The 56872-nt window shown below is 69.8% G+C and carries 54 protein-coding genes and 2 rRNA genes (2 of these 56 only partly in view); 27 read left to right on the top strand and 29 right to left on the bottom strand.

The annotated features are described in order from the left end of the window. Together AMYBE_RS0101770 and rrf are read left to right on the top strand one after the other, a co-directional pair. Positions 1-1523 (top strand): 23S ribosomal RNA (locus AMYBE_RS0101770) (it extends 1602 nt beyond the left edge of the window). An 88-nt stretch (positions 1524-1611) separates the two neighbouring features. Next, positions 1612-1728 (top strand): 5S ribosomal RNA (gene rrf / locus AMYBE_RS0101775). Positions 1729-2702: 974 nt separating this feature from the next. Here rrf and AMYBE_RS0101780 read toward each other — a convergent pair. From AMYBE_RS0101780 to AMYBE_RS0101805, 6 genes are all read right to left on the bottom strand, one after another. Further along, positions 2703-3902 carry a L,D-transpeptidase family protein gene (locus AMYBE_RS0101780; RefSeq protein ID WP_027927283.1) on the bottom strand — a complete coding sequence of 400 codons (1200 nt, stop codon included), beginning with the start codon at positions 3900-3902 and terminating at the stop codon, positions 2703-2705. A 524-nt stretch (positions 3903-4426) separates the two neighbouring features. Next, positions 4427-5305 carry a patatin-like phospholipase family protein gene (locus AMYBE_RS0101785; protein WP_020657611.1) on the bottom strand — a complete coding sequence of 293 codons (879 nt, stop codon included), beginning with the start codon at positions 5303-5305 and terminating at the stop codon, positions 4427-4429. Positions 5306-5347: 42 nt separating this feature from the next. Then, a complete protein-coding gene (locus AMYBE_RS0101790) occupies positions 5348-5974 on the bottom strand; it encodes a DedA family protein (protein WP_020657612.1) in 627 nt (208 codons plus the stop codon). Between the two features lie 88 nt (positions 5975-6062). Next, a complete protein-coding gene (gene lipA / locus AMYBE_RS0101795; RefSeq protein ID WP_027927284.1) occupies positions 6063-7064 on the bottom strand; it encodes a lipoyl synthase in 1002 nt (333 codons plus the stop codon). 127 nt (positions 7065-7191) lie between these two features. Continuing rightward, entirely contained in the window at positions 7192-8142 is a 951-nt protein-coding gene (locus tag AMYBE_RS0101800) for an oxidoreductase (RefSeq protein ID WP_020657614.1), read from the bottom strand. Positions 8143-8154: 12 nt separating this feature from the next. Beyond that, positions 8155-8676 (bottom strand): hypothetical protein, encoded by a 522-nt coding sequence (locus AMYBE_RS0101805; protein WP_020657615.1) that lies wholly within the window; start codon positions 8674-8676, stop codon positions 8155-8157. A gap of 133 nt (positions 8677-8809) precedes the next feature. Here AMYBE_RS0101805 and AMYBE_RS0101810 point away from each other — a divergent pair, with 133 nt between their 5' ends. Further along, positions 8810-9427: a TetR/AcrR family transcriptional regulator gene (locus tag AMYBE_RS0101810; protein WP_027927285.1), complete on the top strand. Its 618-nt coding sequence runs from the start codon at positions 8810-8812 to the stop codon at positions 9425-9427. 25 nt (positions 9428-9452) lie between these two features. Further along, positions 9453-10388, top strand: a complete 936-nt coding sequence (locus AMYBE_RS0101815; protein ID WP_020657617.1) for an LLM class F420-dependent oxidoreductase — start codon at positions 9453-9455, stop codon at positions 10386-10388. Between the two features lie 77 nt (positions 10389-10465). On the opposite strand, the gene lipB is transcribed toward AMYBE_RS0101815, so the two are convergent. From lipB to lpdA, 7 genes are all read right to left on the bottom strand, one after another. After that, positions 10466-11209, bottom strand: a complete 744-nt coding sequence (gene lipB / locus AMYBE_RS0101820; protein WP_027927286.1) for a lipoyl(octanoyl) transferase LipB — start codon at positions 11207-11209, stop codon at positions 10466-10468. Next, positions 11206-11829, bottom strand: a complete 624-nt coding sequence (locus AMYBE_RS0101825) for a phosphatase PAP2 family protein (RefSeq protein ID WP_154676443.1) — start codon at positions 11827-11829, stop codon at positions 11206-11208. Before AMYBE_RS0101825 ends, lipB begins: the two co-directional genes overlap by 4 nt. A gap of 2 nt (positions 11830-11831) precedes the next feature. Next, positions 11832-12710, bottom strand: coding sequence for a TIGR01777 family oxidoreductase (locus AMYBE_RS0101830; RefSeq protein WP_020657620.1), 879 nt, complete (start codon positions 12708-12710; stop codon positions 11832-11834). Between the two features lie 15 nt (positions 12711-12725). Next, a complete protein-coding gene (locus AMYBE_RS0101835) occupies positions 12726-13211 on the bottom strand; it encodes an ArsR/SmtB family transcription factor (RefSeq protein ID WP_020657621.1) in 486 nt (161 codons plus the stop codon). A 5-nt stretch (positions 13212-13216) separates the two neighbouring features. After that, positions 13217-14323: a serine hydrolase gene (locus AMYBE_RS0101840; protein ID WP_020657622.1), complete on the bottom strand. Its 1107-nt coding sequence runs from the start codon at positions 14321-14323 to the stop codon at positions 13217-13219. A gap of 101 nt (positions 14324-14424) precedes the next feature. Next, positions 14425-16221, bottom strand: a complete 1797-nt coding sequence (gene sucB, locus AMYBE_RS0101845; protein WP_020657623.1) for a 2-oxoglutarate dehydrogenase, E2 component, dihydrolipoamide succinyltransferase — start codon at positions 16219-16221, stop codon at positions 14425-14427. 55 nt (positions 16222-16276) lie between these two features. Beyond that, positions 16277-17650, bottom strand: a complete 1374-nt coding sequence (lpdA, locus tag AMYBE_RS0101850; RefSeq protein WP_020657624.1) for a dihydrolipoyl dehydrogenase — start codon at positions 17648-17650, stop codon at positions 16277-16279. A gap of 191 nt (positions 17651-17841) precedes the next feature. Between lpdA and AMYBE_RS0101855 the strand changes: the two genes are divergently transcribed. Next, a complete protein-coding gene (locus AMYBE_RS0101855) occupies positions 17842-18189 on the top strand; it encodes a hypothetical protein (protein WP_020657625.1) in 348 nt (115 codons plus the stop codon). A gap of 66 nt (positions 18190-18255) precedes the next feature. Here the strand turns inward: AMYBE_RS0101855 and AMYBE_RS0101860 are convergent, their stop codons facing one another. Both AMYBE_RS0101860 and AMYBE_RS0101865 read right to left on the bottom strand, forming a co-directional pair. Next, complete coding sequence (locus tag AMYBE_RS0101860; RefSeq protein WP_027927287.1) at positions 18256-19239, bottom strand: SMI1/KNR4 family protein; 984 nt, start codon at positions 19237-19239, stop codon at positions 18256-18258. A 676-nt stretch (positions 19240-19915) separates the two neighbouring features. After that, positions 19916-21418 carry a leucyl aminopeptidase gene (locus AMYBE_RS0101865; protein WP_020657628.1) on the bottom strand — a complete coding sequence of 501 codons (1503 nt, stop codon included), beginning with the start codon at positions 21416-21418 and terminating at the stop codon, positions 19916-19918. Between the two features lie 104 nt (positions 21419-21522). On the opposite strand from AMYBE_RS0101865, the gene AMYBE_RS0101870 reads away from it, so the two are divergent. After that, positions 21523-22383, top strand: coding sequence for a hypothetical protein (locus AMYBE_RS0101870; RefSeq protein ID WP_027927288.1), 861 nt, complete (start codon positions 21523-21525; stop codon positions 22381-22383). Then, positions 22376-23002 carry a ribonuclease FAU-1 family protein gene (locus AMYBE_RS0101875; protein WP_027927289.1) on the top strand — a complete coding sequence of 209 codons (627 nt, stop codon included), beginning with the start codon at positions 22376-22378 and terminating at the stop codon, positions 23000-23002. The genes AMYBE_RS0101870 and AMYBE_RS0101875 overlap by 8 nt, the downstream gene beginning before the upstream one ends. A 73-nt stretch (positions 23003-23075) precedes the next feature. On the opposite strand, the gene AMYBE_RS0101880 is transcribed toward AMYBE_RS0101875, so the two are convergent. Further along, positions 23076-23378, bottom strand: a complete 303-nt coding sequence (locus AMYBE_RS0101880; RefSeq protein ID WP_027927290.1) for a hypothetical protein — start codon at positions 23376-23378, stop codon at positions 23076-23078. A 97-nt stretch (positions 23379-23475) separates the two neighbouring features. Here AMYBE_RS0101880 and AMYBE_RS0101885 point away from each other — a divergent pair, with 97 nt between their 5' ends. Next, on the top strand, positions 23476-24579 hold the full coding sequence (locus AMYBE_RS0101885) for a branched-chain amino acid aminotransferase (RefSeq protein ID WP_020657632.1): 1104 nt from the start codon (positions 23476-23478) through the stop codon (positions 24577-24579). Between the two features lie 63 nt (positions 24580-24642). Here AMYBE_RS0101885 and cobT read toward each other — a convergent pair whose 3' ends face one another. After that, positions 24643-25710, bottom strand: a complete 1068-nt coding sequence (cobT, locus tag AMYBE_RS0101890; protein ID WP_020657633.1) for a nicotinate-nucleotide--dimethylbenzimidazole phosphoribosyltransferase — start codon at positions 25708-25710, stop codon at positions 24643-24645. A 78-nt stretch (positions 25711-25788) separates the two neighbouring features. On the opposite strand from cobT, the gene AMYBE_RS0101895 reads away from it, so the two are divergent. Further along, a complete protein-coding gene (locus AMYBE_RS0101895) occupies positions 25789-26481 on the top strand; it encodes an IspD/TarI family cytidylyltransferase (protein ID WP_027927292.1) in 693 nt (230 codons plus the stop codon). Here AMYBE_RS0101895 and AMYBE_RS0101900 read toward each other — a convergent pair whose 3' ends face one another. Together AMYBE_RS0101900 and AMYBE_RS0101905 are read right to left on the bottom strand one after the other, a co-directional pair. After that, positions 26482-27471 (bottom strand): aldo/keto reductase family protein, encoded by a 990-nt coding sequence (locus AMYBE_RS0101900; RefSeq protein ID WP_020657635.1) that lies wholly within the window; start codon positions 27469-27471, stop codon positions 26482-26484. A 127-nt stretch (positions 27472-27598) separates the two neighbouring features. Then, positions 27599-28258, bottom strand: a complete 660-nt coding sequence (locus tag AMYBE_RS0101905; protein WP_020657636.1) for a DUF3043 domain-containing protein — start codon at positions 28256-28258, stop codon at positions 27599-27601. 144 nt (positions 28259-28402) lie between these two features. On the opposite strand from AMYBE_RS0101905, the gene AMYBE_RS0101910 reads away from it, so the two are divergent. Next, positions 28403-28777 (top strand): HesB/IscA family protein, encoded by a 375-nt coding sequence (locus tag AMYBE_RS0101910; protein ID WP_020657637.1) that lies wholly within the window; start codon positions 28403-28405, stop codon positions 28775-28777. A gap of 264 nt (positions 28778-29041) precedes the next feature. Here AMYBE_RS0101910 and AMYBE_RS0101915 read toward each other — a convergent pair whose 3' ends face one another. Beyond that, positions 29042-29227, bottom strand: a complete 186-nt coding sequence (locus tag AMYBE_RS0101915; RefSeq protein ID WP_020657638.1) for a hypothetical protein — start codon at positions 29225-29227, stop codon at positions 29042-29044. Between the two features lie 145 nt (positions 29228-29372). Here AMYBE_RS0101915 and AMYBE_RS0101920 point away from each other — a divergent pair, with 145 nt between their 5' ends. Next, the gene (locus tag AMYBE_RS0101920) at positions 29373-30362 is read left to right on the top strand and encodes a carbohydrate kinase family protein (RefSeq protein WP_027927293.1); all 990 of its coding nucleotides are present in this window, start codon (positions 29373-29375) and stop codon (positions 30360-30362) included. A 64-nt stretch (positions 30363-30426) separates the two neighbouring features. Here the strand turns inward: AMYBE_RS0101920 and asnB are convergent, their stop codons facing one another. After that, complete coding sequence (gene asnB / locus AMYBE_RS0101925) at positions 30427-32361, bottom strand: asparagine synthase (glutamine-hydrolyzing) (RefSeq protein ID WP_020657640.1); 1935 nt, start codon at positions 32359-32361, stop codon at positions 30427-30429. 211 nt (positions 32362-32572) lie between these two features. Between asnB and ctaC the strand changes: the two genes are divergently transcribed. Together ctaC and AMYBE_RS0101935 are read left to right on the top strand one after the other, a co-directional pair. After that, positions 32573-33520, top strand: a complete 948-nt coding sequence (ctaC, locus tag AMYBE_RS0101930) for an aa3-type cytochrome oxidase subunit II (RefSeq protein WP_034286699.1) — start codon at positions 32573-32575, stop codon at positions 33518-33520. A 38-nt stretch (positions 33521-33558) separates the two neighbouring features. Next, the gene (locus tag AMYBE_RS0101935; protein ID WP_020657642.1) at positions 33559-33981 is read left to right on the top strand and encodes a cytochrome c oxidase subunit 4; all 423 of its coding nucleotides are present in this window, start codon (positions 33559-33561) and stop codon (positions 33979-33981) included. Between the two features lie 61 nt (positions 33982-34042). Here AMYBE_RS0101935 and AMYBE_RS0101940 read toward each other — a convergent pair whose 3' ends face one another. Beyond that, entirely contained in the window at positions 34043-34942 is a 900-nt protein-coding gene (locus AMYBE_RS0101940) for a DMT family transporter (protein ID WP_020657643.1), read from the bottom strand. 83 nt (positions 34943-35025) lie between these two features. On the opposite strand from AMYBE_RS0101940, the gene AMYBE_RS0101945 reads away from it, so the two are divergent. Then, positions 35026-35991 (top strand): GlxA family transcriptional regulator, encoded by a 966-nt coding sequence (locus AMYBE_RS0101945; RefSeq protein ID WP_020657644.1) that lies wholly within the window; start codon positions 35026-35028, stop codon positions 35989-35991. Between the two features lie 112 nt (positions 35992-36103). Here AMYBE_RS0101945 and trpD read toward each other — a convergent pair whose 3' ends face one another. The 3 genes from trpD to AMYBE_RS0101960 form a co-directional block, all read right to left on the bottom strand. Then, positions 36104-37147, bottom strand: a complete 1044-nt coding sequence (gene trpD, locus AMYBE_RS0101950) for an anthranilate phosphoribosyltransferase (RefSeq protein WP_020657645.1) — start codon at positions 37145-37147, stop codon at positions 36104-36106. 5 nt (positions 37148-37152) lie between these two features. Continuing rightward, positions 37153-37566, bottom strand: a complete 414-nt coding sequence (locus tag AMYBE_RS0101955) for a hypothetical protein (RefSeq protein WP_020657646.1) — start codon at positions 37564-37566, stop codon at positions 37153-37155. A 61-nt stretch (positions 37567-37627) separates the two neighbouring features. Then, positions 37628-38053, bottom strand: a complete 426-nt coding sequence (locus AMYBE_RS0101960; RefSeq protein WP_020657647.1) for a ribonuclease E inhibitor RraB — start codon at positions 38051-38053, stop codon at positions 37628-37630. 107 nt (positions 38054-38160) lie between these two features. On the opposite strand from AMYBE_RS0101960, the gene ctaE reads away from it, so the two are divergent. Genes ctaE through qcrB form a run of 4 tightly spaced genes read left to right on the top strand, consistent with a single transcriptional unit; the run spans position 38161 to position 42451 of the window. Next, a complete protein-coding gene (gene ctaE, locus AMYBE_RS0101965; protein ID WP_020657648.1) occupies positions 38161-38787 on the top strand; it encodes an aa3-type cytochrome oxidase subunit III in 627 nt (208 codons plus the stop codon). A 54-nt stretch (positions 38788-38841) separates the two neighbouring features. Continuing rightward, positions 38842-39660, top strand: coding sequence for a cytochrome bc1 complex diheme cytochrome c subunit (qcrC, locus tag AMYBE_RS0101970; protein ID WP_020657649.1), 819 nt, complete (start codon positions 38842-38844; stop codon positions 39658-39660). Continuing rightward, positions 39657-40808: a cytochrome bc1 complex Rieske iron-sulfur subunit gene (qcrA, locus tag AMYBE_RS0101975; protein ID WP_027927294.1), complete on the top strand. Its 1152-nt coding sequence runs from the start codon at positions 39657-39659 to the stop codon at positions 40806-40808. Before qcrC ends, qcrA begins: the two co-directional genes overlap by 4 nt. After that, complete coding sequence (gene qcrB, locus AMYBE_RS0101980; protein WP_020657651.1) at positions 40805-42451, top strand: cytochrome bc1 complex cytochrome b subunit; 1647 nt, start codon at positions 40805-40807, stop codon at positions 42449-42451. The genes qcrA and qcrB overlap by 4 nt, the downstream gene beginning before the upstream one ends. 553 nt (positions 42452-43004) lie before the next feature. Here the strand turns inward: qcrB and AMYBE_RS0101990 are convergent. The 3 genes from AMYBE_RS0101990 to AMYBE_RS0102000 all read right to left on the bottom strand — a co-directional run bounded on the left by AMYBE_RS0101990 (position 43005) and on the right by AMYBE_RS0102000 (position 45584). Next, positions 43005-43457, bottom strand: a complete 453-nt coding sequence (locus AMYBE_RS0101990; RefSeq protein WP_020657653.1) for a GNAT family N-acetyltransferase — start codon at positions 43455-43457, stop codon at positions 43005-43007. Positions 43458-43498: 41 nt separating this feature from the next. After that, positions 43499-43783 (bottom strand): Lrp/AsnC family transcriptional regulator, encoded by a 285-nt coding sequence (locus AMYBE_RS0101995; RefSeq protein ID WP_020657654.1) that lies wholly within the window; start codon positions 43781-43783, stop codon positions 43499-43501. An 82-nt stretch (positions 43784-43865) separates the two neighbouring features. Then, positions 43866-45584 carry a DEDD exonuclease domain-containing protein gene (locus AMYBE_RS0102000; RefSeq protein ID WP_020657655.1) on the bottom strand — a complete coding sequence of 573 codons (1719 nt, stop codon included), beginning with the start codon at positions 45582-45584 and terminating at the stop codon, positions 43866-43868. 122 nt (positions 45585-45706) lie between these two features. On the opposite strand from AMYBE_RS0102000, the gene AMYBE_RS0102005 reads away from it, so the two are divergent. The 4 genes from AMYBE_RS0102005 (at position 45707) to AMYBE_RS0102020 (ending at position 50480) form a co-directional block, all read left to right on the top strand. Beyond that, a complete protein-coding gene (locus AMYBE_RS0102005) occupies positions 45707-47086 on the top strand; it encodes an NYN domain-containing protein (RefSeq protein ID WP_020657656.1) in 1380 nt (459 codons plus the stop codon). Positions 47087-47523: 437 nt separating this feature from the next. After that, positions 47524-47745: a hypothetical protein gene (locus AMYBE_RS0102010; RefSeq protein WP_027927295.1), complete on the top strand. Its 222-nt coding sequence runs from the start codon at positions 47524-47526 to the stop codon at positions 47743-47745. Positions 47746-48170: 425 nt separating this feature from the next. Beyond that, positions 48171-49232: a C40 family peptidase gene (locus tag AMYBE_RS0102015; protein ID WP_020657658.1), complete on the top strand. Its 1062-nt coding sequence runs from the start codon at positions 48171-48173 to the stop codon at positions 49230-49232. 90 nt (positions 49233-49322) lie between these two features. Continuing rightward, positions 49323-50480: a glycosyltransferase family 4 protein gene (locus tag AMYBE_RS0102020; protein ID WP_020657659.1), complete on the top strand. Its 1158-nt coding sequence runs from the start codon at positions 49323-49325 to the stop codon at positions 50478-50480. A gap of 154 nt (positions 50481-50634) precedes the next feature. On the opposite strand, the gene AMYBE_RS0102025 is transcribed toward AMYBE_RS0102020, so the two are convergent. Beyond that, positions 50635-51249, bottom strand: a complete 615-nt coding sequence (locus AMYBE_RS0102025; RefSeq protein ID WP_027927296.1) for a nucleoside/nucleotide kinase family protein — start codon at positions 51247-51249, stop codon at positions 50635-50637. 53 nt (positions 51250-51302) lie between these two features. On the opposite strand from AMYBE_RS0102025, the gene AMYBE_RS0102030 reads away from it, so the two are divergent. The 5 genes from AMYBE_RS0102030 to bioD all read left to right on the top strand — a co-directional run. After that, complete coding sequence (locus AMYBE_RS0102030; RefSeq protein ID WP_020657661.1) at positions 51303-51710, top strand: SRPBCC domain-containing protein; 408 nt, start codon at positions 51303-51305, stop codon at positions 51708-51710. Between the two features lie 22 nt (positions 51711-51732). Then, complete coding sequence (locus tag AMYBE_RS0102035) at positions 51733-52959, top strand: cytochrome P450 family protein (RefSeq protein ID WP_020657662.1); 1227 nt, start codon at positions 51733-51735, stop codon at positions 52957-52959. A 45-nt stretch (positions 52960-53004) separates the two neighbouring features. Continuing rightward, entirely contained in the window at positions 53005-54291 is a 1287-nt protein-coding gene (locus tag AMYBE_RS0102040; RefSeq protein ID WP_020657663.1) for an adenosylmethionine--8-amino-7-oxononanoate transaminase, read from the top strand. A gap of 226 nt (positions 54292-54517) precedes the next feature. Further along, positions 54518-56686, top strand: a complete 2169-nt coding sequence (locus tag AMYBE_RS0102045; protein WP_034287752.1) for a SulP family inorganic anion transporter — start codon at positions 54518-54520, stop codon at positions 56684-56686. Positions 56687-56736: 50 nt separating this feature from the next. Continuing rightward, positions 56737-56872, top strand: partial view of a dethiobiotin synthase gene (gene bioD / locus AMYBE_RS0102050; protein WP_020657665.1) — the start only. It continues 590 nt past the right edge of the window; only the first 136 of its 726 coding nucleotides appear in the window; it begins with the start codon at positions 56737-56739; its stop codon lies beyond the right edge, outside the window.

Here is a 56872-nt window from a genome sequence, read left to right on the forward strand (position 1 = left end):
GTGTGGAGCGTGGGACCTGATTCCGTAGTAGTCAAGCGATGGGGTGACGCAGGAAGGCAGCTCCGCCAGTGAGTGGTAGTACTGGTGTAAGCGTGTAGGCCGNCAGGTAGGCAAATCCGCCTGGCACTAGGCTGAGACGTGATGCGTAGCCGTTTGAGGTGAAGCGAGTGATCCTATGCTGTCGAGAAAAGCCTCTAGTGAGTGCATGCACGGCCCGTACCCCAAACCAACACAGGTGGTCAGGTAGAGAATACCAAGGCGATCGGGTGAACTGTGGTTAAGGAACTCGGCAAAATGCCCCCGTAACTTCGGGAGAAGGGGGGCCAAGCGCGGTGATACCCCTTTGCGGGTGGAGCTGTGGTTGGCCGCAGAGACCAGCGGAAAGCGACTGTTTACTAAAAACACAGGTCCATGCGAAGTCGCAAGACGATGTATATGGACTGACGCCTGCCCGGTGCTGGAACGTTAAGAGGACCGGTTAACTCCTTCGGGGGTGAAGCTGAGAATTTAAGCGCCAGTAAACGGCGGTGGTAACTATAACCATCCTAAGGTAGCGAAATTCCTTGTCGGGTAAGTTCCGACCTGCACGAATGGCGTAACGACTTTCCGGCTGTCTCGACCACAGGCCCGGCGAAATTGCATTACGAGTAAAGATGCTCGTTACGCGCGGCAGGACGGAAAGACCCCGGGACCTTTACTATAGTTTGGTATTGGTTTTCGGTTCGGCTTGTGTAGGATAGGTGGGAGACTGTGAAGCTCGGACGCTAGTTCGGGTGGAGTCGTTGTTGAAATACCACTCTGGTCGGATTGGGAATCTGAACCTCGGACCGTGATCCGGTTCAGGGACAGTGCCTGATGGGTAGTTTAACTGGGGCGGTTGCCTCCTAAAGAGTAACGGAGGCGCCCAAAGGTTCCCTCAGCCTGGTTGGCAATCAGGTGTCGAGTGCAAGTGCACAAGGGAGCTTGACTGTGAGACAGACATGTCGAGCAGGGACGAAAGTCGGGACTAGTGATCCGGCACCTCCTGGTGGAAGGGGTGTCGCTCAACGGATAAAAGGTACCCCGGGGATAACAGGCTGATCTTGCCCAAGAGTCCATATCGACGGCATGGTTTGGCACCTCGATGTCGGCTCGTCGCATCCTGGGGCCGGAGTAGGTCCCAAGGGTTGGGCTGTTCGCCCATTAAAGCGGCACGCGAGCTGGGTTTAGAACGTCGTGAGACAGTTCGGTCCCTATCCGCCGCGCGCGCAGGATACTTGAGGAAGGCTGTCCCTAGTACGAGAGGACCGGGACGGACGGACCTCTGGTGTGCCAGTTGTCACGCCAGTGGCATGGCTGGTTGGCTATGTTCGGAAGGGATAACCGCTGAAGGCATCTAAGCGGGAAGCCTGTTCCAAGATGAGGTATCCCACCCCTTTGTGGGTTAAGGCCCCCAAGAGACGATTGGGTTGATAGGCCAGAGATGGAAGCACAGTAATGTGTTGTCGAGTCGACTGGTACTAATAGGCCGAGGACTTGCCTACGAAGATGTTGCGCATCCACTCTACGGTTCTGAAACACCACACCGGCTGCCGCCCTGAGGGGTGGCGGGTGTGTGTTGTTTCGGAGTGTTTCGGTGGTTTTAGCGTCAGGGAAACGCCCGGTCCCATTCCGAACCCGGAAGCTAAGCCTGATTGCGCCGATGGTACTGCAACCGAAGGGTTGTGGGAGAGTAGGACACCGCCGAACTCAACCAGAGACTGGGCCCCGGTCGAGAACCCCACAGGTTCTCCCGGGGCCCAGCCCTTTTTCATGTCCGGACACGGCCGGTCCCGCGGAACCGGCCGTGTTCGGGACCGCAGCCGCGGCCTCGCATCCACGCGACAGCCGTCGCGACCGTCAGCGCTCGTCGCCGGCGGGGGAGCGGAACCCCGGCGGTGCAAGCCCGGCGACGCGGGCGGCACCAGCCACCCCGCGCCGCCGCCCGGCCGCACGAACCCGACCGGCACCGCCGCCCGACAGCACGAACCCGGACGGGCACCGCTGCCCGACACCGCGAACCCGACCGGCACCGCTGCCCGACAGCGCGAACCCGGACGGGCACCGCGGCCGGACAGCGCGAACCCAGACGGGCACCGCTGCCGGACAGCGCGAACCCGGCAGGCCGCCGCCGCCCGACAGCACGGACCCGACCTGCAACGACCGGGATCATCCAGCCGGCACCACTCCCGCACCCCGAAGAAAAACCAGGCCCGGCCCCACAGGGGACCGGGCCTTCGTCATATGGCCGGGCGCGGCTCGTGACCGGGGACCTAGCCGGAGACAACCGGAGACAACGGGGACCTGCTCGGAGACCCAGACCGAGACCGAGACCGAGAGCGGCCGAATACTCCTCCGCTACGCCGCTCTCCGGAACGGCCCGGGGATCCGCATCGCCCTGAGATTGACTAGTCACCTGCGGGCCGTGCGGCCTGCGCGTTGTAACAAGACCCGGCGTCGGTCGTGCTTGTCCGCCCCCGCAGCCGCACTTGCTTCCGAACGAACCACCGCTGCCCGTCTCGCTCGCGGCTCACTCCCGGTTGAGGCTGGCTGCGTGCCCACTCACCACGGGAGAACCCCGTTCGCGAAGCGACAGCGACAAAAAAGGTGCCGGAGCACGAAGCTCCGGCACCCTTTCCGATCCGAACCCGGTCCGCATCCCGGCGCTGGGCCGGGCGGGAGACTTACTGGGCCGAGCCCTTCTGCCAGTCGGCCCACGACTTGGACCAGTCGCCGTAAAGGTCCCAGACCGGGAGCTGCGGGCCGCCCGAGTTGGTCACCTCCACGACGTCTCCGAGTCCGAAGTTCTGGAAGAACCACTGGGCGTTGTCGGCGTTCAGGTTGATGCAGCCGTGCGAGACGTTCGAGTTGCCCTGCTGTCCGACGCTGTTCGGGTTCTCGTGGACGAACTCACCGTCGTTCGAGATGCGCTCGGACCACTTCTCGTTCGAGCGGTACGCCTTCGGGTCCGGCGGGCAGACGCCGTACGTGCAGGAGTCCATCGTGTAGTTCGCCTGCTTGTCGGAGATGACGTGCGGGCCGAGGTGCGTCGGGGTGGAGTCCTTGCCCATCGAGATCGGCATGGACTTCACCATCGAGCCGTTGTGGAAGATCTGCATCTGTTCGCTGTTGCCGTCGGCCTTCGCGATCCACGAATCGTGCACCTTGTACGTTTCGGTGCGATCGTCCGATCCGTAGACGCCGTTGCCGAAGTCGACGCCGTAGATCTTCGCGGTCACGGTGAGCGTGGTGCCCGGCTTCCAGTATTCCTTCGGCCGGTAGTGGACGTTCTTGTCGTCCATCCAGTACCAGCTGCCTTCCTGCTTCGGCGAGGACTCGACGGTGAGCGCCTTCTCCACCGCCGCCTTGTTCTTCACCGGGACGCCGAAGCTGAACACGATCGGCTGGCCCACGCCGACGCCGGTGGCCTTGACCGCGCCCGGAGCCGGGATCAGGTTCGCGTTCGCCTGCTTCGTCGGCGTCAGCGTGGTGACCTGGCTGGTCTTCTCGACCGGCTTGCCGTCCGCGCCCTGGGCGTCGGCCTTCACCTGATACGTGCCGCCGTAGCCGAGCACCTCGGTGGAGGTCCAGCTGAGCTTGTCCGAGGAGAACTCGCCGGCGACCGTCTTGCCCTTGGCGCTCGTGACGGTGACCGCGGTGAGCTTCCCGTTCGCCGCCTTCACGACGATCGGCGTGCTCGGGCTGATCCCGGACGCGTTGGCCGGCTCGATCGACACCGATGCGGGCGTCGCGGCCTGGCTCGACCCGTCCGCCGCGCCCGGCGCGGCGGGGCTGCCGCCGCCGTCCCCGGAGGAACAGGCCGAAAGCAGCAGGGTCGCCGCGAGAATTCCGGCGACCGGAAAGAAAGTCTTCTTCGGGAACATTATGTCTCTTTTGTGAGTATTGCGGACCGGCAGGGTTCAACTGCAAAACTACGCGATAGGGAAGACGCTCCGACTGGCGGATGGGTGCATTGGGGTGACGTGGATCACCATTCTCGATTTCGGCGACCGGCGGATGAACGCGCATCGTGCCGAAGTGCGGTAATGCCGAGTGCGGATGAGCGAAGCGGAGTTTGGCGAGGTGAATCGGGGCGAATGGCGGGGGCTCCGGTTGCGGTGGGGGCGGCTGAGTGGTCGGGGCGCGGATGGAGTTCGACGAGGTTGGCCGGTGCGGTGTGCGGGCGGGCGAGTCCAACCGGACGAGACGGCGCGGACTTGACGGGTGAACCAGCCGGGCGCGGCAGCGGACGGTAGTCGGTGCACCTCGGCCAGGTCGGGGAAGCACAGGCCGGAAGCGGTCGCGGACGAGTGCGCCGGTCGGGCAGAAGCGAGGCAAAGCGGCGCAGGTCAGCGGAAAGCCAGGGCGCCACCGCATTCAGTCCACTGACCCGAACCCGAGCGGAGGCTCAATTGTCGACAGGCCGCAACAATCCGGGCGCACCGTACAAGCCCGGACCGTCCACGGAGAGCTCCTTCAAATGCCCCCTGGCCGACTCGTACGCCTGCGCGGCCAATTCGTCGGTGCGGGTGAAGTCCAATGGGCTCACCTGCACTGGAGCCGGTCCGGGCAGGTAGACCACCGGGACCCTCTTCGCGGCCGCCGGCGCTTCCAGCACCGCCTGATTCCGCATGCTGATCATCGCGGTGAACATCATCACCTCGGCGAACGTCCGGGGCGCGCCGGGCATTTTGCCGGGGAACGCGCAGTCCAGGACCACCAGTGAGCGCGCGCCCATCTGCAGCGCCTGTCGCATCGGCACGTTCGCGACCAGGCCGCCGTCGTAAAGCAGCTTGTCCTCGTGCGGGACTGGCGGGTAAATGCCGGGGATCGCGCAGCTCGCGAGCAGCGGGGCTTGCAGCGGGCCGGATCGCAGCAAAACCGGTTCGGCGGTGTCCACGTCGGTGGTGACCACGCCCAGCGGCAGCGCCAGGTCCTCGAATCGGCAGCCGAGACCCAGGTGGTCGTCGATGATTTTCGCCAGGCCGGTGTTCGGGAAGAGGTGGGTTTTGCTGTGCCGCAGCGTCCGGACCTGGCTGAAGACTCCGCCTGGGAACGCTTCGGCCTTGGTCATGTGTGCCCAGATGCGGCGGAGCCGAGTCAGCCGGTCGTCGCCGGGCAAGGCCAGCACCGCTGCGTTCAGCGAGCCGACGGACGTGCCGACCACCAGGTCCGGGGTCAGACCCGCCTCGTCCAGCGCTTGCAGCATGCCGACTTGCAGCGCTCCGAGACTGCCGCCGCCGCCCAGGACGAAAGCGGTCGGCTTCGGGAGATCTAGTGCCTGCATAGCTCGAATCTAGTGAGCGGATCCGTTCCCAGGAGGGTGAGATCAGTCCCGGACGCCGAGGGTCTTCCGTTTCTTCAGCCGCAGCAAGAAGAACACCAGCACGCCGACGATCACCGCCGCGACCACCAGGAATCCGGTGTTCATCGCGCTTTCCACCTTCTTGGCCGCTTCCCCGAGCGCCGCGCCGAGGCTGAGGTGCACCAGCGACCAGCAAAGCGCCCCGGCTGTGGTCGCGGGCAGGAACTTCCGGAACGGCAGGTTCGACGCTCCGGCGGCGGCCGGCGTCAGCGTGCGCAGCACCGGCAGGAATCGGGCGAAGAAGACCGCCCACGCGCCTCGCCGTTCCAGTACGCCGGTGGCGCGGTCCCAGGCCTCCAGGCCGTACTTGCGGACCAGCTTCGTCTCCCGCAATCTCGGCCCGAACTTGCGGCCGAGCGCGTACCCGACCGAATCGCCCAGTGCGGCGCACGCCGTCACGACGACCCAGAGGGTCAGGAAGCGGGGCATGGACGTCGCCGTTGTCGCCGCGATCAGCAATCCCGACTCGCCAGGAGCGACGAAGCCCAGCCCGATCGTGCATTCGGCGAAGACGAGTCCGCCGGCCGCCGCTACCAGTCCCGGCTGAGGGAGTGCCTGCAGCCAGTCGAGAAGATCCGTTACCAAAGCCACAACTGCACTTTACTGACTCTTTGGAATCGGCTGCCACCTCCGGAAACGACGAAGGGCCCCCGATGGGGGCCCTTCGGTACGGGTGGGTTCAGCGAGACAGCAGGCTGCTGGCTTCTTGTGCCGCTGGTCCTTCGGCGGTCAGGTGGGCCAGGTTCTCCGGCAGTTCCTCGCCCCGGTGCGCCTTCGTCTGCGCGTACAACCGGCCCGCCCGATACGACGACCGCACCAACGGACCCGCCATCACCCCCGGGAACCCGATCGCCTCCGCGGTCTTCGCATGCTCCACGAACTCCTCCGGCTTCACCCAGCGGTCCACCGGATGATGCCGCGGCGAGGGCCGCAAATACTGCGTGATCGTGACGATCTCGCACCCCGCGTCGAACAACTCCCGCAACGCGACACCGACCTCGTCCGGAGTCTCCCCCATCCCCAGAATCAGGTTCGACTTCGTCACCAGCCCCGCCGCCCGCGCCCGCGTGATCACCTCCAGCGACCGCGCATACCGGAACCCCGGACGGATCCGCTTGAAAACCCGCGGCACCGTCTCCACGTTGTGCGCCAACACCTCCGGACCCGACCCGAACACCTCAGCCAGCCGACCCTGCTCCGCATTGAAATCCGGGATCAGCAGCTCCACACCCGTGCCCGGGTTCAACTCGTGGATCCGGCGCACCGTCTCCGCATACAGCCACGCACCACCGTCGGCCAGATCGTCCCGAGCCACCCCCGTGACCGTCGAGTACCGCAACCCCATCGCCCGCACCGACTCCGCGACCTTCCGCGGCTCCGCGCGGTCCAACGCCGCCGGCTTGCCCGTGTCGATCTGACAGAAATCACACCGCCGCGTGCACTGATCCCCACCGATCAAAAACGTCGCTTCCCGATCCTCCCAACACTCGTAAATGTTGGGACACCCCGCTTCCTCGCAAACCGTGTGCAGACCCTCCCGCTTCACCAAACCCTTCAGCTCAGTGAACTCCGGCCCCATCCGCACCCGCGTCTTGATCCACGACGGCTTCTTCTCAATCGGCGTCTCACTGTTGCGAACCTCAAGCCGCAACAGTTTGCGCCCTTCCGGCGAAGCACTCACGGGCTCCACCCTACGCCGGGGGTTTCCGGCGAGCTGATCGTCGGCGCCGCCGTGCCGGGAGGTCCTGGATCCGCGGCACCGGACCGCACGGATCGGTCGCGGGCGGGTTGACGATCGGCGCGGGTCGTCAGCTCGGGTCGGGCGTGACCTTGGTCAGTTCCGCGGTCAGGTCCCACAGCCCGGCTCCGGCGTGCGGGTCCCGGGCCGCGGCGAGCGTCCGCACCTTGGTCGGCTGGCCGCGCATTCCGAAGAACCGGTCCGGTCCGATGTAGTCGCCGCCCTCGACGTCCGGTGCGGTCGCCGCGTACAGCTGCGGCAGCGCGCCGAACTCGACGCGCTGGGCGAACAACATCCCGCCCAGCTTGCCGGTTTCCCGAATCACTCCGCGGACGAGCGCGTTCTGGTACGAGCTGGCCATGTTGGCCGTCAACCCAGTCGAGCTGTACCCGGGATGCGCGAGCACGCTCAGCACGGTCGAGCCCTCCGCGCGCAGGCGGCGGTCCAGTTCGATGCCGAAGATCTGGTTGGCCAGCTTCGCCTGGCCGTATGCGGCGCTCGGGTGGTATCGGCGGTGTTCGGCGTTCGGGTCGGCCAAGTGCAGCCGCGCGCCGGTCGCGGCGAGGCTCGACAGCGTCACCACGCGAGCCGCCGGCGCGCCGCGCAGGGCGGGCATCAGCAACCAGGTGAGTGCCGCGTGGCCGAGGTGGTTGGTGCCGAACTGCAGTTCGAAGCCGTCGGCGGTGCGGCCGTGCGCGGTCGCCATCACGCCGGCGTTGTTCATGAGCACGTCCAGCGCGTCGCCAGTCAGCTCACGCACCTTCGCGGCCGCGGAGCGGACCGACGCCAGATCGGCGAGGTCCAGCTGGACGAGCACTGGCTCGGGGCCCGACGCGGACTCGCGGACGGAGTCGAGGGCGGCCGCTCCGCGTTCCGGCGAGCGGCAGCCGAGCAGGACCCGGCAGCCGCGGGCGGCGAGAACGCCTGCCGAACGCAGGCCGAGGCCGGAATTCGCGCCAGTGATCAAGACGGTGCGGCCGCTTTGGACGGCGATCCGGTCCTCGGTCCAGCGTTCGCTCATCGGGTCAGCTAATCACGCGCTGGGCGCGAGCAGGCGCAAGAGATGCCCGACGGGGCCGCGTCGGCGTGCCGGAGCGGCGTCGCCGGCCCGCAGCAGGGCCTCCAGTGCCCGGCCGACCTTGACGATCTCGTCGGCCGGTTCGTGCGGCTCGGCGAGGCCGGCGGTCAGCGCCAGCGTGTGCAATTCGATACGGTGCAACGGTTCCAGGGCCGGGCAGCGCGTCAGCGCGCCGTCCAGGACTGCCCGGAGGTCTTCGTGGTCGTGCTGCGCTTGCCGCCATGCCCGGGTGACGGCGTCGACCTGGTCGCCCGCGTCGTCGGCTTCGTCGGGATCGGCGAACTCGGCGCGCAGGTAGCCGCTAAGCAGCTGTGACCACTTGTACTGCAACGCCAGCAGCAGGTTCTCTTCGGTGCCGAACTCGTCGGCGGCACCCGGGATTTCGTCCAGTTCCAACGGCGCATCGGGAGCGCGGCGGGCCTGGCGGACAGTGGCCTCGAGGATCTCTCGGCGCCGGTAGAAGTCGGTCCAGCTCATGATGTGGCTCCCCTTCCGTGATCCGGGCCATACTGCCGGTCTGCGGCATACTCCCGGTACGGACCTGACGGGGTCCAACATACCACGGGTACGGTCCGGCGGGGCCCGGCGTAAGGTTGTGAGCGTGCCGACAATGAGGTCCCGACGACTCGACTACTCCGAGTCGACCCGATCCGCCCTGGTGGACAGCGCGGTCGAACTGTTCACCAAACGCGGATACGCGGGCACGTCGCTCGACGAGGTCGCCAAGCGTGCCCGGGTCACGAAAGGCGCGCTGTACCACCATTTCAGTGGCAAACAGGCGTTGTTCGAAGCCGCGTTCGAGCAAGTGGAAAGCCTGGTCTACGACCGGTTGCACACCATCATGACCGGACAGGGCGCGCCGTGGGAGCGGGCGATGAGCGGGCTGCAGGCGTTCATCCGCAGCTGCCTCGACCCGTCGTACCAGCGGATCGCCATCCACGAAGGCCCGGTGGTGATGGGCTGGGAACGCTGGCGCGAGGCCGAGGAGCGCTCCAGCTTCGGGCTCGTCCGGTCCGGCCTGCAACTGCTCGTGGACGCGGGCGAGGTGGAGCCGGTGCCGGTCGACCTGACCGCCCGGCTGCTGTTCGGCGCCCTGTCGAGCGCGGCCACCGAAATCGCCGGCGCGCCCGACCCGAAGAAGGTCGGGGCCGAGATCGAGGACGTCATCACGCGGATGCTGACGCGGCTGCGCCGGCCGGGCCAGCAGGAGCAGCCCGCCGCGGGGTGATCGCGACGCGGTTAGGCTGGCGGCCATGGACTTGAGGATCTTCACCGAGCCCCAGCAGGGCGCGAGCTACGACGACCTGCTGCGAGTCGCGCGGGCCACCGAAGCCGCCGGATATGACGCGTTCTTCCGCAGCGACCACTACCTCAAGATGGGCGACGCGGACGGCCTGCCCGGCCCCACCGACGCCTGGATCACCCTGGCCGGCCTGGCCCGCGAAACCGAGCGGATCCGGTTGGGCACTTTGGTCACCGCGGCCACGTTCCGCCACCCCGGCCCGCTCGCGATCTCAGTCGCGCAGGTGGACCAGATGTCCGGTGGCCGCGTGGAATTCGGTCTGGGCTCCGGCTGGTACGACGACGAGCACGCGGCGTACGGCCTCACCCTGCCGCCGCTGAAGGAACGCTTCGACCGCTACGCCGAACAGCTCGCGGTGATCACCGGCCTGTGGCGCGCGCCGGCCGGCGAAACATTCTCTTACGCCGGCGAGTACTACACCCTGACCGATTCGCCCGCCCTGCCGAAGCCCGCCCAGTCGCCGGCCCCGCCGGTCATCATCGGCGGCGGCGGCAAGAAGCGCACCCCCGCGCTGGCCGCCGAGTACGCGGACGAGTTCAATCTCCCGTTCGTGGACGCCCAGTTCGCCCGCGAACAGTTCGAACGCGTCGATGCCGCCGCCGAGGCCATCGGCCGCGACCCGAAGGAGATCCTCCGCTCGGTCGCCCTCGTGGTCGCGGCCGGACGGGACGACGCCGAAGTGTCGCGCCGTGCCGCGAAGATCGGCCGGGAACCGGCGGAACTGCGTGCGAACGGCCTGGCCGGCACCGCCGCGGAGGTCGTCGACCGGATCGGGCAGTGGCGGGAGAAGACCGGGATCACCCGGCTGTACCTGCAGTTGCTGGATCTTTCCGACCTGGACCAGATCGAGTTCGTCGCGGCCGAGGTCGCGCCGCAGCTGGACTGACCCCCCGGCCAAGTGCTGTGAAGGGAACATTGAGGGACTCTGAGTCCCTCAATGTTCCCTTCACGGACAGCAGGTGGTCAGTTCTGCAGGGCGAACGTCACGCCGGGGGCCTGGGGCGCCTCCGGGCGCGGCAGCCAGCGGTCGTCGCTCACCGGCAGTTCGCCTTCCAGCGCCGCCAGCACCAGTTCCCGCGTCAGCGGCAGCACTTCCGCCACCGGGACATCCCGCTGCAGCTCGTACGACAGCGACGTGACCCCGGCGTCCCGGATCCCGCACGGCACGATGTTGTCGAACGCCGACAGGTCCGCGTTGCAGTTCAGCTCGAACCCGTGCATGGTGACCCCGCGCTGCACCCGGATCCCGATAGCGGCGATCTTCCGCTCGATCCCGCGTTCGTCCGCCGGGATCCACACCCCGCTGCGCCCCTCGACGCGACCGGTCCGCACGCCGAACCGGTCGCACACCGCGATCAGCGCCTCTTCCAGCCGGCGCACGTAATGCATCACGTCGATCGGGTCGTCCAGCTTCAGGATCGGGTACCCGACGAGCTGGCCCGGCCCGTGCCAGGTGATCTTCCCGCCGCGGTCGACGTCGATCACCGGCGTCCCGTCGGCGGGCCGGTCCTCCGGCTCGGTGCGCTTGCCCGCGGTGTAGACCGACGGGTGCTCCAGCAGCAGCATGGTGTCCGGTCCGGCGTCGTCCGCCCGAGCGGTGAGGATCTCCCGCTGAAGCTCCCACGCCTCGGAATAGGCGATGGTGCCGAGCTCGCGCACGGCGACGGGTTCAGCGGTGGCACGGCAGCTAGCGTTAGCAGAACTCACCCGTCGAGGCTACGCCTTTCCCCCGCGGGGAAGGGCAGCAACCGCAGTGCCGTCGCCGACACCAGGCCCACGCCCACCACCGCGAGCACCGCACCGACCGTGTCGGTCACCCAGTGCACGCCGAGCACCACCCGGAACACCGCGGACAGCACCGTCGCCAGTGCCGAACCCCAGGCTGCCCACCGGGTCAGCCGCGGCCGTAGCCAAGCACAGAGCAGCACCAGCACCAGGCCGGTGGCGGCCACGGAAACCACGTGCCCGCTCGGATAACTCAGGTCCGGGTACGCCCGGGGCCGCTGCCGTTCGAACACCGGCTTGAACACCACACTCGTCAACCGGCACAGCACCAGCACGGCAGCCAGCCGCGCGCACAGCGATAGCCGCGACCGGTCGCGCAGCACGAGCACCAGCAGCACCACGGCCAGCACATACGGCAGCACCGGCCCGAAGGCGTTCGTCAGGATTCCCGCGACCCGTCCGGCCGGCTGTGTGTCCTGGCCGCGCAATGCCGTGGCGACTTCGAGGTCGAGCTGCAGCGGCTGCCGGTCCACCAGCAGACCGAGCCAGACGAACGCGCCGAACAGCACCACCCCGGTGACCGCCCACCGGACACGCGGCATCGTCACGTCGCCGCGGCCAGCGCGCTGTCGACCGTACGGTGGCGGAACTCGTAGCCGCTGCGCTCCAACGCTCGCGGCACCGCCCGCTGCCCGAACAACGCCATCTCCTCGGCGGCTTGACCGAGCGCGATCTTCATCGCGATCTCCGGCACCCACCACGGCGCGGGCCGGTGCACGGCACGGGCGAGCGCGCGGGTGAACTCCGCGTTCGTGACCGGGATCGGGCCGGTGAGATTGACCGGGCCGGAGAGGGTGTCATGCTCCAGAATGTGCTGCAGCGCGCCGATTTCGTCCTCCAGCGCGATCCACGGCATGAACTGGCTGCCGTTGCCGAGCCGGCCGCCGAGCGCGAACCGGAACAGCGGGCGCAGCACATCCAGCAGCCCGCCTTTCTGAGCCAGGACCAGGCCGGTGCGCGCGCAAACCACTCGCGCGCCGGACGCGGCGGCCGTCGCGCCTTCCCACGCGACGCACATCTCGGCAAGGAAACCCTTGCCCGCGCTGGCGTTCTCGTCCACCACCGCGGACCCGGTGTTGCCGTAGTAGCCGACCGCGGACGCGTTCACCAGCACGCTGACGCCGTGCTCGGCCACCGCCTCGGCGAGCACCTCGGTCGGCTCGATCCGGCTGTCCAGCAGCTGCTGCTTGCGCATCCCGCTCCATCGGCCGGGCAGAAGCGGCGCACCGCACAGGTTCACCACCGCGTCGACCCCGTCGAACGCGCCGTCGTCGATGCGCCCGGACGGCGGATCCCAGCCCCGCTCGTCCTCGGTCCGTGCCGTCCGCCGCACCAGACGGCGTACGTCGTGGCCGGATTCGCGCAGCCGTTCGGTCAGCGCGCCGCCGATGAGCCCGCCCGAGCCCGCGATGAGTACCCGCATGCCTCTGATCGTGTCCTATCGCCCCGGCTCGTGCACAGCCGGGCGGAGCTGACCGGCGATGTCGGCCGCGGCGGTCAGGAGCACCAGCGCGGGAATCGCGGCGGTCGGCTTCAGCCGGTAGCTGCCGCGGCGGTCCTGCTCGACCAGACCGGCCGCGGCGAGCGTCTTCAAGTGGTGGTAGAGCCGGCCGGGCGAGCTGAGCTCGGCGGCTTCCTGCAAGGCGGCCCCAGTCTGCGCGCCGTCGCGGGCGAGCAGCCGGACCAGCGCGATCCGGTCGGGGTTCGCCAGCGCGGCCAGCACCTCGGCGCGCGGGCCGTCCGGCAGCCCGAGCACGGCAGGCACGGCCAGCCGGATCTGCCAGCTCAGCTCGGGATCAGCCAGCTCGCCCTGATATCCGACGATCCCGCTCGGACCGCCCGGGGCCGGATCGGCGGGGCGCCCCTCCAACGCCGCCATTCGGCTTTCCAGCGCCGCGACGCGCTCGGCGAGGTCTTCGGTCATGCCGCTCAGTGTCCCAGCGCGTACTCCAGCGTGGCGAAGGCGGCTGGTCGGGCCAGCGCGTCGATGCACAGCTGCATCAACACTGGCGCGTGCTGCAGGTCCGCACCGGTGGCGTTCCAGAGCAAGATCGTGCCGCTGCCGGGACGACGGTCCGGCCACTCCACGTCGAATGCGAGCGTCAGCACGCCAGGCAGGCTGCCGCCCTTGTACAGCAAGGCATTCGAACCCGGCGGCTTGCGTGCTGCCAACGGTGCGCCGAGGATCCGCTGCGCGTGGACCGCGGCCCGGTCGCGGCGAGCGGCGACCGCGCGGTGCAGTCCGAACAGTTGCTCTGCGCTGCCTCGGCCCGTCTCCCGCGTCCAGGCGTTCTGCTGCGCTGGGGTCGGGGGATGCGCGGTAAACCGGGGAATGACCTCGGCGCGGAACGACGGGTCGTACGCGAACCGGTTGGACAGCGCATCTCCTGCGGCGCGGCGGATCGAGACGGGGCTGCCCGGAGGCGGGCAGTATTCGGGGAACCCGAGCAGAAGCACTTCTCCGCTGAACATCCGGACGTCAGGCATCGGCCAGCCGCCGCGGGCCGCGGCTCGGCACAGTGCGGCGTCGCCGAGGCGGGCACGCAGGTAGTCGGCGGCGGAGTTGTCGCTGACGAAAATCATCACCTCGGCGATCTTCTCCAGCGGCACCCGCTGGTCCGGGTCCTTCGCGACGGCGTACTCGTCGCACGGAATCCCGAGCAGCTTCAACGCTTGGTAGTGCGCGCCGCCGTCGCCGAGATAGGGGTGGCGGGCGCCCCAATCGCCGACCCGCACCGGTTCGGCGGGGTCGAGCCAGCCTTCGGCTACCGCCGTGGTGTAGGCGAGCAGATGCACCACCTTGATCGCGGACGCGAGCGGCTGCGGTTGGTCTTGCCGGTGGCGCAAGTGGTTGCCGGTGCCGTCGGCGAACATCGCCGCCGCGTCGCCGGGCCGGGCGGCGAGGCGGGCGAGCCAGCCTTCCGGAGTGGATTGGTCCGGTGGGTCGGCCAGTGCAACCGAGGGCAGGACGAGACTGGCGACCCCCGCGGCTGCGACCGACGCGAACAAGCTTCGTCTGGTGAGCACGGGAACCATCGTACTTCGATAATCCGGAATTACGGAATAGTGAAGGCGGACAACGACGACGGCCCCCGCACCGGGTGGGTGCGGGGGCCGTCGGCCGGGGACTACCGGGGTCAGAGACCCAGTTCGTCCTCGAAGTTGCCCTCTTCCAGCCGCTGCTTCACGGTGGTCAGGAAGCGGCCGGCGTCCGCGCCGTCGACCAGGCGGTGGTCGTAGGTCAGCGGCAGGTACGCCATCGACCGGACCGCGATGGTGTCGTTGCCGTCGGCGTCGCTCACCACGACCGGGCGCTTCACGACCGCGCCGGTGCCGAGCATGCCGGACTGCGGCTGCACGATGATCGGCGTGTCGAACAGGGCCCCGTTCGAGCCGATGTTCGTGACCGTGAAGGTGCCGCCGATCAGCTCGTCCGGCTTGATCTTGTTCGCACGAGCCCGCGCCGCCAGGTCGGCGATGCGGTGCGCGAGACCGGCCAGGCTCAGCTCGCCCGCGTCGTGGATCACGACCGACAGCAGACCGCGGTCGGTGTCCACCGCGATGCCCAAGTGCACGGCGCCGTGGTAGGTGATCTCCTTCGTGTCCTCGTTGTAGGACGCGTTGACGTTCGGGTGCTGCTTGAGCGCCTCGACGGTCGCCTTGGCGAAGAACGGCAGGAACGTGAGGTTGACGCCCTCGCGCTCCTTGAACGCCGCCTTCGCGCGCTGGCGCAGCTTGGCGATCTTGGTGACGTCCACCTCGTGCACCTGCGTGAGCTGCGCGGAAACCTGCAGCGACTCGCGGGTCTTGGTGGCGGTGATCTGCCGGATCCGGCTCGCCTTCTGGACGGTGCCGCGCAGTGCGGCCACCTCCGGCGAGACGGCGGCTGCGCTCGGGGCGGCCGGGGCCGCGGCGGCGGCAGGAGCGGCCGGGGCCGCGGCAGCCGGGGCCGGAGCCGCCTTCTGCTTCGCCTCGGCAGCCGCGAGCACGTCCTGCTTGCGGATGCGACCGCCGACGCCGCTGCCGGTCAGCGACGCGAGGTCGATGCCGTGCTCGGTGGCGAGCTTGCGCACCAGCGGGGTGACGTACGGGCCGTCGGCCGAACCGTTGTCCGTCGCGGCGGCCGGAGCGGCCTGGGCGGGCGCGGCCGGAGCCGGGGCAGCGGGGGCCGGCGCCGGAGCGGAGGCCGGAGCCGCCGGGGCGGGAGCCGGAGCCTGCGCTGCCGGAGCCGGGGCAGGCGCGGGCGCCGGTGCGGCCGGGGCCGGTGCGGCCGGGGCCGGAGCCGGGGCGGCGGGCGCGGCAGCCGGGGCGGCGTTCGCGTCGCCGATGACGGCCAGGACGCCGCCGACCTCGACGGTCTCGTCCTCGCCCGCGCGGATCTCCAGCACGGTGCCGGCGACCGGCGACGGGACCTCGGTGTCGACCTTGTCGGTGGAGATCTCGAGCAGCGGCTCGTCCACCTCGACGGTCTCGCCGACCTGCTTGAGCCACCGGGTGACGGTGCCCTCGGTGACGCTCTCGCCCAGCTCGGGCAGCTTCACCTCGGTGCCGGAGCCGGCCGGCGCGGAAGCCGGGGCCGCCGGGGCAGCCGGGGCCGCGGCGGGCTCGGCCGCGGCCGGAGCGGCAGCGGCGGGTTCCGGCGCGGCGGCCGGTTCCGGAGCGGCGGCGGGCGCGGCGGCCGCGGGCACACCGCCGGTGCCGTCGTCGATCACCGCGAGTTCGCCGCCGACCTCGACGGTGTCGTCCTCCTTGGCGCTGATCTTGACGACCGTGCCGGCGACCGGCGACGGTACCTCGGTGTCGACCTTGTCGGTCGAGATCTCGAGCAACGGCTCGTCGACCTCGACCCGGTCGCCTTCCTGCTTCAACCACCGGGTGACGGTGCCCTCGGTGACGCTCTCGCCGAGCTCCGGCAGCGTGACGGAGTAGGCCATTGTTAGCTGGCTCCCTTGATCGCTAAGACGTGGTCTGGATTGTGCTGGTTGCGCGTCAGCTGTGCACGTGCAGCGGCTTGCCCGCGAGAGCGAGGAACGCTTCGCCGAGTGCCTCGGTCTGGGTGGGGTGCGCGTGGATCAGCGGGGCGACGTCCTCCGGGAACGCCTCCCAGCTGTAGATCAGCTGCGCTTCGCCGATCAGCTCGCCGACCCGGTCGCCGACCATGTGCACGCCGACGACGGGGCCGTCCGGGGCCTTCACCAGCTTCACGCCGCCGGAGGTCTTCAGGATCTGGCTCTTGCCGTTGCCGCCGAGGTCGTAGGTGAACGTGGTGACGTCCGAGCCGTACTTCTCCTTGGCCTGCGCCTCGGTCAGGCCGACGGAGGCGACCTCGGGGTGCGAGTAGGTGACGCGCGGGATGCCGCGCTCGTCGATGACCCGCGGGTTCAGCCCGGCGATCTCTTCGGCGACGAAGATGCCCTGCTGGAAGCCGCGGTGCGCGAGCTGCAGGCCCGGCACGATGTCGCCGACCGCGTAGACGTTCGGGAGGTTGGTGCGCAGTCGCTCGTCGGTGATCACGAAGCCGCGGTCGATGGTCACGCCCGCTTCCTCGTAGCCGTGGCCCGCCGAGTTCGGGCCGCGGCCGACGGCGACCAGCAGCAGGTCGGCTTCCAGCGTCTCGCCGGACTCCAGCGACACGGTGACGCCGTTGTCGTCCTGCTTCGCGCCGGTGAACCGGACGCCGGTCTTGAAGGCGATCTTGCGCCGGCGGAACGCGCGCTCGAGCTGCTTGGAGGCGTACTCGTCCTCGTTCGGGACCAGCCGCGGGAGCGCCTCGACCACGGTGACGTCGACCCCGAAGGAGGCCCACACGCTGGCGAACTCCACGCCGATCACGCCGCCGCCGAGCACGACGACCTTCTTCGGCACGTAGTCCAGCGTCAGCGCCTGGTCGCTCGCGATGACGCGGCCGCCGAGCTCGAGGCCGGGCAGCGAGCGCGAGTAAGAACCGGTGGCCAGGATGACGTTCTTGCCGGTGTAGCGGGTGCCTTCGACCTCGACCGTCGTGCCGCCGACGAACCGGCCGGTGCCCTCGACGAGGTTCACCTTGTGCGCCTTGGCGAGGCCCTGCAGGCCCTTGTACAGCCGGGAGACGATCCCGTCCTTGTACTTGTTCACCCCGGCGATGTCGATGCCTTCGAAGGTGGCCTTGACGCCGAACGTCTCGGCGTCGCGGGCCTCGTCGGCGACCTCGGCGGCGTGCAGCAGGGCCTTGGTCGGGATGCAGCCCCGGTGGAGGCAGGTCCCGCCCAGCTTGTCCTTCTCGATCAGCGTGACGGAAAGGCCCAGCTCGGCCGCGCGGAAGGCCGCGGCGTAGCCGCCCGATCCGCCTCCCAGGATCACGAGGTCGGCGGAGGTGTCGCTCACTTCAATAACTCCTCGGCAGCGATAGGGGTGGAGCTTCGGTCGCCGCGGCACCCGGTATAAACGCGCGCGCGACAACCGCCATCTTGTCACTACGCCGATCAGGGTTGCGACCTAGCCGGGCGAAGGGGCTCTCCGACACCGGCCACACGCGGTGCCAGGAATAATGGAATCGGACACCCGCCTGGAGAAAGGTGGTCGGAGTGGGGATCTTCGACTCGTTGCGCCGCCGCGGCCGACGCCGCCCGAGCGCCGGGAGCGGCCGGTCGAGCAGTTCGGCCGACACCCGCTACCTGGAAGAATGGGCCGCCGCGCGACGCGGCGTGGAGGCGTTCGTCGAGCCGAAGACGACCGTGACCGACACCACTGTGGTCCTCGTCGCGCACGACGGCGAATGGACCCGCCGCCGGATCGGCAGCTTCGACGCGGCGCTGCGGTTCGGCCACCGGCACACGATCCCGGTGTACGAGGTGGCGCGGGTCGGATATCCGCAGCGGATGAGGGACTACACCGAGCGGCAGAAGCGCCGGCCGGGCAGCTGAGCCACGCGCCGTCCGACGATCTCGGCGGCGGTTCCGGCGGGAGTCCGCCGGCCTGCTCCCGGTTGATCAGGCGCTGGCTTCCAGCAGCCGGTAGTGCCGCTCCAGCAACGCTCGGAACGAAGGGTGCGCGGTGCTGCCGAAGGTCAGGTCCACCTCGACGGTCCGCCAGTCGCCGCCGGTGTGGGCGAGCAGGATCGTCGCGGGGTCGGCGACGATCAGCACGGTGCCCTCGGCCCGGAGTTCGCGGGCGGGCAGCAGCCGGGGAAACACGACGTCGGCGGGCAGGCCGTCAGCGACCGCCAGGAACTCCCGGTAGTCCTCGGGCAGCCGGAAGCCCAGTCGCTGTTCAGCGGCGGCGAGGTCGGCTGGAGAAACCGGTGCGGGGGCGTGCTGGCCGCGCAGCCGGACGATCGACGCGACGAGTTCAGGCCAGGCAGCCGGGCTGGTCGGGTGGCGTTCCCGGAGCGCGGCGATCAACGCGCCGGCGCACTGGCCGGGCCAGTCCGGGCCCAGGTAGAGCGGATCGGCGCCGGCGACGAGGCGGGCAGTCAGCGAACGGGTCGCGGCGAGGGCCGCGACATCGGGGTTGGGGTGGTTCTCCATCAGCGCGGCCCAGGTGTCCAGGTCTCCGGCGGCGAGGGCGTCGCGGACTGGGTCGGAGCGTTCCGGGGCGATCTCGGAGACGATGCCGGCGATCGGCGAGCCGTCGAATAGACCGTCCAAATCGGACACGCGGCGGGCGAGGAAAGAGTTGTGGGCACGCTCTTCCGCGGCCAGGTCCAATGGCGGTAGCGCGTCTGCCCATTGTGGACGGTGGCCGCGGGCTTCGAAGAGCATCGCCCAGGCACGGGCTCGGAAGGCATCGTCGGCCAGTGCCGAGGCGGGGCGGTCGGTGATCGCTTGCCATTGCGTGACCAGCCGGTCCGCGGCTTCGGCGTCGCCGGAGGCGGCGAGGAGCAGCGCGGCGTGGGCGATTCGGCGGTCGACGGCTGGCTCGTCGGCGACGAGCACGTCGCGGACGGCGGTCTCGAGATACTCGTCGCGCTGCATGGTCGCGAGGATGCCACAGACGACCCTGCGCGGCTGGGGTTTGGCCCGTGGTCCGGTCCGCCGGTCCGTGAGGGGCCCTTCACGGAATCTAAGTCCGGCAAGGGGCCCTTCACGGAATCTGAGTCCGGCAAGGGGCCCTTCACGGAATCTGAGTCCGGCAAGGGGCCTCGCACGGAATCTGAGTCCGGCAAGGGGCCTCGCACGGAATCTGAGTCCGGCAAGGGGCCCTTCACGGAATCTGAGTCCGGCAAGGGGCCCCGCACGGAATCTAGGTCCGGCAAGGGGCCCTTCACGGAATCTGAGTCCGGCAAGGGGCCCTTCACGGAATCTGAGTCCGGCAAGGGGCCCCGCACGGAACCTGAGTCCGGCAAGGGGCCCCGCACGGAATCTGAGTCCGGCAAGGGGCCCTTCACGGAATCTGAGTCCGGCAAGGGGCCCTTCACGGAATCCAAGTCCGGCAAGGGGCCCTTCACGGAATCCAAGTCCGGCAAGGGGCCCCTTACGGGAATCTAAGTCCGGCAAGGGGCCCCGGACGGAATCCAAGTCCGGCAAGGGGTCCCGCACGGCATCTAAGTCCCGCAAGGGGCCCTTCACGGAACCCAAGTCCCGCAAGGGGCCCCGCACGGAACCCACGTCCCGCAGGGGGCCCTTCACGGACGTTCGGCAGTGGCGGAACTCAGCCCTGTTCGGCGATGTCCGTCAGGACCGCGGCGATGGTGCGGACCGGGACGCCGGTGCCGCCCTTGCCGGTGTAGCCCCACGGCGCGCCGGTGTTGAACGACGGGCCGGCGATGTCCAGGTGCACCCAGGGCAGGCCGTCGGCGACGAACTCGCGCAGGAAGACGCCCGCGACGAGCATTCCGGCCCACCGGGCGCCGGTGACGTTCGCGATGTCGGCCAGGCGCGAGTCGAGGTCGGCGCGCAGCTCGTCCGGCAGCGGCATCGCCCAGCCGCCCTCGCCGGTGGCCTGCATGTGGGCGGCGACGCGGTCGCGGAACTCGTCCGAGCCCATCACGCCGGCGATCCGGTTGCCGAGCGCGACCACCTGCGCGCCGGTCAGCGTGGAGGTCTCGATCAGGTAGTCCGGGTTCTCTTCGGCGGCCCGCACGATTGCGTCGGCCAGCACGATCCGGCCTTCGGCGTCGGTGTTGAGGACTTCGACGGTCTTGCCGCCGTACATGGTCAGGACGTCGCCCGGCCGGTAGGCGGTGCCCGAGGGCAGGTTCTCCGCCAGCGGGATGTGCGCGGTCACCTCGACCGGCAGCTTCAGCTTCGCCGCCAGCACCACCGACGCGAGCACGGCGGCCGCACCGGACATGTCCGAGGTCATGTGGTCCATGTTGGCCGGCGGCTTGAGCGAGATGCCGCCGGAATCGAACGTGATGCCCTTGCCGACCAGCGCGACCTTCTTGCGCGGCTTGGCCGGCTTCCAGCCGACGCGCAGCAGCCGCGGCTGGCGCGACGAGCCGCCGCCGACGCCCAGGATGCCGCCGAAGCCCTTGCGCTTGAGCGCCTTCTCGTCGAGCACCTCGAAGTCGAGGCTGTTCGCCTCGGCGAGCTTGCCTGCCCGGTCGGCGAACGACGCCGGGAACAGGTCGTTCGGCGGCGTGTTGATCAGGTCGCGGGTGATGATCACCGACTCGGCGACGATGGTCGCCGTCTTCAGCGTGGCCTTGTGCTCGCGCGCGGTGCCCTCGGCCGGGTTGACCAGGTCCGCCTTCGCCAGCGGGGCCTCGCCCTTCTCGGAGCGGTACTCGGTGAAGACGTACGCGCCGAGCGCGATGCCCTCGGCGGCGGCCTGCAGGTCGAGCGCGGACAGCGTGACGAACGCCCGCTCGGTGCCGCTCAGCGCGCGGGCTGCCGCGCCGGCCGCCCGGCGCACCTGCTCGGCGGTGACTTCGCCGTCGTTCTGTTTGCCGAGGCCGACCGCCAGCACGATGCCCGCGGGCAGCTTGCCCAGCGTCGGCAGCTTGACGATCTCCTCGGCCTTGCCGCTGGCTCCGAGGGTGCCGAGCACCTCGGTCAGCTTGCCGTCGAAGGCCGCGTCGGCGACCTCGGCGCCGGCGGCGAGCTCAAGGCCGTCCTCGCCCTGCAGGGTGCCGATCACGACGACATCGGCGCGGGTTTTGCCCACTGCCGTGTCCGAGTTCTCGGAGAGGGCAAGCTTCGGCACGGTCACTTCTGGCTCCTCGCGACGTCGCGGTGGTGGTGCCGGGCGATCTGCCCGGCCGATCGTGAGCCATGCTAATGACAAAGCCGTCCGGACGGGGGAAGGGGATCGACGTGCGTCTCGCGGGATCACTCCTGGTGACGCTGGCGGCCGCGGCCGCCGGGGCCGGGTACTGGGTCCTCGCCGGGGTCGTGCTCGCCGCCCTGGCCGCGATCGGAACTGCCCGCCTTCCCGCGCTCGGCGACGGCGTGGCGGACCGCTGCGTCGGCGGTTTCGTCCGGCTGGCGCAGGTAGTGGTGCTCGCGCAGGCGTTTGGCGCGTACGTCGTCCCCGCCGATTCCGCGTTCGCGGCGGCCGTGTTCGCAGTATGCGTGATCGCGGCCGATTTCTTCGGCCTGCGGTTGCCGGACCTGCTGGTCAAGTGGGTGCTGGGCGTCCTGCTGCTCGCGGCGGCGGTGCTGGTCGCGATGTGCCTGGCGGTCGCCCCGGTCACGAACGCGGGCGGGATCGGGAAGCCGGACGTGTCCGCGATCGTGGTCGCCGCGTTGATCATGCTGCCGTTCCTGATCCCGGAACCCGGGGAGCGGAGCACCCTGCGCGCGCTCGGGCTGGGGCTGGTCGCGGTCGCGATCACCGGGGCAGCGTTGCTGCAGCTGGGCCCGATTAGGCTCGGTTTGTCCGGAACCGCCTTCCGTGACCTGCTCTACGCGGCGGACGCCGGACAGCTGCAGCCATTGCTGACCGTGATCGTCGTGGTGGCGACGGTTCCGGCAGGATTCACGACTTTCGTCGGGGCTCGGCAGCGATTCGCACCGCCGTCCTACCAGACGGTGGTCTTCGGCGGCGAACTGCTGGCGGGAGTCGCCGCGATGTTCGTTCCGGTGTCCGCGGTGCTGATCGCGGGCGGCCTCGGCGCGGTCGCGGAACTAGTGCTGCGAGTGCGCGCTCGCCGATACCGTGGGGCGCATGACTGAGCACCACTGGGCGCCGGGACAGACTGTGGTCGAACGTTTCCTCCGCCCGGACGGCAGCATCGGCCAGCACCATCCGCTGCGGGTGATCTCGGACGACGGCCAGTCGCTGCTCGGCTGGCTCCCGGTGGGCACGCCGATCGTCGGCAGTCAGCTCGCGGACGGCCGAACCCTGCGCGAAGCGCCGCTGGAACAGCGGTTCCGCATCCCGCGGGTGACGGTGCCGGACGTCTGGCACGGCAGTTCGACGCTGCGGCTGATTCCGGAGAACGCCTGGTCGTCGGTGTGGTGGTTCTTCGAGCCGGACGGCCGGTTCCGGGACTGGTACGTGAACCTCGAATTGCCGTGCGGTCGCACCGAGACCGGGCCGGACCGGATCGACGGCGTGCTCGACCTGGTGGTGACGCCCGGCGCGGGCTGGCAATGGAAGGACGAGGACGAGGCGGCCGCGGCGGTCGATGCCGGGCGGCTCACCACCGAGCAGCTGGACCGGCTGCGCGAGGAGGGAGAACGGGTGGGCGGACGGGCGGAGCGGGGCTTGTTTCCGTTCGACGGCACGCACACCGACTTCCGGCCGGACCCGGGCTGGGCGGCACCGGCATTGCCCGCCGGGTTGGTCTGAACCGCGCGCGGTGGAGAAGGCCGGTGCCGCGGCTGGTTGCCTAGAAGCCGCTGCTGCCCGGTTCAGCGGCGCCTCAGAGCGCCAGCAGAAGCAGAATGCCGAACAGGACCACGTTCACGACGGCCAGGATCACCACCGACTTGGCGGGCAGGCCGCGCGGGATCATCGAACCGTGGATGGTCTTCCACCACCACAGCCCGGCGCCCGCCGCGACGATGCCGAGGAAGAAGCCGAAGCCGCTGGAGAGCAAGCCCCAGCCGACGAAGCAGAGCGTTCCGGCGCCGAAGGTCAGCAGCGCGGCGGTGCCGAAGGTCTTCAGGTCCGGCCCGGCTCCGGTCTTGGCCGGCTGTACGGATTGAGTGCTCACATCGGACATCGTAGTCGCAGTGACCCCGCGGACGCGGCACAGCGCGGCGAGTGAAACCGCAGGACTTCCGACTAACGCGCGTCCGACCAACCTCTATTATCTAGGCATGACCACAGCGACGCAGTTCACCCATGTCCCGCACCCGAGCCCCGCGAGTCCGGAACGCGTCGCGGAAGTACTTGCCAAGCCGGGATTCGGCACCTACTTCACCGACCACATGGTCACCGTCAAGTACAGCACCGAGAAGGGCTGGCACGAGCCGACGGTCGGCCCGTACGCGCCGTTCTCGCTCGACCCGGCCACGTCCGTGCTGCACTACGGGCAGGCGATCTTCGAGGGGCTCAAGGCGTACCGCCAGCCGGACGGCACGATCGCCGCGTTCCGGCCCGAGGCCAACGCGGAGCGGTTCCAGGACTCCGCCGAGCGGCTCGCGATGCCGAAGCTGCCGGTGGAGACCTTCGTCGCCGCGCTGCGCGAGCTCATCGCGGTGGACGAGCGGTGGGTGCCGACCAACCAGGGCGACTCGCTGTACCTGCGCCCGTTCATGATCTCGACGTCGGCCGGCCTGGGCGTGAACAGCCCGGCCGCCGAGTACGTGTTCGCGGTGATCGCCTCGCCGGCCGGTTCCTACTTCAGCGGCGGAGTGAAGCCGGTCAGCGTGTGGCTGTCCACCGAGTACGTGCGCGCGGCCCCTGGCGGCACCGGTGCGGCGAAGTGCGCGGGCAACTACGCGGCTTCGTTCGTGGCGCAGGCGCAGGCGGTGGAAAAGGGCTGCGACCAGGTCGTGTGGCTCGACGCGGTGGAGCGGCGCTGGGTAGAGGAGATGGGCGGGATGAACCTGTTCTTCGTCTTCGGCTCGGGCGACGACGTCCGTGTCGTGACGCCGGAGCTGACCGGCTCGCTGCTGCCCGGCGTCACCCGGAAGTCGTTGCTGCAGCTGGCCAAGGAAGCCGGCCACCGGGTCGAGGAGCGCCGGATCTCCACCGAGGAGTGGGAGAAGGCGGCTGCCTCCGGCGAGCTGACCGAGGTTTTCGCGTGCGGCACCGCGGCGGTCATCACGCCGGTCGGGCATGTGAAGCACGGCGGCGGCGAGTTCTCGATCTCCGGCGGCAAGCCGGGCGCGGTGACGATGGCGCTGCGCGAGCAGCTGGTCGGCATCCAGGAAGGCACCCGCAAGGGCCCGGAAGGCTGGATGGTCCCGCTCAGCTGAGCTAGCTGTCCGTGAAGGGAACCTTGAGGGACTCTCAGTCCCTCAAGGTTCCCTTCACGGCTTTCAGGACAGCGGACCGGAGACGCCGGACTGCTCGTGCGTGGTCATTTCGGCGAGCACGCGACTGGCCATCATCAGCAGCGGCAGCGCGGTGACCGCGCCAGTGCCTTCGCCGAGCCGGACGTCCAGGTCGAGCAGCGCACCCAGGTCCAGGTGCTCCAGCGCGAGCGCGTGCGCCGGTTCGCCGGTGAGCTGCCCGGACATCCACCAGCGGCGCGCGCCCGGAGCCAGCTCCTCGGCGACGAGCGCGGCCGCGCAGACCACCAGCCCGTCGAGCACCACCGGCGTGCGGCGGACCGCGGCTTGTGCGAGGAATCCGGCCATCGCGGCGATGTCCGCGCCGGACGAGGTGCGCAGCAGCGCCAACGGGTCGGCCAGCACTGTCCGGGCCCGGCGCAGCGCGTCGCGCACCGCCGCGGCCTTGCGCATCCAGGTGTTGTCGTCGATGCCCGAACCGCGGCCGACCACCGCCACCGGCTCGCTGCCGGTCAGCGCCGCGACCAGCACCGACGCCGGCGTGCTGTTGCCGATCCCCAGGTCGCCCGCGATCAGCAGGTCCGCGCCGCCGTCGACCTCGGCGTCGGCGATCTTGCGGCCGGCCTCGACCGCGGCCCGCACCTCGGCGTCGGTGAGCGCGTCCTCGACGTCGATCGATCCGGAACCGCGGCGCACCTTGAACTCGCCGATCGAGCGCATCGCGGACTCTTCGGTGTCCACCGCCATGTCGACCACGCGCACGCCCGCGCCCGCCGCGGCGGCGAGCACGTTGATCGCCGCGCCGCCGGTGAGCATGACCCCGACCAGCTGCGACGTGACCTCCTGCGGATACGCCGACACGCCCTTCTTCGCGATGCCGTGGTCGCCGGCGAACACGACGACGCGGGGCCGGGTAAACGGCCGCGGCGGCGCCTGGCCCTGGCACGAGGAAATCCACACGCCCAGCTCCTCCAGCCGGCCGAGCGATCCGGCGGGCTTGACGAGCTTGTCGTGCAGCGCGATCGCGCCCGAACGGGCCTGGTCGCTCGGCGGCTCGATCTCGCCGAACTCGATGCCCGTTTCGCCGGTGTCCACAGCCAGTTTCCTTTCGCCGCTGGGCGTCCCGGCGCCCAACCTACCGTCGCCGGGGCGGGGCCTTTAGGGTCGGTCGCCGTGCGGGAATCGACGGCGGCCGGAGTCGTGCTGGCCAGTGGTGCGGGAACCCGGGTCGGGGCCGCGCTGAACAAGGTCTATCTGCCGGTCGCGGGCCGGCCGGTGGTGGCGTGGTCGCTCGACGCGTTCGCCGCGGCGGACGGGATCGGCGTGCTGGTGCTGGTGATCCGTCCCGAGGACGCGGAGCTGGCCGGCGAAGTGCTGTCCGCCTGCTCCCGCCCGGTGGAGATCGTCGAAGGCGGCCCGACGCGGCAAGCCTCCGAACTCAACGCGCTGCGCCATCTGGCACCGCGGATCGCCGACGGGGCCGTGGATTCCGTGCTGTTGCACGACGGCGCCCGGCCGCTGGTGACCTCGGAGCTGATCGCTTCGGTGCTGGGGCGGACCCGGGAAGACGGGGGAGCGGTGCCGGGTCTGGCGGCGGACGACGTGGTGTCGATGGCCGGCCCGGACACGGTGGCCGGCCCGCTGCCCGGCGCGATCCGGGTGCAGACGCCGCAGGGTTTCCGCGCGCGGCCGCTGCTGGCGGCCTACGAGCAGGCGGCCGCGGAAGGATTTCTCGGCACGGACACGGCGTCCTGCATGGAGAAGTTCTCCGCGCTGCCGGTGCGGTGGGTGCCCGGCAGCGCGGAGAACATCAAAATCACCTATCCGCACGACCTCGCGGTGGCGGAACGGCTGCTGCGCCGCTGATCAGGGAGTGACGGTCAGCGCCGGGTCGGAGACGATGACGTCGGCGAGCGCCTCGTCGATCGCGGTGAGCAGCTCCGCGTCGAGCTTCACTCCGGCCGCCTTCACGTTCTCGTGCACCTGCTCCGGCCGGGAGGCGCCGATGATCGCGGACGCGACGTTCGGGTTCTGCAGCACCCACGCGACCGCCAGCTGCGCCATGGACAGCCCCGCGTCGGCGGCCAGCGGCTCCAGCTTCGCGACCGCGGTGAGGGTCTTCTCGTCCAGGAACCGCTTCACCGTGTTGGCGCCGCCGTTCTCGTCGGTGGCGCGAGTGCCGGCGGGCAGCGGCTGGCCCGCCTTGTACTTGCCGGTCAGCACGCCCTGCGCCACCGGCGACCAGACGATCTGGCTGAGCCCTTCGCGCTCGGACGCGGGCACCACCTGCGACTCGATGACCCGCCACAGCATCGAGTACTGCGGCTGGTTCGAAACGAACGGGATCTTCAGCTCACGGGCGAGCGCCGCGCCGCGGGCGATCTGCTCGGCGTTCCACTCCGAGACGCCGACGTAGAGCACCTTGCCCTGGCGGACCAGGTCGGCGAACGCCTGCATGGTCTCTTCGAGCGGGACGGTGCGGTCGAACCGGTGCGCCTGGTACAGGTCGACGTAGTCGGTGCCGAGCCGCTTCAGCGAAGCGTTCGCCGACTCGATGATGTGCTTGCGGGAGAGACCCTTGTCGTTCGGGCCCTTCGGACCGGTGGGCCAGAAGACCTTGGTGAAGATCTCCAGGCTTTCCCGGCGCTGGCCCTTCAGCCCGCGGCCGAGCACGGACTCCGCCGCGGTGTTCGCGTAGACGTCGGCCGTGTCGAAAGTGGTGATGCCGGCGTCGAGCGCGGCCTTGATGCAAGCCTGCGCCTGGTCTTCCTCGACCTGGGACCCGTGGGTCAGCCAGTTGCCGTAGGAGATCTCACTGATGTTGAGGCCGCTGCGGCCGAGACGTCGAAACTCCATGCGGACAGCGTAGCCGAATCGTTTGCTCGGCTAACTACTTCGTGCCGGACGGCTCAGATGCCGGTCAATGCGGCCCGGGAAACAGCACCGGCGCCAGCGGAAACCGCCGGCGCCGGTCGAACGCGACTCAGTTCGGGATCGGGTCGCCCGGGCGCAGCCGCGGCTTCGGCACCCGCAGCTTGCGGATCTGGCTGGCGCGGACGAACGCGTACCAGCCGACGCCGCGCAGGGCCGCCGGCGGCTCCTTCGGGAAGCGCTCGCGGGCCGCCTTCGAGATCTTGCGGCCGTTCACGACGCCCTCGATCGCCATCACCAGCAGCATCGCCATGCAGACCAGGGTGATGTACTGCTGGATCGCCGGGGCCGGCACCAGCAGCGCGACGAACACCAGGATCGCCAGCGGCATGAACAGGCCGAGCAGGTTGCGCCGGGAGTCGACGACGTCACGGACGTACGCCTTCACCGGGCCTTTGTCCCGCGGCGGCAGGTACTTGTCGTCGCCGGACATCATCCGCTCGCGGCGCTGGCGTGCGGCGTCGCGGCGCTCTTCCTTGCTGACCGGGTTGGCCTTGCGCAGTTCCTTATTGCGCTTCATCGCCTCGCGCATGCTGGTGGGCGGCGGCGCGACCGGCCCGCGCTTGCGGGCTTCAGCGTCCCGCCGCTTCGGCGTGGCCTTGCCCTTGGCCGGCGTGAACGCCTTGCCAGCGGACTCTGATTCGACGGCGTCCGACTCGGCCGCGGACTGGTCGGCGGCGGGGTCGGTGGTGCTTCGGCGCAGGAACCTCACGCCACCAGGGTATTGCAGGCGTCACGGCTTTGTTCACCAGGCCGTTGCATGTGCGACGATGGCGGGGGAACAGATCGGGTCCGTAACGTGTTGAGGGTAAGACACGAGATGTACCCGCAGCGAGTTCGACCGATAGGGAGTGCCATGACGACCGCTGAGACCGGCGCGGCTCAGGCCGAGACCGCCGAGGAGACCCACGGCGTGACGTTGACCGACGCCGCGGCCGCCAAGGCGAAGGCGCTGCTCGAGCAGGAGGGCCGCGACGACATGCACCTGCGCATCGCCGTCCAGCCCGGCGGCTGCGCGGGCCTGCGCTACCAGCTGTTCTTCGACGAGCGCACGCTCGACGGCGACCTGTTCCGCGACTTCGACGGTATGCGCGTCGCGGTCGACCGGATGAGCGCGCCGTACGTGTCCGAGGCCGTGATCGACTTCGTCGACACCATCGAGAAGCAGGGCTTCACGATCGACAACCCGAACGCCACGGGTTCGTGCGCCTGCGGGGACAGCTTCCACTGAGCCCAGTGCGAACAGAGGGCCTCGGCGCGGTCGCGCCGAGGCCCTCTGGCGTTTTCGGGGCATCCGACCCACGCGCTCGCGGGCCGTCGACGGCGTGCGGAAACGTGCGCTGTCTGTGAAAGGCCCGTAGAGGGACTTAGATTCCGTCAAGGGGCCCTTCACGGCTTGCCGGCGGCGCCAGCTCCGGTACGAATCGAGGGCCCCGGCGCGGTAGCGCCAGGGCCCTCGATTCGGTTCAGCGGCCGCCCGCGAAGGCGGCCGGGATCACACGTAAGCGTCGAGATCGGCGACCTGCGCGTGGCAGGCGTCGTCGACCGACCACGGCCGGGCGGCGCGCGGGCGTGGCAGGCGAGCCTCCGCGGCGGTGGCCTCTGGCCGCAGCGCGGACGGCAGGTGAGCGCAGTCGGCGATCAGTTCGCCGATGGTTTCCGGTTCGGTCGCGATGTTCACTCCCGGCACGCTATTGAGGCGGATGCGATCGGGAAAGGAGTACCGACCGGTAGGGTCGAGCGGCGGCGCAGGAACTACCCGTAAGGGTCATGACCAGCGGGTAACTTGCGTGTCAGGGCTATTCGAACGCTCGTGAGGAGAACCGGTGGCAGACAAGCCCAGGATCGCTGTGTCCGGCAGCATCGCGACGGACCATCTGATGCATTTCCCGGGAAGATTCGCCGAGCAGCTGGTCGCCGAGCAGCTGCACCGGGTGTCGTTGAGCTTCCTGGCCGACGACCTCGTGGTGCGCCGCGGCGGGATCGGCGCGAACATCGCGTTCGGGCTCGGCGTGCTCGGCGTGCGGCCGGTGCTGGTCGGGGCGGTGGGCCAGGACTGGGCGGACTACCGGTCGTGGCTGCAGCGGCACGGCGTGGACACCTCCGGGGTCCTGGTGTCGGAGATCGCCAGCACCGCGCGATTCGTGTGCACCACCGACGACGACATGTGCCAGATCGCGACGTTCTACGCCGGCGCGATGGCCGAATCGCGCAACATCGAGCTCGGCCCGGTCGCCGACCGCGTCGGCGGCCTCGGGCTGGTGCTGATCAGCCCGGACGACCCGGAGGGCATGGTCCGGCACGCGCAGGAATGCCGTCAGCGCGGCTACGAGTTCGCGGTCGACCCGTCGCAGCAGCTCGCCCGGATGGACGGCGAGCAGGTCCGCTCGTTCGTCGACGGCGCGAAGTACCTGTTCAGCAACGATTACGAGTGGGAGCTGCTGCTTCAGAAGACCGGCTGGACCGAGGCGGACGTGCTGGAGCGGGTCGGCCTGCGGATCACCACGCTCGGCGAGAAGGGCGTGGAGATCGTCGGCCGAGACGGCACCGCGCTGCAGGTCGGCGCGGTCCCGGAGCGCGGCAAGGCCGACCCGACCGGGGTCGGCGACGGCTTCCGCGCCGGGTTCTTCGCCGCGCTCGACGGCGGGCTGGGCCTGGAGCGCGCGGCGCAGCTCGGCTGCCTGATCGCGGTGCTGGTGCTGGAAACCGTCGGCACCCAGGAGTGGCGTTTCGAGCGCACGGACGCGCTGGAGCGGCTGGGCGCGGCGTTCGGCCCGGAAGCGGCCGACGAGATCGGCGCGATCCTGCCCGCCTGAGGCGTTCCGTCCGTGAAGGGAACAGTGAGGGACTCTGAGTTCCGCACTGTTCCCTTCACGGCTTTCAGAGCTTGACCGGGTAGACCGGCTCCGGGATTTCCGGCTTGATCCGGTGCTCCACGAAAATCCCGTGCCACAGCATGAACACCAGCAGCGCCCAGAGCTGGCGGCTGCGGTCCAGCTGGCCCTCCTTGTGCTCGTCGAGCAGGCGCAGCACGGCGTTCTTGTCCAGCAGCTCGTCGGTCTTCGAGTCGTTGATGATGCCGCGCGCCCAGTCGTACATCTCGTTGCGCAGCCACAGCCGGATCGGCACCGGGAAGCCCAGCTTCTTCCGGTTCAGCACGTGGCCGGGGATGATCTTCGCCAGCGCCTGGCGCAGCGCGTACTTCGTGGTGCCGTGCGCGAGTTTCTGGTCCAGCGGGATCGAAGCGGCGACCTTGAACACCTCGGCGTCCAGGAACGGCACCCGCAGCTCCAGCGAGTTGGCCATGGTGACCTTGTCCGCCTTGACCAGGATGTCGCCGCGCAGCCAGGTGTAGAGGTCCACATGCTGCATCCGGGCGACCGGGTCCCAGCCGCGCGACACGTCGTACCAGGGCGCGGTGACGTCCTTGAAGCCCACGCCTTCCTGGTACGTGCGAAGCACCGCGCGCAGCTGCTCGTCGCGGAAGTTGCGCGCGTTGCCGTAGTAGCGGTCCTCCAGCGGCAGCGCGCCGCGGCGCAGCAGGTCCTTGCCCCGGGTGCCCTCCGGGATCTTCGTGGACACCTTGCCGAGCAGCTTGCGCACGCCGCCGGGGATCTTCTCGAACGGAGCCAGCGAGATCGGCTCGCCGTAGATCGTGTACCCGCCGAACAGCTCGTCCGCGCCCTCGCCGGACAGCACCGCCTTGACGTGCTTGCGCGCCTCGCGGGCGATGAACCACAGCGGGACCAGCGCCGGGTCGGCCACCGGGTCGTCCAGATACCAGACGATGAGCGGCAGCGCCTGCATCATCTCGTCCGCGGACACCGTGCGCACCACGTGCTTCACGCCGATCGCCTCGGCGGTTTCGGCGGCCACGTCGACCTCGGAGTAGCCCTCGCGCTCGAACCCGGTGGTGAACGCGATCAGGTTCGGGTTGTGCTCCTTGGCCAGCGTCGCGGTGGCGGTGGAGTCGATGCCGCCGGACAGGAACGCACCGACGGTGACGTCCGGGTCGGAGATCATGTGCTTGCCGACCGAGTCGCGCATCACATCGGCGATCCGCTCGTACAGCGCTTCGGCCTCGGCCGGCCCGTGCACCGGCTTCGCGGCGAACTGCGGGTGGAAGTAGCGGGTGAACTCGGCCTTCCCGCCCGGCGCGAGCCGGAACGAGGTGCCCGACTCGACCCGGCGGATCGCGCTGTGCAGCGACTCCGGCTCCGGCACGTACTGCAGGACCAGGTAGTGCTGCAGCGCGGTGCGGTCCAGCTCCTGCGCGACGCCCAGCGTGTCCGACAGCTCGAGCAGGCTCTTCTTCTCGCTGGAGAACGCGGTGCCGTTCGGGCCGCTGCTGTAGTAGAGCGGCTTGATCCCGAACGGGTCGCGGGCACCGAAAACGACCTTTTCGGTCGAATCCCAGATCAAGAACGCGAACATGCCGCGCAGCTTTTTGACGGCTTCGTCGCCGAGGTAGTGGTAAGCCGCGACGATCGCCTCGCCGTCGCCCTCAGTGGCGAATTTCGCACCGAATTTTTCAGCAAGCTCTTCGCGCAGCTCGCGGTAGTTGTAGATCTCGCCGTTGAAGTTCAGCGTGTACCGGTTCGGCTCCTCCGGCGGGCCCCATACCAGCGGCTGGTGCGCGTGGTCGACGTCGATGAAGGCGAGCCGGTTGAAGCCGTAGACGACCTCCGCGTCAGCCCAAGTGTCCTGCTCGTCGGGGCCGCGGTGGCGCTGGCAGCGCATCGCCGCGCCCACGCTCGCGCGGGCTTTTCCGGCGTCGCTCTCGGTCGCGCAGATGAGTCCAAGCAGGCCGCACACGTGTACTCACACACCTCTGGGTCGGGCCGGTCCGGGAAGCGCCCAGTATGCCGGTCCCGGGCCCGGCGCCCGGGAAGCGGGTGACGCGTGGCGCAACTGGTTACCCCTTGGACAGCGCGAGCGGCCAACTCGGCTAGGCTCCGCCTGTCACGAAGATCGGTCGAACAAGGCTCGGTGTGAGAGGGCCTGTTGGGTGAAAGGGCAGGGCGCAGTGGGAAAACCAGAGCGCACCCCGGCGGGTAAGCGGGCCGGGCGAGTCGCAGTGCTGGCCGGGCTGGTAGCGCTGACCGCGACTGGCTGCTCCGGCGACGAGGTTCTCCGCTTCGGCTGGCCGGTCGGCGTCACGCCGCAGGCCGACCAGATGCGCAACCTGTGGACCTGGACGGTCGTCGCCGCGCTCGCCGTCGGCGTCATCGTGTGGGGCCTGATCTTCTGGACCGCGATCTTCCACCGCAAGAAGAAGGGCGCGGCGGCAGACGGCCAGGAAGAACTGCCGCGCCAGTTCCAGTACAACATCCCGCTGGAGATCTTCACGGTCGTCTTGCCGACGATCATGGTCTGCGTCCTGTTCTTCTTCACCGCGACGACCGAGAGCAAGGTCCTCGACAAGAAGCCGAACCCGGACGTCGTGGTCGACGTGATCGCCTTCCAGTGGAACTGGGAGTTCAAGTACGAGGGCGACGCCGCCAAGCGCGCCGACGGGACCCAGGTATCGACCGTCGGTTCCTCCGGCGAGATCCCGCTGCTCGTGCTGCCGACGAACAAGACCATCGAGTACCGGCTGCGCTCGACCGACGTCATCCACTCGTTCTGGGTGCCGGAGTTCAACTTCAAGCGCGACGTGATGCCGGACCCGGAGAAGAACAACCAGGACAGCTCGTTCCAGAACTCGATCGACCGCGAAGGCTCCTTCGTCGGCCGGTGCGCCGAGCTGTGCGGCACCTACCACTCGGTGATGAACTTCGAGGTGCGCGCCTTGTCCCCGGACAAGTACGACCAGTACCTCAAGCTGCGCACCGAAACGAACCCGAAGACGGGCAAGCCGAACTCGGCGTCCGAGGCGCTGGCGTCGATGAACTGCGGCGAGCTGTGCAGCCCGTACGCGGTGACCACGAAGCCGTTCAACACCGACCGCACCGCGCGCACCGCGTCCAACTGACCGGTTCCGGCGAACCAGAGGAGTAGGGGACAGATCCCATGAAGGTCGAAGCCCGGATTTTCTACATGGTGGCGGGATTCGCCGTCCTCATGACCGTCATCTACTGGGTCATGACCGCCCTCTTCACGACGGACCACAAGGCGGAGCCGGTCGGCATCGTCGCCCTGTTCCTGACCGGCGGTCTGGCTTTCCTCGCCGGCAGCTACCTGCAGTTCGTGTCCCGTCGGATCGAGGCGCGGCCGGAAGACCGCGAGGACGCCGAGATCAGCGACGGCGCCGGTGAGCTGGGCTTCTTCAGCCCGGGCAGCTACTGGCCGATCGCGCTGGCCGCGGCGGCCGGTCTGGCCGGTCTCGGCCTGGCGTTCTTCCACATCTGGCTGCTCGTGATGGCGATCGTGGCTCTGCTGATCGCGGTCGGCGGGCTGGTGTTCGAGTACCACACCGGTCCGAATCACGACTGACCCTCTTTGCGTCGCGAAGGCCCCCGGCTCACCTGAGCCGGGGGCCTTCGCGCGTTGTGCGCTACTTGCTGAGCTGGTGCTGCGGTTCGGCCGCGGGCGCCGGCGAGGGCTTCTTCGGGGCGAGCGCGGCGGCGAGCACGGCCACCATGCCGAGTCCTTCCGGCCAGGTCAGCCGGTGGCCGAAGGCGAGCATGTCCACGATGACCGCGACCACCGGGTACAGGTACGAGAGCAATGCCACCGTGGTGGTCGGCAGCTTGCCGATGCTCGCGTACATCAGCACGTACATCACCGCGGTGTGCACCGTGCCCAGCAGCAGCAGCCACAGCAGGCCGGGAGCCGAACTGGGCAGCGGGGTGAACATCAGCGCCGGGGCGAGCACGATCGCGCCGGCCGTCAGCTGGACCGCGGCGAGCAGGTGCGGCCGAATGTGCTTGAGCTGCTTGGCGATGAAGGACGCACCCGCGTAGAGCAGCGCCGCACCCAGTGCCAGGGCGATCCCGGCGAACCGCACCGGCTGGCCGTCGGCTCCGTGCGCGGAGAGGGAAATCACCACGACTCCGGCGAACGCGACTCCCGCTCTTGTCAGGTGGGAGCGGCCCACCTTTTCGCCGAGGAACATCGCCGCCATGCCGACCAGGATCAGCGGCTGGGTGTGATAGACCACCGTGCTCACCGAGATCGACGACAGCGCGTACGACGCGAACAGCAGCACCCAGTTGCCGACCAGCAGCAACCCGCCCGTGACGGCGAGCAGCAAGTCGCGGCGGCTCGGGTGCCAGTCCCGGAACCAGCCTCGGGCCAGCGACCACACGACCAGCAGCACGCCGCCGACGAGGCAGCGGGCGAAGGCGACGGCCGGGGCGGCCGCGCCGCTTTCGAGAACGACCGCGCCGATGGTGCCGGACAGCGCCATCGCGGCGGACCACTGCAGGACCGGGCGGGATTCGGAGTTCGTCATGCGGTTCAGATTCGGCCTTCCGGCCACGAGCAACCAGTGTCAGAGATGACAATGGGCGCAAAACTTGTGACACGATGTCTGGCATGGAAGTGCAGCGGGTCGCCGTACTGCTCGCGGACCGGGTTTCCCCGTTCGAGCTGGGGGTCGCGTGCGAGGTGTTCGGCACCGACCGCAGCGCGGACGGAATGCCGGGCTGGGACTTCGGCGTGTGCTCGCCGGGCGGGGCGGAAGTGGCCAGCTGGTCCGGATTCGGGCTCGCCGGACTGCGCGATCTGGACTTCGCCGCGTCCGCGGATCTGGTGATCGTGCCCACGTGCGCCCCGCGCACCGAGCCGCCGCCGGAGCCGTTGCTGGAATCTTTGCGGGCGGCGCGCGAGCGAGGTGCTTGGGTCGCCGGGTTCTGCGCCGGAGTGTTTTCGCTGGGGTACGCCGGCCTGCTGGACGACCGGCGGTGCACCGTGCACTGGGTTTACGAGCCGGAGTTCCGCCGCCTCTTCCCCTCCGCGCAGGTAGACCCGCAGGCGCTTTACGCGGACGACGACGGCGTGTTCACCAGCGCCGGCACGGTCGCTGCCGTGGATTTGTGCCTGCACCTGGTGCGTCGATTGCGGGGCGTCGCGGCGGCGACGGCGCTGGCCCGGCGTATGGTCGCGGCTCCGCATCGGGCCGGGGGACAGGCACAGTTCGTGCAAGCTCCGGTACCGGCTACCGCGGCGCCTTCGGACGCGGTCGTCGCCGAGGCGCTCGAATGGGTGGAACGGCGGCTGGACCAGCCGTTCACCGTCGCCGAGCTGGCGCGTAGGAGCGGCTTGGGGGAGCGGACGTTCCTGCGCCGGTTCTCCGCCGCGACCGGCACCACGCCGCACCGATGGCTGACCGAACGGCGCCTCGACCGCGCACAGGCGCTGCTGGAGGAGGGAAAACTGTCCGTCGAGGACATCGCGGTCGCGTGCGGATACGCGTCGGCGGCAGCGCTGCGGCACCAGTTCGCCCGGCTGCGCTCGACCACGCCGAGCGCGTACCGCGCGGCCTTTCTGGCCCCGCAGTAATTCGTGACCCGAATGCAATGAAGAAGGTCCGTGATGGGCCCCTTGCCGGAACCAGATTCCGGCAAGGGGCCCATCACGGACCAGGTGGCAGTGTGCGCAGGATCCGCAGAGGTCAGCGACCGGTGTTGGAGAACTCGATCCAGCGGTCCAGCAGCGCCGCTGCCGCCCCGTTGTCGATGGCCCGGTGTGCTCGGTCCAGACCGGCCGCCAAGTCGTCCTCGAGGGAACCAGAGAAGCCGACGAAGGCGGCCAGTGCGGCGGCGGCGTTGAGCACCACCGCGTCCCGCACCGGACCGGTCTTGCCGTTCACCAGGTCCCGCACGACTTCGGCGTTCGCCACGGCGTCGCCGCCGCGCAGGTCGTCCGCGGTCGCCCGGGCGATGCCGAGCGACTGCGGATCGAAGCTGTGCTCGGTCACCGCACCGCCGGAGACCACCAGCACCGACGTCGTCGTGGTGGTGGTGATCTCGTCGAGACCGTCGTCACCGCGCGCGACCAGAACCGACATGCCCCGGCCGGCGAAAATCTCGGCCAGCGCCCTGGTCTTGTCCGCGTATGCGCAGCCGATCAGCGCGCTCTGCGGCTGGGCCGGGTTGGTGAGCGGGCCGAGCAGGTTGAACGTGGTCGGCACGCCCAGTTCGCGTCGCGGCGGGCCGGTGTGCCGGAACGCCGGGTGGAACGCCGGCGCGAAGCAGAACCCGATGCCGATCTCCTCCAGCGAGGCCAGCACCGCCTCCGGCGGCAGGTCGATCTTCACCCCGAGGGTTTCCAGCACGTCCGCCGCGCCGGACTTGGACGAGGCGCTCCGGTTGCCGTGCTTGGCCACCGGCGCGCCCGCCGCCGCGGCGACGATCGTCGCCATCGTGGAGATGTTCACCGAGTTCGACCGGTCGCCGCCGGTGCCGACGATGTCGACCGCGGGGCGGCTCAGCGTGATCCGGCGGGCGTGCGCCAGCATCGCGTCCGCCATGCCGGAGATCTCCGCCGGCGTCTCGCCCTTGGCGCGCAACGCGACCGCGAAACCGCCGATCTGCGCCTGACCGGCCATGCCGGACATGATCTGGTCCATCGCCCACGCGGTGTCCTCGGCGGAGAGGTCCTCGCCGGCGATCAGCCGGGTCAGCAGCGCGGGCCAGGTCTGCGGGGTGGCGCCCATCGGGCTCAGCCGCCGTTGACGGCGGGAACCCGCCCGGCGCGCAGCACGCCGGCGACGGTCTCCGCCGCGGTCAGCGGGTCGAGCGGGTGCACCAGCACCGCGTCGGCGTGCGCCCAGGTGGCCAGCCATCGGTCGTCCCGGCGGCGGACCGCCACGACGATCGGCGGGCAGTCGGCGATCTCGTTCTTGAGCTGGCGGGTCAGGCCGATGCCGCCGGTCGGCTGCGCCTCGCCGTCGAGGATGGCCAGGTCGACGCTGCCCGAGTCCATCTCGCTGAGCACGTCGGCGATGCCGGCCGCCTCGACCCACTCGACGCGGCCGAGGTCGGCGGCCGGGCGCCGGCCGACAGCGTTCATGATCGCCTCGCGGACCTCGGCCTTGTGGCTGAAAACCAGGATCCGCTGGGACTGCTCGCTCATTGAGCACGCCTCCGTCTCGTCACGGGTGGAACGCCCGCGATCGTATCGGCCGAGATGCATCTCACGCCGAGGCGGTTGGCGAGTCACCCGGTTGCCGCGCCTCCCAGCCCCGCGCGTCGCCGCCGAGCCGCTGCGCCAGACCGGCCATCCGGGACCGTTCCTGGGCGCAGTGCAGGGCGTCCAGCACCTGCACGCGGCGCGCGTGCGCGAGGACCCGGTCGCCGTCGCGGCTCTGTTCGCGCAGGTCGTAGCCGTCCTGCGCGAGGATCGCCGCCGCTTCCTCGATCCGGTCGGCGGGCAACACGAGATGGTGGACCAGGACCGCGGGCGCGGAAGGCGCCCAGCCGGGTGAATCGGCGAGCACGGCGGAATCCGCGACCGCCGGATCGAAGGCCGAAACGACGACCCGCAAACCGGGCGCGTCTGGCTCCAGCACCACGCTTTCCGGCTTTTTGGCCAGGTCACGGAGCTTTTGCAGCCAACTCACGAGTAGCTCCTCTTGTCGCTGGTCCGCACCGCGCGCGCGGGTGTGACGCGAAGCTCCCACGACCCGCCGCAGACCCGGCGGGCGGGGTGCCCGCGCGAGAGGACATAATGCGATCCGTGACAACGGCAGCTCCCACCATCAGCCAGCGGGTCCACTCGCTGAACCGGCCGAACATGGTCAGTGTCGGCACCGTCGTGTGGCTGTCCAGCGAACTGATGTTCTTCGCCGGACTGTTCGCCATGTTCTTCACCGTCAAGGCGCAGAACCCGGCCGGGGCATCCTGGCCGCCGCCGTTGCACGGCGAGGAGTTCCACCTCAACGTCGCGTACGCGATCCCGTTCACGGTGATCCTCGTGCTGTCGTCGCTGACCTGCCAGCTCGGCGTGTTCGCCGCGGAGCGGGGCGATGTCTACGGCCTGCGCCGCTGGTACATCGTGACGCTGATCATGGGCGCGATCTTCGTGGCCGGGCAGGGGAACGAGTACCACAACCTGGTCGGCGAAGGCCTCACGATCCCGTCCGGTCCGTTCGGCACCGTGTTCTACCTCGCGACCGGTTTCCACGGCCTGCACGTGATCGGCGGGCTCATCGCGTTCGTGTTCCTGCTGATCCGCACCAAGCTCAGCAAGTTCACTCCGGCACAGGCCACCTCGGCGATCGTCGTGTCGTACTACTGGCACTTCGTCGACATCGTGTGGGTCGGCCTCTTCGCGGTGATCTACATCCTCCCCTGAGCACCGCACCGACCACCACCAACGGCCTGAACTGACAGCAAGGGTTGCCGCAAGATGACCACCAGCACCAAATCCTCGGAGCGCCGCTTCCGCGCGCGCTCGAAGATGCGCAGGCGCTTCGCTGGCCTGCTCGCACTCGGCGTCGCCCTGGTGGGGGTCGGCGCCGGGTACGCGGTTCTCGCCCCGGAACCGCAGACCGCGCAGGCGCAGGGCGACCCGGCGCTGCTGCGCCAGGGCGAGCAGGTCTACAACAACACCTGCATCGAGTGCCACGGCGCGAACCTCGAGGGCGTCAAGAACCGTGGTCCGAGCCTGATCGGCATCGGCGACGCGGCCGTCTACTTCCAGACTTCTTCCGGCCGGATGCCCGCGGCGCGCCAGGAGGCGCAGGTCGCCCGCAAGCCGCCGAAGCTGACGCCGAGCGAGATCGACGCGGTCGGCGCCTACGTGCAGGCGCACGGCGGCGGCGCGCAGCGGCCGCAGGAGCGCGGCGCGGACCTCCGCGGCAGCGACCCGGCCCGCGGCGGCGAGCTGTTCCGCCTCAACTGCGCCTCGTGCCACAACTTCACCGGTCGCGGCGGCGCGCTGTCGGCGGGCAAGTACGCCCCGCCGCTCGAACCGGCGACCGAAGAACAGATCTACGACGCGATGCTCACCGGGCCGCAGAACATGCCGAAATTCTCCGACCGGCAGCTCAACCCGGAGGAGAAGAAGGACATCATCGCCTACGTCAAGTCGGTGTCCAACGGCAACAACGACCCGGGCGGCAACGGTCTCGGCGGGGTCGGCCCCGCCTCGGAAGGCGTCATCGCGTTCGTCGTCGGAATCGCCGCGCTCGTCGGCGTTACGCTGTGGATTGGATCGAAGGCATGAGTGCCGAAGGGCCCCAGCCGCCCTCGGAGGCGGAGCTGGCTGAGATGGACCGCGACGAGCTGCTCAAGCTCGGCGGTCAGCTGGACGGCGTCGAAATCGTCGACTACCCGGAACCGTGGCCGGTCGAGGGGACCCGCGCCGAGCGGCGCGCGCAGCGAATGGTCGCGTTCTGGTTCGCGCTCTCCGCGCTGGCCGGGCTCGCGTTCGTCGTCGTGCTCGCCTGGCCGAAGTGGTGGGAGTACAAGGACCCGAGCAACCCGAGCGGGCACTCGACCTACAGCCTCTACACCCCGGCGCTGGGCGTCACGCTCGGCCTCGCGGTGCTGGGGCTGGGCATCGGCGTGATCCTCTACACCAAGAAGTTCGTCCCGGCCGAGACCGCGGTGCAGCAGCGCAGCGACGGTCCCTCCGCGGAGGTCGACCGGGCCACCATCCTGGCCCACCTGGCCGACTCCGGGACCCGCAACGGCATCGCCCGGCGTTCGCTGATCAAGCGGACCGCCGGCGCCAGCGCCGGTGCGCTGGGCCTCGCGGTGGCGGCGCTTCCGCTCGCGTCCTTCATCAAGGACCCGTGGAAAGACACCAACAACGAGAACAGCCTGTGGCACACCGGCTGGCAGCCCAAGTTCAAGGGCGAGAAGGTCTACCTGCGCCGCAACACCGGCAACCTCGAGGACGAGGTCAAGAACGGCGTCACCCTGGTGAAGGCCGAGGACCTCGACGCGGGCGCGATGGAGACGGTGTTCCCGTACCGCGACTCGGAGAAGGGCGACGAGAAGGCGCTGTCCGAGGCACTGATGCGGGTGGACAACCCGGTCATGCTCATCCGGTTGCGCCCGACCGACGCCGCGCGGGTGGTCAAGCGCAAGGGGCAGGAAGACTTCAACTTCGGCGACCTGTACGCGTACACGAAGATCTGCAGCCACGTCGGCTGCCCGACCTCCCTGTACGAACAGCGCACGAACCGCATCCTGTGCCCGTGCCACCAGTCGCAGTTCGACGCGTTGCACTACGCGAAGCCGATCTTCGGCCCGGCCACTCGCCCGTTGGCGCAGCTTCCGATCACAGTTGACGAGAATGGATACTTGGTCGCGACGGGCGATTTCATCGAGGCCATCGGCCCGGCCTTCTGGGAGCGTAAGTCATGAGTTCTCTCACCACGCCTACCAAGGGCACGAGCGCACTCCAACAGCACCTGGGCGAGGCGGCGGACAACGCTGACCAGCGGTACAAGCTGGCCAAGGGCCTGCGCCACCAGATGAACAAGGTGTTCCCGACCCACTGGTCCTTCCTGCTGGGCGAGATCGCGCTGTACAGCTTCATCGTCATCCTGCTGTCCGGCGTGTACCTGACGCTGTTCTTCGATCCCTCCATGCAGGAGGTGACGTATCACGGCAGCTTCACGAACATGCAGGGCATGCAGATGTCCCAGGCGTTCCGTACGACCCTGGACCTCTCGTTCGACGTGCGCGGCGGCCTGTTCGTGCGGCAGCTGCACCACTGGGCGGCGCTGATCTTCGTCGCGTCGATGATGGTGCACATGCTCCGGATCTTCTTCACCGGCGCGTTCCGCAAGCCGCGTGAGGCGAACTGGGTGATCGGCGGTCTGCTGCTGATCCTGGGCATGTTCGAGGGCTTCTTCGGCTACTCGCTGCCGGACGACCTGCTGTCCGGCACCGGTATCCGGGCGACCCTGTCCGGCATCGTGCTCTCGGTGCCGGTGATCGGCACCTGGATCCACTGGGCCCTGTTCGGCGGGGAGTTCCCCGGCGACCAGATCATCCCGCGCCTGTACACGCTGCACATTCTGCTGGTCCCGGGCATCATGCTGGCGCTGATCGGCGCGCACCTGGCGCTGGTCTGGTACCAGAAGCACACCCAGTTCCCGGGCGTGCGGCGCAAGGAGACGAACGTCGTCGGCGTCCGGATCATGCCGTACTTCGCCCTGAAGGGCGGTGCGTTCTTCGCCCTGGTGGTGGGCGTGCTGGCGCTGATGTCCGGCCTGTTCCAGATCAACCCGGTGTGGAACTTCGGTCCGTACAACCCGTCGATGGTGTCCGCCGGATCCCAGCCGGACTACTACATGGCCTGGGCCGACGGCATGCTCCGGATCTGGCCGGCGTGGGAGGTCTACCTCGGGAACTACACGATCCCGGCGGTGTTCTTCCCCGGTGCGATCGGGATGCCGATCCTGTTCGCGCTGCTGCTCGGGTACCCGTTCCTGGAGCGCAAGCTGTCCAAGGACAACGCGGCCCACAACCTGCTGCAGCGCCCGCGCGACGCACCGGTCCGCACCTCGCTGGGCATGATGGCGCTGGGCTTCTTCGCGGTCATCGAGCTGTCCGGGTTCAACGACATCATCGCGGACCAGTTCGACATCTCGCTGAACGCGACGACCTGGGCCGGCCGCATCGGCGTGCTGGTCGTGCCGCCGCTGGCGTACTACTTCACCTACCGGATCTGCATCGGCCTGCAGCGGTCGGACCGGGAAGTGCTGGAGCACGGCGTGGAGACCGGCATCATCAAGCGCCTGCCGCACGGCGAGTTCATCGAGATCCACCAGCCGCTGGGCGGCACGGACAGCCACGGCCACGCGATCCCGCTCGAGTACCAGGGTGCGTCGGTGCCGAAGAAGATGAACAAGCTCGGCACCGCCGGGCACGCGGTCCCGGGTTCGATCTGGACCCCGGACCCGGCCGAGGAGACGAAGGCGCTCGACCGGGCGCGCGGCAACGGACACGCGCAGATCGAGGGCTCGTCGGAGTCGACCGAGGTCGGTTCCGGACACTGAGTTCCCGGGTCCCGCAGAACGCCGAGAAGACCCCTTCCTCTTCGCGAGGGAGGGGTCTTCTCGTCTGTGCGGACGGGTTTCAGAGCTGGATGCCCGCGACGATGTCGTCGTCGTTTCGCCGGTCGGCCGGAAGCCCAGCCGCCGGTAGAAGGGCCCAGGGGCTGTGCTTGCCCGGCACCCAGCTGACCGTCCCGGATTCGGCGTCGCGGCGGCGGGCTTCGGCCAGGACCGCTTCGACGGCGAACCGTCCGCAGCCCTTTTCTGGTGTTTGGCGGCGATGTTCAGCCGGCAGTGGTAGTAGCGGTAGTAGTCGGTCGGGTTGGGCGGGTCGAAGGCGGCCATGACGGATCCGACGGGTTTCTTCCCGGCGTAGACCAGCCTCGGCCAGGCGATGTCCGGCTCGACGCGGGCTTCGGCGAGCGAGCGACCGAGGAAATGTAGTCGCGCTGCGGTTTCGCCATCTTGATATCGCAGGCGTCTTCCACGTTGCCGACCGTGATTTCGACCAGACACAGGGCCGTGACCCGAAGTACGATAGCGCGGCCCGAAGGGTTCAGAGCTGGATGCGGGCGACGACCTCGCCCTCGTGGATCTGGCCAGTGGGCTGGAAACCCAGCCGCAGGTAGAACGGTTCCGGGCTGTGCTCGCCTGGTTCCCAGAGCACCGTCGCCGATTCGGACCCGCGGCGGCGTGCTTCGGCCAGCACCGCTTCGACGGCGAACTTCCCGTAGCCCTTCTTCTGGTGTTCGGCGGCGATGTTCAACCGCCAGACGCCACAACGGAAGTAGTCGATCGGACAGTCCGGGTCGAAGGCGGCCATGACGAAGCCGACGAGGTCGTCGTCGGCGTAGACCAGCCTCGGCCAGGCCGTCTCCGGCTGGGTGTAGGCCTCGGCCAGCGACCGCGCGACCGGGGCCACGTAATGCTGCTGGTGGGGTGCCACCGACAAATCACAGGCCGCACCCACGTTGTCGCTGGTGACCTCGGCTAACCGCAGTGTCGTCATGCTCCGGACATTAATCCGGGGGTACGACAATTTCCGGCGGCTCAGCTGCCTTCGACGCCGATCTCGAACGCGGAGTCGGTGTCGGCCCGCGAGTAGGACCGGAACGCGATGTGGGTGACCGTGTCGAGGACGCCGGGGATCTTGCCGATGCGGCCCGGGATCAGGTCGGCGAGGTCTTCGTGGGCCTGCACGCGCACGGTCGCGATGAGGTCGACATCCCCCGCGCACGAGTACACCTCGGCGACCTGGTCGAGGTCCGCGATCGCCTGCGCGGCCTGCGGGATCTTCTCGGCCTCTACGTTGATCAGCACGATCGCCGTGATCACAGCGTTCCTCCCACTTCCTGACGGTCAGTCCTGGTGCGAGATGGTAGCCGGGATCACGTCCGCGGCGGCCGGTGCGGGGCGGTCAGCCGGCGAGATGTTCCAGCGAACGGGCGTCGGCGACCCGGGCCAGCCAGGCTTGCCAGCCGGCGATCGCGGCCGGCTCGGCCCACGGCCGGGTGGTGCGCACGAGCCGGACGCCCGGGCGGGCCAGCCAGCGCAGCAGGATGCCGACCTCCTCGCCGGGCGCGCCGCGCAGCGGACCCTCGCCGGGCAGCACGGTTTCCCCCGCGGCGACGAGCGACTCCACTACCGGCATCGGCGGTACGCCGCGCCGGGCGACCCCGGCCGACGCGAGCCTGCCGTGCCGGATGACGCTCAGCTCCCAGCCGCCGTTGCCGTCCGGGGCGGCGGCGATCAGTTCGGTGATCGCCGCCAGCGCGGCCTGACGGTGCGCGCGGCCGACGGCGCGGACCAGTCCGGCCAGTTCGTCCCGGTGCCGGGCGGCCTGCTCGTAATGCCGGCGTTCGGACATCTCCTCCAGCCGTGCCGCGGCCAGATGCAGCGGCCGGCCGTCGTGCCCGGCGATGAGACCGCGGGCGGCCTCGGCGGCGGGGGAGTATTCGGCGACGGTCTGCAGCCCGGCACACGGCGCTCCGCAGCGGCCCAGTTCGGCCAGGACACAGGGCGTGCCCTTCGCGGCCGTCGCGGAGATGCGCTGGGTGCAGGTGCGCAGGCCGGACGCGTCGGCGAGGGTTTCGGCGGCAGCGCGCGCGTCTGCTTGGCTGCGGAACGGGCCGAGCGTGCCCGCCCGGGGGAGCCGGACGACGGACAGGCGCGGGAAAGCTTCCTCGGTGAGCCCGACCCACCAGGCGTGGTGCGGGTTCTTCGACCGCCGGTTGTAGGCCGGGCGGTGCGCGGCGATCAGCCGCAGCTCCCGGATCTCGGCTTCGAGGGAATGCGAACACTCGATGGCGTCCACCCGCTCCGCCAGCGCGACCATTTCCCGGATCCGGCCCCGGCTCTCGGAACCGGTGAAATAGGTGCGCACCCGCCGTCTCAGGTCGCGCGCGGTGCCAACGTACAAGACTTCGTCGCGCGGTCCCTTGAACAAGTACACGCCCGGCCGGGACGGCAGGTCCGCGGCGAGGTTCCGTTTGCGGCGCTGCGCGGGCGTGACGTCCGGGAGGTAGTCGATCAACTCCTCGACGGTGTGCACGCCGAGGTTGCCGACCCGTTCGAGCAGCGCGTGCAGGACGTCGGTGGTGGCGCGCGCGTCGTCCAGCGCTCGGTGGGTCGGCCGGGTGCGAGCGCCGAGCAGCATGGACAGCGACGACAACCGGTAGCTGCGCGCTTCTTCGCGGGGGATCACGCGGCGCGCGAGCTTCACGGTGCAGACGACGGTCGGACGGGGCCAGACGTAACCGTGGCCTTCGCAGGCGGCTTTCATGAAGCTGGTGTCGAAGCCGGAGTTGTGCGCGACCAGCACCGCGCCGGAGATGAACTCGAGGAAGGCCGGCAGCACGCGCTCGATCCGCGGCGCGTCGTAGACCATCGACTGGGTGATCCCGGTGAGCTCGACGATCTGCGGCGGGATCGGCGCGCCCGGGTTGACCAGCGTCGCGAACTCGCCGAGCACCTGGCCGGCCTTGACCTTGACCGCGCCGATCTCGGTGATCCCGTCCGGGCCGGCCTTGGTGCCGGTGGTCTCCAGGTCGAACACGACGAACGTGGTGTCCCGCAGCGGGGTGCCGAGCTCGTCGAACGCCAGCTGAGCCTGGTTCGGCCTCGGTCGGGTCTCCATGATCGCGCACCCTAAGCGCGGCCACCGACAATCTCGGGCGGCAGCGGTCCGTGTCCGGAAGGTGATCAGGGGAACGCTGCCGGTGCGACGCGCGATCCGGCGGCGGGGCCTACCCTGGACCAATGCAGCCCCAGCCCGTCGAACCGGAAGAAGCCGAAGAGGCCGTCGGCCGCTCGGCGATTCCGGCGCGGGCGCAGGAGGACGCGGCGGCCCCCGAACCGGCGTCGTGGGCTGGCCTGCCGGAGGCGGTCCGCGAGCGGATCGCCGAGCTGGCCGCGGCCGCGGTCGCCAAGCTGCCCGCCGCCGACGTGCCCCGTCAGCTGCGGCCGGTCGCGAAGTTCGCGCCGGCCAAGCGCGCGAAGCTCGGCGGCACCGCGTTGCTGGCGGCGCTGGGCGATTCGGCCCAGTTCCGTACCGCGGTGCTGGAGTGGCTGCGCGAGCACCGCACGGACGCGCTGGACCCCAACGTCGCCGATTCCGTCGCGGCCGCGGCGGCCTCGGTGCTGCTCGGCGAATCCGGTGCGGCCGGCCGGGTGCGGCTGGTCGCGAAGAACGCCGAGGAAACGGCGTTGCGGGCGGAGCGGGACGCGGCGTTGGCGCGGAACCAGAAGCTCGAAGCCGAGATCGCCGAGCTGCGCGTCGAGCTGGAGGCGGCGCGCGGGTCGGTGGAGAGCGCTCGGGGGGAACGCGAGGCGGAGGTCGAGAAGCTGCTGCGCAGACTGCGCGAGCAGGGCACGCTGCTGCGCCAGGCTAAAGACGCCGCGGAGGCGGCGCGGGCAGAGCTGGCAGACGGCGGAGCGACGCGAGAGCGTGAGATCGAGGCGTTGAGCGCGCAGCTCGAGCGGGAACGCCGCCGCGTCGCCGCTGAACGCGCGCGTGCCGAGCGCGCGGTCGCGGACGCGGAGATGGCACGCCAGTCCGCTCGCGAGGCGCGAGAGGCCGACGAGGTCCGGCTGGCGCTGCTCGTGGACACGATCGACGGCGCGGTGCATGGCCTGCGGCGCGAACTCGCGCTGGGCGACCGCGGCGCTCGGCCGGCCGACATGGTCAGCGGTGCGCGGTCCGGGCTCGGCGCGGGCGGGCGGATCCAGGACGTCACTGCCCTCGACCGGCATCTGGCGCTGCCGAACGTCCATCTCATCGTGGACGGGTACAACGTCACCAAGACGGGTTATCCCGAGCTGGCGCTGGCCGATCAGCGCGACCGTCTCGTGCACCAGCTTTCGGCGCTCGCGGCGCGTACGTCGGCGGAGGTGACGGTGGTCTTCGACGGGGCTGGCGTGTTGTCCGTCCCGGCGGCGGTGCCACGCGGCGTGCGGGTGCTGTTCTCCGAGCGCGGCGTGCTCGCCGACGACGTGATCCGGTCGCTGGTCGCGGCCGAGCCGAAGGGCCGGCCGATGGTCGTCGCGACGTCCGATCGAGCGGTCGCGGATTCGGTCCGGGCGGCCGGCGCGCATTCCGCGCCGTCGTCGGTGCTGGTCAGCCGATTGGGTCGAGTTTGACCGCGCGCTGAGCCCGTGCTGAGCGCGGGCCGCGGAAATTGTCGGTGGTGGTTCTTACCGTTTCTTCTCGCGAGGCGCTTCCCGGGATCGGCCCGGGCGGGCCTCGCCGAGGAACGGGAGGTTCGGCCATGGCGCGGAGCGTGCGGAGGGCAGCGATCGGTGCGGGGGTCGGCGCGGAAGGGCTGTTCCCGGCCGACGCGGCGGTGACCCTTGCCACCGCGGTGAGTCCGGCCACTGCGGTGAGTCCGGCCATTGCGGTGAGTCCGGCCACTGCGGCTAGCGGTCGCGATCAGGATCTCGAAGCGCGTGGCAAACCGGACGATCCGCCTGCCCGCGACCAGCGGACCGGCGCGGGTTCGCCGACCGCCGGAGCGCGGTTCGACAGCGTGCTGGACCGCGTCGCCTCCCTGGACGAAGCGCGCCGGCCGGCGGGCGCGGTGGACGTCGCGCTCGAGGACATCGACGACTTGGTCATCGACTGCGGCCGGTGCGCCGTGCGCGGCGACGCGTGCGCCGATTGCGTGGTCAGCGTGCTGCTCGGGCCGCCCGCCGGCCTCGCATGGGATGCCGACGAGCGGCGTGCCGTCGATGCGCTCGCCGAGGCGGGGATGGTGCCGCGGCTGCGCTTGGTTTCGGGGCCCGACAGTAAGTCGGCGTGACACCAGTGGGTGACACTGGCGCGCTGAGCGGTCGGATACGTGCGGTGAACGGTTAGTAGCGGAAGGAGCCTTTTTCGCGGCTGGAGGCTGTGGTCTAGGTCACAGTCGGCTCCCGTGCTGGTCCGATGGTGTTTCGGCGGACTACGGAGAGTTTTTACGGGGGCCGCGGTGGACGCGCCGACGGTCTTTTCGTAACCTGGCCGAGATCTCGCGCCAGTCAGCCGTCGGACGACGGCGACGCGGGATCGCCGCCGGTTCGGCTTTGTCGGGGAGTCAGATCGGAACCAACACCGTGCGCGGGAAAGCTGTTGCGTCAGACGACGGCCGGAACGCGGACGGGCAGTGTGCGCGAAGAGGGCCCCCGACCTCTTGCGCGCCGGGGTTCCGGCCACGGCGGCCCGACAGCAAAGGAGACCCGCGCGGCCGTGCAGTCGCATCCAGTCAAGCGCGTGGTGTCAGGCGCCCTCGCGGCCGCTTCGGTGATCGCAGTCATCGCCGTGGCGCAGCCCTCGAGCACCGCAGCCGCTTCCCCCCTCCCCGTCCTCCAGGCCCCGCCGAGCTCCGGCTCGGACGTTCTTGCCAAGTACCGCGACCTCGCGGCGCAGGCCGAGAAAGCGAATGAAGACCTGCTCAAAGCGCAGGACGACCTCAAGGCCCGCCAAGGCGACCTCGACAAGGCCAACGGAGATGTGACGAACGCGCACAACCTCTCCGCCCAGGCCCTGGACAACGAGAAGAAGTACCAGGTCGACGTCGACAAGTTCGCGAAAGCGTCGTTCCTGTCCGGCGTGCAGATGAACAAGCTGTCCGCGCTGCTGGCGGGCACGTCGACGCAGGAGTTCCTCGACCGCTCGTCGGCGCTGGACCAGATCGCGTCTCAGAAGGCCATCGCGCTGGAGAAGCTCCAGGGCGCGGTCGACCAGGCCAAGTCCGCCGAGAAGCAGGCGTCGGACGCGGCGTCGCGGGCCACCGCGGCACGTGACGCGGCAGCGAAGCTGGCCAACGACATCCAGACCAAGAAGCAGACCCTGGACGACCAGGTCGCGGAGCTCAAGAAGACCGAGCCGCTGTTGAGCCAGGCCGACCGGAGCTCCCAGAAGGACACCGGGGCCGACGTCCCGACCGACATCAAGGCTCCCGGGCCGGCTGCGCAGGCCGCGCTCGACGCCGCGCTCAGCCAGCGCGGTAAGCCGTACGTGTGGGGTGCCACCGGTCCGGACTCCTACGACTGCTCCGGGCTCATGCAGTGGGCCTACAAGCAGGCCGGGATCACGCTGCCGCGCTCCAGCAGCCAGCAGAGCACCTTCGGCACACCGGTCGCGCGCAGCCAGCTGCAGCCCGGCGACCTGGTGTTCTACTACTCGCCGGTTTCGCACGTCGGCATGTACATCGGCAACGGCCTGATGGTGCACGCGCCGACCAGCGGCGACGTGGTGAAGATTTCGCCGCTGCAGAGCCAGTACGTGGGTGCCCGCCGGGTCGCCTGACCGCTCGTTTCCGTCCCCGGGGCGGCACCGCACTCGCGGTGCCGCCCCGGGGACGTTTCTGGGCCCGGAGCACGTCGGTAGCCTTCAGGGGTGCTGAGGACCCTGCTCGTGACGAACGATTTCCCGCCGCGCCCTGGGGGTATCCAGAACTACCTCAACTCGCTCGCCATCAGACTGCCCGCCGATGACCTCGTCGTCTACGCGCCAGCCTGGGAACGCAGCAGCGGCTCGCACACCGAGTTCGACGCGGCCGCGCCGTTCGAAGTGGTGCGCCACCCGACGTCGCTGATGCTGCCGACCCCGGACGTGCTGCGCCGCGCGAAGCAGATCATGCGCGCCCGAGACTGCGAAGCGGTGTGGTTCGGCGCAGCGGCCCCGCTCGCGCTGCTGGGCCACCCGCTGCGCCAGGCAGGTGCCCGCCGGATCGTCGCGTCCACGCACGGCCACGAAGTCGGCTGGTCGATGCTGCCCGGTTCGCGACAGGCGCTGCGGCGCATCGGCGAGACGGTCGACGTCGTCACCTACGTCAGCAAGTACACCCGTGGCCGGTTCGCCGCCGCGTTCGGCCGGCACGCCGGACTCGAGATGCTGCCGAGCGGTGTCGACACCACGGTTTTCGCGCCGGATCCAGCCGGCCGCGAGGAAATTCGTGCCCGGCACGGACTCGGCGAGCGTCCGACCCTCGTGTGCGTCTCGCGGTTGGTCCCGCGCAAGGGCCAGGACATGCTGATCAGCGCGCTGCCGACGATCCGCGAACGAGTGCCCGGCGCAGCCCTGCTGCTCGTCGGCGGCGGCCCGTACCGCAAGCGGCTGGAAGCACTGGCCGAGGCGTTCGGCGTGGCCGAGCACGTCGTCTTCACCGGTTCGGTGCCGTGGGAGGAGCTGCCCGCGCACTACAACGCCGGAGACGTCTTCGCGATGCCTGCCCGCACCCGCGGCAAGGGCCTGGACGTCGAGGGCCTGGGGATCGTCTATCTAGAGGCGTCGGCGACCGGGCTGCCGGTGGTCGCGGGCACCTCCGGAGGCGCGCCGGAGACGGTGCTGGACGAGGTGACCGGCCACGTGGTGGAGGGCCGCGACCTGGCGCAGCTGGCCGACACCCTGACGGCGCTGCTGCTGGACCCGGTCCGGGCCCGCCGGATGGGCGAGGCGGGCCGCTCGTGGGTCGCGGAGAACTGGCGCTGGGACACGATGGCGGAACGGCTGGCGACCCTTTTGGACGGCGATCCGGTGGCCGCGATCCGCTGACGGCTCAGGTTCAGCTGGCGGCTCAGCTCGGCTGGCGGGCCTGGTTCGGCTCGAGGCTCGGGTTCGGCCAGCGAGGCCGGTTCTGGTGGCGGCTCAACTACTAGGGCCTGGTTCGGCTTCCGCTGGTGGCCGCGGTTGAGGTGCAGTGCAGCGATCAGGGCTCGTAGATCGCCGGATGCCGCGGATCGTCCATCCGGACCACCACGTCCGCGAGCGCGCTCGGATCGACCTCGCTCTCGTACCGTTCGTACGCGGGCAGCGCCCACTCCTCAGCCACGCGTCGACGCAACGCGCCCGGCGAAAGCCACAGGTGCACCACGAAGTCGAACGCCAGCCCTGCCCCGAGCAGGAATTCGCCGTCCACCAGCACGACTCCGCCAGCCGGGACCGGCACTCGCGGGAGCCTCGTCGCGCGGTCGCGTTCGGTGTCCCACAGCGCGGGCAGCACCTCGCCGGTTCCTTCGTCCGACAGCGGATCCAGGACTTCGCGGCGCAGACCGCCCAAATCCAGCCAATCCGTATAGCGCGCGTCCGGATTTCTCTTGCCGTGCTCGAAGCGCAGTGACGCAGGTCGCAGAAAACCGTCGGCCGGCACTCGCAAAGCGGCTCTGCCCAGCAGTTTCAGCGGATCGACCAATGCCTCGGCCAGCGCCGCGGTGCCGACCGCTCCGTCGACCGCGACGGCGATTCGTCGGCGGTGCGTGAGCAGGGCGATGCGCTCGGTCAGTTCGGCGGCGAGAGCGTCGGGAGAGATGGGGCGATAGCGCACGATCGTATGATCCCGCACCGGTTTCGGCGGATGCGCGATGCCATGATGACGGCATGGCCAACGAGGCGGGCAAGACCGCGCGAAGTGGTTGGGAGACAGCCGTTTCCCGGACGATGCCGTACCCGGGCAGCAGGGTGTGGGACTTCCTGGTGGGGGACGGGCTGGAGATCTGGCTGGGGCCGGGGGCGGAGCTGCCGCGCGAGCGCGGGGCCGGGTACGAGACGGCGCACGGCACGGCCGGGGAAATCCGCAGCTTCGATGCGGCGCACGTGAGTCTCACGTGGCAGCCGAAGGATTGGGACCACGATTCCGTTGTACAGGTGGAAGTCGCGGATCTGGGCAAGCGCAGCACGCTGAGGATTCGCCAGGATCAGCTTGCGGACGTGGCGGAAAAGGCCGAGCAGCGGGCATATTGGGAGCACGTGGTCGAGCGCGTCGAGGCGGCATTGGCCGAGCGCTGACCGGAAAGCTTCAGGGGGCAGGGTGAGCGTCGAAGAAAGCGCGGCGGAATTGCCGGTCGCGGACAACGAGCTGTACCAGAACACGCACGAGTGGCTGGCCAGGCAGCGCGAGGCCGGCCCGGTCTGTCCGGTCGCCACCCGGCACGGCATGCCGTCCTACCTGGTCAGCGGATACGACGAAGCACGGGCGCTGCTGAACGACCCGCGGATCAGCAAGGACAACAAAGGCGCCTACGACCTGGTCGCGGCCAAACTCGGCCAGGACTCGGTGATTCCGGAGTTCGGCAGGCTGTTCAGCCAGCACATGCTCAACAGCGACCCGCCGGATCACACCCGGCTGCGCAAGCTGGTCAACAAGGCGTTCACCAGCCGCGCGATCGCCCGGCTGAGGCCGCGGATCGAGGAGATCACCGAGTCGCTGCTGGACGAGGTGGCGCGGCACGACCAGGTCGACCTGATGCCGGTTTTCGCCGAGCCGTTGCCGATCACGGTGATCTGCGAGCTGCTCGGGGTGGCCCCGGAGGACCGCGGCGAGTTCTCCGGCTGGTCGCACACGCTTCTGTCGGCGAGCCCGGACGAGGCGAGCCGCTCGGCGGCCGAGAACATGCAGGCGTACCTGCAGCGGCTGGTCGCGGGCAAGCGCGCCGAACCGGGCGAGGACCTGCTGTCGGCCATCGTGCACGCTACCGACGAGGGCGATTCGCTCACCGAGACCGAGCTGGTGTCGATGGCGTTCCTGCTGCTCGTCGCCGGGCACGAAACGACTGTCAACCTCATCGGCAACGCCACCTTCGCGTTGCTGCGCGCGCCGGAGCAGGCGGAGAAGCTGCGTGCCGATCCGAGCCTGCTCCCCGGCGCGGTCGAGGAGTTCCTCCGGTTCGACGGGCCGATCAACTTCGCGACGCTGCGCTACACGGTCGAGGAGGTCGAGGCGGGCGGTGTCACCATCCCGCCGGGCGAGTTCGTGCACGTCTCGCTGGTCTCCGCGAACCGCGACGAGAACAAGTTCCCTGACCCGGCGACGCTGGACGTCACCCGGCCGCCGGGCGGGCACCTCGCGTTCGGGCACGGCATCCACTACTGCGTCGGCGCGCCGCTGGCCCGGATGGAGGCGGAGGTCGCCATCGGGGCGCTGCTGAAGCGGTTCCCGAAGCTCAGCCTGGCGGTCCCGGAGGAGGAGCTGGCCTACCGGCCGAGTTCGCTGGTACACGGTCTGCTGTCGCTGCCGGTGCGGCCGAACGGCGGGTAACGGCGGTCACCAGCCGTCCGCCGTCGGCGCGGTTAGGGTCGGCTCGTGGACTCTCGTGCTGCCGAACTGCTTGCCCTCGATGCCGCGCACGTCTGGCATCCGTACGCGCCGATGCCGGGCCGGGTGCCGTCGCTGCTCGTCGAAGAGGCGAGCGGGGTGCGGCTGCGGCTCGCCGACGGGCGGGAACTGGTCGACGGCATGTCGTCGTGGTGGGCGGCCGTGCACGGCTACCGGAACCCGGCGCTGGACGCGGCGCTCGCCGCGCAGGCCGGGCGGATGAGCCACGTGATGTTCGGCGGGCTCACCCACGAACCGGCGATCAGGCTGTGCGAGACCCTGGTCGAGATGACCCCGGACGGGCTGGAGCACGTGTTCCTGTCCGATTCGGGCTCGGTCTCGGTCGAGGTCGCGGTGAAAATGTGCCTGCAGTACCAGCGTTCTCGCGGCCTGACCGGCAAACGCCGCCTGCTCACCTGGCGCGGCGGCTACCACGGCGACACCTTCACGCCGATGAGCGTGTGCGACCCGGACGGCGGGATGCACTCGCTGTGGCGCGGAATCCTGCCGGAGCAGGTGTTCGTGCCCGCCCCGCCGTCCGGCTTCGACCGGCCGGTCGACGAGTCCTATGTGGACGAACTGGGGAAGGCCCTTGCCCGGCACGCGGACGAGCTGGCGGCGGTGATCGTCGAGCCGGTGGTGCAGGGGGCGGGCGGGATGCGCTTTCACCATCCGGGGTACCTGCGCGCGTTGCGCGAGCTGACCAAGGAGCACGACGTACTGCTGGTGTTCGACGAGATCGCGACCGGATTCGGCCGTACCGGGAGGCTTTTCGCCGCCGAGCACGCCGGTGTGACGCCGGACGTGATGTGCGTCGGCAAGGCGCTCACCGGCGGCTACCTGTCGATGGCGGCGACGTTGTGCACGCCGGACGTCGCGGGTGGTATCGCGCGCGGCGAGATGCCGGTGCTCGCGCACGGGCCGACGTTCATGGGCAACCCGCTCGCTTCGGCCGTCGCGAACGCGTCGCTGGGATTGCTGGCGGAGGGCCGCTGGCAGGGCGACGTGGCCCGGATCGAGGCGGCGCTGCGGCGCGAACTCGAGCCGGCGAGGGAACTGCCGCACGTGGTCGACGTGCGAGTGCTCGGGGCGATCGGGGTGCTCCAGCTGGATCACGACGTGGACATGGGCGTGGCGACCGACGTGGTGACGGCCGAGGGCGCCTGGCTGCGGCCGTTCCGGGACTTGATTTACGCGATGCCGCCGTATGTGAGTACGGACGAGGACTTGGCGGTGGTCACGTCGGCGATGCGGGCGGCTGCCGCGAAGGCGTGACGCGGCGGGTGCCAGAGCGCAGGACGGCCGGTGTTTTCGCCGAGCCTGGGCGGACCGGCCGACCCTCGGATCGCGAGGGGCATTCGGGTAATCCGCCCGCCAAGGTCGCTGCTCGTAGTGGTTATTGACCAACCGCGCAACCCGATCGTGGGTAAGTTGGCAAAAATCCACTCTTTCGGGTCCGGCATAGCGGACATTTCACCTCGGTACCGGTTTCCTGGTGATCATGAGACGACTTGCCGTGCTGCGCCACGACGTGCCCGCCTCGCTCGTGGTTTTCCTTGTCGCTGTACCTCTTTCGCTCGGGATCGCGCTCGCCTCCGGGGCGCCGATCGTCGCCGGGCTGATCGCCGCCGTGATCGGCGGCGTGGTCGCCGGTGCGCTCGGCGGGTCTCCGCTGCAGGTCAGCGGGCCGGCCGCGGGGCTCACCGTGCTGATGGCCGAGACCATCGCGACCTTCGGATGGGCGGTCACCTGCCTGATCACTGTTCTCGCCGGCGCGCTGCAGATCCTGCTGGGGCTGAGCCGGGTCGCGCGGGCCGCGCTGGCCATTTCGCCCGCGATCGTGCACGGCATGCTCGCCGGGATCGGCATCACGATCGTGCTCGGCCAGCTGCACGTGATGCTCGGCGGGAAGGCGCAGAGTTCCGCGCTGGCGAACATCACCGGACTGCCCGCCCAGATCGCCGCACACCACGACGCCGCCGCCATGATCGGCCTGCTGTCCCTGGCGATCCTGGTGGGATGGCCGAAACTGCCGAGCTCGATACGGAAGGTCCCGGGGCCGCTGGTGGCGATCGCGGTCGCCACGCTGGTGTCGGTGGCGGCCGGGCTGACGCTGCCGCGCGTCGAGCTTTCCGGCGACCTGCTGCAGATCCGGTTCGCCCCGCAGCCGCCCGGCGGCGGCTGGGGTCAGGTCGCCGTCGCGGCGATCACCATCGCGTTGATCGCCAGTGTGGAGAGCCTGCTCTCCGCGGTCGCGGTGGACAAGCTGCAGGACGGTCCGCGCGCCAACCTCAATCGCGAGCTGATCGGCCAGGGCACGGCGAACATGGTGTCCGGCGCGCTCGGCGGACTGCCGGTCACCGGTGTGATCGTGCGAAGCTCCACCAACGTCGCGGCTGGGGCGCGCACCCGGATGTCGGCGATCCTGCACGGCGTGTGGGTACTCGTGTTCACGGTCGCACTGGCCGGCGTGCTGCAGTCGATTCCGCTGGCCGCGCTGGCCGGGCTGCTGGTGCACGTCGGCGTGAAGCTGGTCAACCCCGGCCACCTGCGGCAGGTGCTGCGCCACGGCGACCTGCCGCTGTATCTGGTCACCGTCGCCGGGGTGGTCGTGTTCGACCTGCTGACCGGCGTGCTCGCGGGGATCGTGCTGGCGATGTTGCTGATGCTGCGCCGCACCGTCTGGTCCGGCGTGCACGCCGAGGAACACGGCGGCGAATGGCGCGTGATCGTCGAAGGCGTGCTGACATTCCTGTCCGTGCCGCGGCTGACGAAGGTGCTGGGCACCGTCCCGGCCGGGTCGAAAGTGACGCTGGAGCTGGTCGCGGACTATCTCGACCACGCCGCCTTCGAGAGCCTTTCGGCGTGGCAGCAGGCGCACGAACGAGCTGGCGGCACGGTGGTCGTCGACGAGATCGGGCACCCGTGGTTCGCGAAGGGCAAGGAGGGCCGTCCGACGGTCCGCCGCACCGCGGCCGCCCGCGCCATGCCGCGGTGGCTGGCCCCATGGTCGGCCTGGCAGGCCGCGGACCTGCGGCTGCCCGGACAGCGCACGCACCGCGGCGCGACCGAGTTCCAGCGCCGGGCCGCGCCGTTGCTCAAGGACACGCTCAGCGGCCTCGCGAACGCTCAGCAGCCGCACACGCTGTTCATCACCTGCGGCGATTCCCGGGTCGTGCCGAACCTGATCACCACCTCCGGCCCGGGCGACCTGTTCACCGTCCGGAACATCGGCAACCTGGTGCCGCCCGGGCAGGCGGACCCGTCGACGAACGCGGCGGTCGAGTTCGCGGTCGGGGTGCTGGGAGTGCGGGAGATCGTGGTCTGCGGGCATTCCTCGTGCGGCGCGATGGGCGCGCTGGCGAGCGGTCCGCCCGCGGACACCGCGCTGGCCGCCTGGCTGGTGCACGCGGAGCCGAGCCGTCGCCGCCAAGGCGCGGTGCTGCTCGACGGCGGCCTGCCGGAACGCGAGGCGGACCGGCTGGCATTGCACAACGTGTTGCAGCAGCTGACGCATCTGCGGCAGTACCCGTTGGTGGCGGAGGCGGAAGCGCGCGGGGAGCTGCTGCTGACCGGGCTGTACTTCGACGTCGGCGCCGCGCGGGTGTACTTGTCCGACCCGGTGACCGGCGAATTCGTGGCCGCCGCGACCGCCGCGGTCGGCGGCTGACCGCCCCGGGCGTGGTGCGGGTGCGGAGCAGGTGACTAAATTGGGTGCCTGTGACCACGCTCGTGATGACGGGGACCGGGACAGACGTCGGCAAGACGGTCGCCACCGCGGCGATCGCGGCGCTGGCGCTCGCACAAGGGCGGCGCGTCGCCGTGCTGAAACCGGCACAGACCGGGGTGCTGCCGG

Origin of the sequence: Amycolatopsis benzoatilytica AK 16/65 (assembly GCF_000383915.1) — a bacterium.
Classification (GTDB): domain Bacteria; phylum Actinomycetota; class Actinomycetes; order Mycobacteriales; family Pseudonocardiaceae; genus Amycolatopsis; species Amycolatopsis benzoatilytica.

Bases quoted from the DNA above. Each gene is read 5' to 3' on its own strand.
- AMYBE_RS0101955 (WP_020657646.1), bottom strand. From the start codon at position 37,566: ATGAGCGAGCAGTCCCAGCGGATCCTGGTTTTCAGCCACAAGGCCGAG.
- AMYBE_RS0102005 (WP_020657656.1), top strand. From the start codon at position 45,707: ATGCAGCCCCAGCCCGTCGAACCGGAAGAAGCCGAAGAGGCCGTCGGC.
- AMYBE_RS0101945 (WP_020657644.1), top strand. From the start codon at position 35,026: ATGGAAGTGCAGCGGGTCGCCGTACTGCTCGCGGACCGGGTTTCCCCG.
- AMYBE_RS0102030 (WP_020657661.1), top strand. From the start codon at position 51,303: ATGGCCAACGAGGCGGGCAAGACCGCGCGAAGTGGTTGGGAGACAGCC.
- ctaE (WP_020657648.1), top strand. From the start codon at position 38,161: ATGCGATCCGTGACAACGGCAGCTCCCACCATCAGCCAGCGGGTCCAC.
- AMYBE_RS0101780 (WP_027927283.1), bottom strand. From the start codon at position 3,902: ATGTTCCCGAAGAAGACTTTCTTTCCGGTCGCCGGAATTCTCGCGGCG.
- AMYBE_RS0101835 (WP_020657621.1), bottom strand. From the start codon at position 13,211: ATGACCGAAGACCTCGCCGAGCGCGTCGCGGCGCTGGAAAGCCGAATG.
- AMYBE_RS0101900 (WP_020657635.1), bottom strand. From the start codon at position 27,471: ATGGAGTTTCGACGTCTCGGCCGCAGCGGCCTCAACATCAGTGAGATC.
- AMYBE_RS0101875 (WP_027927289.1), top strand. From the start codon at position 22,376: ATGACTGAGCACCACTGGGCGCCGGGACAGACTGTGGTCGAACGTTTC.
- AMYBE_RS0101800 (WP_020657614.1), bottom strand. From the start codon at position 8,142: ATGAGCGAACGCTGGACCGAGGACCGGATCGCCGTCCAAAGCGGCCGC.
- AMYBE_RS0101885 (WP_020657632.1), top strand. From the start codon at position 23,476: ATGACCACAGCGACGCAGTTCACCCATGTCCCGCACCCGAGCCCCGCG.
- AMYBE_RS0101990 (WP_020657653.1), bottom strand. From the start codon at position 43,457: ATGACGACACTGCGGTTAGCCGAGGTCACCAGCGACAACGTGGGTGCG.
- qcrB (WP_020657651.1), top strand. From the start codon at position 40,805: ATGAGTTCTCTCACCACGCCTACCAAGGGCACGAGCGCACTCCAACAG.
- AMYBE_RS0102045 (WP_034287752.1), top strand. From the start codon at position 54,518: ATGAGACGACTTGCCGTGCTGCGCCACGACGTGCCCGCCTCGCTCGTG.
- qcrA (WP_027927294.1), top strand. From the start codon at position 39,657: ATGAGTGCCGAAGGGCCCCAGCCGCCCTCGGAGGCGGAGCTGGCTGAG.
- AMYBE_RS0101810 (WP_027927285.1), top strand. From the start codon at position 8,810: ATGAGGTCCCGACGACTCGACTACTCCGAGTCGACCCGATCCGCCCTG.
- AMYBE_RS0101910 (WP_020657637.1), top strand. From the start codon at position 28,403: ATGACGACCGCTGAGACCGGCGCGGCTCAGGCCGAGACCGCCGAGGAG.
- AMYBE_RS0101860 (WP_027927287.1), bottom strand. From the start codon at position 19,239: ATGCAGCGCGACGAGTATCTCGAGACCGCCGTCCGCGACGTGCTCGTC.
- AMYBE_RS0101830 (WP_020657620.1), bottom strand. From the start codon at position 12,710: ATGCGGGTACTCATCGCGGGCTCGGGCGGGCTCATCGGCGGCGCGCTG.
- AMYBE_RS0101935 (WP_020657642.1), top strand. From the start codon at position 33,559: ATGAAGGTCGAAGCCCGGATTTTCTACATGGTGGCGGGATTCGCCGTC.
- AMYBE_RS0101940 (WP_020657643.1), bottom strand. From the start codon at position 34,942: ATGACGAACTCCGAATCCCGCCCGGTCCTGCAGTGGTCCGCCGCGATG.
- AMYBE_RS0101840 (WP_020657622.1), bottom strand. From the start codon at position 14,323: ATGGTTCCCGTGCTCACCAGACGAAGCTTGTTCGCGTCGGTCGCAGCC.
- trpD (WP_020657645.1), bottom strand. From the start codon at position 37,147: ATGGGCGCCACCCCGCAGACCTGGCCCGCGCTGCTGACCCGGCTGATC.
- sucB (WP_020657623.1), bottom strand. From the start codon at position 16,221: ATGGCCTACTCCGTCACGCTGCCGGAGCTCGGCGAGAGCGTCACCGAG.
- qcrC (WP_020657649.1), top strand. From the start codon at position 38,842: ATGACCACCAGCACCAAATCCTCGGAGCGCCGCTTCCGCGCGCGCTCG.
- AMYBE_RS0101825 (WP_154676443.1), bottom strand. From the start codon at position 11,829: ATGCCGCGTGTCCGGTGGGCGGTCACCGGGGTGGTGCTGTTCGGCGCG.
- AMYBE_RS0101785 (WP_020657611.1), bottom strand. From the start codon at position 5,305: ATGCAGGCACTAGATCTCCCGAAGCCGACCGCTTTCGTCCTGGGCGGC.
- AMYBE_RS0101805 (WP_020657615.1), bottom strand. From the start codon at position 8,676: ATGAGCTGGACCGACTTCTACCGGCGCCGAGAGATCCTCGAGGCCACT.
- AMYBE_RS0102000 (WP_020657655.1), bottom strand. From the start codon at position 45,584: ATGGAGACCCGACCGAGGCCGAACCAGGCTCAGCTGGCGTTCGACGAG.
- AMYBE_RS0101880 (WP_027927290.1), bottom strand. From the start codon at position 23,378: ATGTCCGATGTGAGCACTCAATCCGTACAGCCGGCCAAGACCGGAGCC.
- AMYBE_RS0101815 (WP_020657617.1), top strand. From the start codon at position 9,453: ATGGACTTGAGGATCTTCACCGAGCCCCAGCAGGGCGCGAGCTACGAC.